The organism is Actinomyces sp. zg296, from assembly GCF_009829695.1.
Classification (GTDB): domain Bacteria; phylum Actinomycetota; class Actinomycetes; order Actinomycetales; family Actinomycetaceae; genus Actinomyces; species Actinomyces marmotae.
Genome location: NZ_VWPG01000013.1, coordinates 1 through 47935, shown reverse-complemented (window position 1 = coordinate 47935; position 47935 = coordinate 1). Strand labels below are relative to the sequence as shown.

Sequence of the window (47935 nt, the reverse complement as noted above, 5' to 3'; positions counted from 1 at the left end):
CACGGCGTCGGCGGCGCATCCGGCCAGCGCGGGAACGGCGGCGGCCAGCAGCCGGGTCGCGCCCGCAGTGGCCAGGGCGGGCGCGACGGCGCTCGCCGCGGCGGCGTCGCCGAGCACGAGGGCGATCGCCTGGGGGCTCAGCGACCGGGCCGCGGCAAGCAACTCCAGGGCGGCGCCGGTGGGGTGACCGGCGTCATCGAGGTCGGCCAGGACGAGGATGGGGGCGTCAAGCGTGTGGGACATGCGGGATCTCCTTGGGTCTTATGGGCGGCGGGCGCGCATTAGACGTCTTACGGGCGGGCTCCGGATGAGCCTCAGACGAGTTTCAGACGAGCCTTAGACGAGCTTGGTCTCGACGAGCCACGCGGCGAGTTCCCGCCCGGCGTCCCCGGCGTCGGTGCGGATGATGCCGGCCTCGCGGGCGGGCCTCGCCTGGGCGGCCACCACGCTCACGGCGGGATCGCCCGGGGCCTCCAGCCCGAGGTCGTCCAACGAGAGCACGTCGAGGGGCTTCTTCTTCGCCGCGCGCATGGCGGCGAAGTTCGGGTAGCGGGGCTCGTTGGCCTGGTCGGTCACAGAGACGAGGGCGGGCAGCGGCGCGCGCAGGGTCTCGCGCAGCGTGCCGGTGGTCCGCTGGATCGTCACGGCCCCGTCGGCGACCCCCAGTTCGGTGGCCAGGGTGAGCGCGGGCACGCCCACGGCCGCGGCGAGCGCCCCGGGGAGCATGGAGGTCATGCCGTCCAGGGAGGCCATGCCGGTGACGATGAGGTCGACGCCGCCGATGCGCTCGATGGCGGCGGCGAGCACTCGCGCGGTGGTGACGACGTCGGCCCCGGCGAGCCCGTCGTCGGCGACGATGAGGCCGGAGTCCGCCCCCATCTGGAGGGCGCGGCGCACGCCGTCCTCAGAGTCCTCCGGGCCCATGGTCAGGGCGATCACCTCCCCCCCGGCATCCTCGGCGAGGCTGACGGCCGCCTCGACGGCGTTCTCATCGAGCTCATTGAGAACATCCTCGTCGCCGCGCAGGAGGCGACCCTCCTCGAAGCGGCGCTCGGACTGCACGTCAGGAACGTGCTTGATGCAGACGACGATTTTCATGCGTCCAAGGTTGCCATAAAGCGGGGTGTGACCGCTCACTCAGTTCGGTGATCCTGCTTGCAGCCCTCGGCTCGCGCCCCGCGTTTGGCCAGGGTTGGCGCGCGAGCGACAATGAAACCCGTGTCCGATCCCGCCCTGTTCTCCCCTGCGCCGCTGGCACCAGCGCGCGCGCTTGAGCGCGCCCGCCTGGGGGCCACCCCCCAGGGTGATGGGACGGACTTCGTGGTCGTGGCCCCTCGCGCCACGGCGGTGGACCTGTGCCTCGTCGAGGTCGACGACGCCGGGACCCCCATTGCCGAGCGCCGCATCGGCATGTATGGCCCGCAGCAGGGCGCGTGGGACGCGCATGTGCCCGGCGTCGGCGTCGGGCAGCGCTACGGCTACCGGGTCCACGGATGCTGGAACCCCTCCGAGGCGCTCCTCCACAATCCGCGCAAGATGCTCCTGGACCCCTACGCGCGCCTGACCAGCGGCACCACGAAGTTGTCCCCGGAGATCTACGCCCACGCGGTGGAGGAAGACCTCTCCCCCGCGCTCATCCCCTTCGCCCCCTCGGAGTTGGACTCGCTGGGGAGCACGGCGCTGGGCGTGGTCACGGGCGGGCCCCGCTTCCCCCTGGTCCCCGGCCCGCGCGTGCCCGCCGAGCGCACGGTCATCTACGAGACCCATGTCAAGGGCATGACATTGAGGATGCCCGGCGTCCCCGAGCCCCTGCGCGGCACCTACGCCGGACTCGCCCACCCCGCCACCATCGAGTACCTGCGCGCCCTCGGGGTGACGACGATCGAGCTCCTGCCGATCCACGCGGCCTTCTCCGAGCCGTTCCTCCAGCAGCGGGGCCGGCGCAACTACTGGGGCTACTCGACCCTCTCCTTCTTCGCCCCCGAGCCGTCCTACGCGACGGCCGCCGCCCAGGCCGCCGGCCCCGAGGCGGTCCTCGATGAGCTGCGCGGCATGGTCTCGATCCTCCATGAGGCGGGCCTCGAAGTCATCATGGACGTGGTCTACAACCACACCTGCGAGGGCGGCATGGATGGGCCGTCCCTGTCCTTGCGGGGCCTGGACAACCTGGAGTACTACCTGCATGCCCCGCAACGGCCCGCCGTCTACGGGGATGTCACCGGCACGGGCAACAGCATCGACTTCCGCTCGCCCCGGGCGGTCCAACTGGTGCTGGACTCGCTGCGCTACTGGGCGACCGACGTCGGCATCGACGGCTTCCGCTTCGACCTCGCGGTGACCCTGGGCCGCCACGGCGCCGAGTTCACCCCCCGCCACCCGCTCCTGGCGGCGATGGGCAGCGATCCCGTCCTCAAGCGCGTCAAGCTCATCTCCGAGCCCTGGGACGTGGGACCCGGCGGCTGGCGCACCGGCGAGTTCCCCGAGCCCTTCAAGGACTGGAACGACCGCTACCGCGGCGCGGTGCGCTCCTTCTGGCTGGCCGATGCCTCGGAGCTGTCCAAGGGGCGCCCCGGCTCGGGCCTGAGCGACCTGGCCACCCGCCTGTCCGGCTCGGCGGACCTGTTCGGCCACGGGGAGTACCCGGGTGGACGGGGCCCGCTGGCGAGCGTGAACTTCATCACCGCTCACGACGGCTTCACGCTCAGGGACCTGACCTGCTTCGACCACAAGCAGAACCTCGCCAACGGCGAGGACAACCGCGACGGGACGGATGACAACCGCTCCTGGAACCATGGCTGGGAGGGCCCCGTGGCCGAGGGCATGGACGGGGGGCCGATCGAGGTCCTGCGCCGCCGCTCAGCGCGTAATCTGCTGGGCACGCTGCTCATCAGCGCGGGAACCCCGATGCTCCTGGGCGGGGACGAGATGGGCCGCACCCAGGGGGGCAACAACAACTCCTACTGCCAGGACTCCGAGATCTCCTGGTACGACTGGGACCTGGAGATCTGGCAGCGCGACCTCATCTCCATCACGCGCTTCCTCATCCGCCTGCGCGAGGAGCACCCGGTGCTGCGCCCGGACCGCTTCGCCGTGGGAGCCCCGGCCCTCATCGACGGCGAGCCGGACACGATCCCGGACCTGTCCTGGTTCAGGGCCGACGGCGAGCGCATGGACCACTGCGACTGGCACGACGCCGGCTGCCGGACGGTGCAGATGCTCCGCTCGGGCGCCCCCTGGGGCGACGACGACCTCCTCGTCGTCATCAACGGCACCCTGGCCGAGCAGGAGGTCGTCCTGCCGGGGGCCCACGGCCGCGACTGGCACCTCGTGTGGGACTCCACATGGGCGGTGCCCCGCCCGCACACCTCCGCGTTCGCGCTGGCCCGCCGCATCAGGCGCGCCTCGGGGCCTGCGCCGGTCTCGATCATCGGCTCCGCTCAAGGGCCCATCTGCCGCCAGGACCGCCCCGGGGACACCACCACGATGGAGGTACTCTCCATGCGCATCTACCTCTCCGGCGAGGCTCTCGCCCGGGAGCCGGAGCGCTTCGCCCACGCGGACGACGACGATGCGAGGCCGGCGGGCTAGGGCCTCCCGCGAGCCCCTCGCCGTCGGCGTCGTGGCTCCCCCCCCCCCGCGCCTGGCAGAGCGCGCGCCCTACGACTAAAGTCGCGTGTTATCTGTCTGTAATTTAGACGCGCGGCCGCCGCACGGCTCGTCACGCGAAACGACTCGCAAGGAGCCCCTCCAGCATGCCCGAGGTCACAGGCGCCACCCATGAGGTCGGTGTTGACCAGATCTTCTTCTCCACCACTGACGCGCGCGGGGTGATCCGCCACTCCAACAACGTGTTCGTCGAGATGTCCCGCTACAGCCGCCAGCAGCTCTCCGGCGCGCCGCACAACATCATCCGCCACCCGGAGATGCCCGGCGGCGCCTTCAAGGCCATGTGGGACACCCTGCAGGCGGGCAGCCCCTTCGCCGCCTACGTGCGCAACCTCGCCGCCGACGGCTCGGAGTACACGGTGTTCGCCACCGTCACGCCCCTGTCCGACGGCGGCTACCTGTCCGTGCGCACCCGCCCCATGCGCGACGACCTGTTCGAGACCGCCCGCGCGATCTACCGCGACGCCCGCGCCGTGGAGGACGCCGCCATCGAGGCGGGGGACAACCGGCGCGAGGCGTCGGTCAAGGGACTGGGCCGCATTGCCGAGCTACTCACGGCCGCCGGGCTGTCCTCCTACGAGGACTTCCAGAACGCCGCCCTACCGGCCGAGGTCGCCCGCAGGGAGGAGATGTCCGAGGGCATCCCGCGGCGCCCGGGCGCCACCGGCGACCTGGCCGAGATGCTCTCCTCCGTGAGCGCCATCACCGATGGACTGGACTCCTGGATGGCGGGCCAGGGCGAACTGGCAGAGCTGTCGGCCTCGCTCAAGGCCACCGGGGCCTCTCTGACCCAGACCCTCGCCGATCCCCGCCTGACCGCCGCCACCATCGCCACGCTCGATCGCGGCGACACCCGCGTCAAGCCCCTGGCAGACATGCTCGACCTGTGGACGCAGATGCAGGGCATCGTCTCGCCCCTGGTCAACCGCCTCGTCAAGACCCTCGCCCAACTGGACCTCAACGGCGCCCGCACCCGCTTCCGGATCGCCCTGGCGCGCCTGCACGCCACGATCACCGCCCTGTTCACCGTTGAACTCATCGACGGCGTCGGGGAGACGCAGCACTCAGCCGAGTCCATCCCCGACCTCATCGAGAGCCTGACGGCCGGACTGGAGGAGATGGAGCGGGCCGCCCAGGCGCACCGCGCGCTCAGCGCCCAGGCCGTGGCCACGATCGGGGAGGCCAGCCGCATGATGCTCATTCCCAATCAGCTGCTCATGCTGTGGACGGGGTCACTCGCGGCGAAGGACCCCCATCTGCCCGCCACCGCCGCGGGGCTCTCAGCCGCGGCCTCCGGGGTCGTCGAGACCGTGCGGGGGCGCCTGGCCGAGCTCGACGCCCTCGCGGCGAGCTGCCAGCGCCTCGACATCGCCGCCGGGGCCTCGGACCTGCGCGGCCACCTGGCCGCCCTCACCCGGGCCGCCGCCTCAGCCGCCCCGTCGTCGCCCTCGCGGCGCCCGGTCCCCTGAGCGCGGGCGGGCCCCGCGGGCAGGGGCGCGGTGCCCTGCGACGCCCCTCGCCTAGGATTAGCGCCATGACGCCCTCCACCGCATCTGACACCTCCTCGGCCGCCCAGGCCCCCTCCGCCGCCGAGGAGGCCCTGGCCAGCGCCGTCGACGACGCCTCGCTCGCCCGCTCCATCGCGCGCAGCCGCGAGATCGAAGCGGACATGCCCCTGAACCCCGGCCGCTACCGGATGCTCACCGGCGTGCGCCCCACCGGCAACATGCACCTGGGCCACTACTTCGGGACGATGCGGAGCTGGGCGCCGATCCAGGACATGGGCATCGACACCTGGATCCTCGTGGCCGACTACCAGGTGATCACCGACCGCGACGGCGTCGGCCCGATCCGCGAGCGCGTCCTGTCACTGACGGCGGACGCGCTGAGCGTGGGGGTGGACCCGGAGCGCTCGACGATCTTCGCCCACTCGGCGGTGCCCGCCGCCAACCAGCTCATGCTTCCCTTCCTGTCCCTGGTCACCGAGTCCGAGCTGCACCGCAACCCCACGGTCAAGGCCGAGCTGGAGGCCACCGCCGGACGCGCCATGAGTGGCCTGCTGCTGACCTACCCGGTGCACCAGGCGGCGGACATCCTGTTCTGCCAGGCGAATCTCGTGCCCGTGGGCAAGGATCAGTTGCCCCACCTGGAGCAGGCCCGCCTCATCGCCCAGCGCTTCGACAAGCGCTACGGCCGGGCGGAGAAGTCCCGCCCGGTGTTCCGCCGTCCCGAGGCGCTGCTCGGCGAGGCCCCGCTGCTGCTGGGGCTGGACGGGGAGAAGATGAGCAAGTCGCGGGGCAACACGATCGAGTTGCGCATGAGCGCCGATGAGACCGCCAAGGCCCTGAAGAAGGCCAAGACGGACTCCGACCGCGTCATCACCTATGACCCCGCGGGCCGCCCGGAGGTGTCCAACCTGCTCATGCTCGCCTCCCTGTGCGGGGCGGGCTCCCCGGAGGGGATCGCCGAGAGCATCGGTGACGGCGGCGCGGGCGCCCTCAAGAGGCTCACCACCGAGGCGGTCAACGAGTACTTCGCGCCGATCCGCGCGCGCCGCGCGGAGTTGGCCGCCAACGAGGACCACCTCCTGGCGGTCCTGGCCTCGGGAAACGCGCGGGCCAACGAGGTCGCGGACGAGACCCTGCGGGCGGTTCGCGCCGCCATGCGCATGGATTACTGAGGCGGCCCGGGAGGCCCGGGCCCCGCCTGACCGTGACTGCCCGGGGCGCGCCCGGAGCCCCTCCGTTCGGGGTGCCGGATGTACGCCGGGCCCGTAGTCTTGTCCTGTGATCCGACACACCACCGCTCCGCGTCCTGCCCGCCCCCTCGTCGGCCGGATCCCGGTCACTGAGGTCTTCCCCGTGGTCGAGGATGGCCACTGGCCCGCCAAGGCGGTGCCCGGTGAGGTCATCCCCATCCGCGCGACCGTCTTCCGCGAGGGGCATGACCGCTTCGCGGCGACCGCCGTGCTCATCCGCCCGGACGGCACCGATGGGCCCAGCGCCCGGATGCGGCTCATCGCCCCCGGCCTGGACCGCTACGAGGCGCGCCTGGCGCCCGACGCTCCGGGCGACTGGTCCTTCCGCGTCGAGGGATGGTCGGACCCCTACGCCACCTGGGCCCATGACGCCGGGATCAAGGTGCCCGCTGGTGTTGACGTCGAGCTCATGCTTGAGGAGGGCGCGCGTCTCATGGAGCGCGCCCAGGCCGTGCCCGGCCGGGGCCGGGCCGATGCCGCCGTGCTGGGAGCCGCCGCGGCCCTCCTGCGCGACGCCTCCCGCTCGGCCGTCGAGCGCCTGGGGGCGGGACTGGCCGACGCCGTCGTCGCCGTCCTCGACCGCCTCCCGCTGCGGGACCTCGTCTCCCCCTCACGCGCCTACCCCCTGCAGGTGGACCGCCCCCGCGCCCTGGCCGGCTCCTGGTACGAGATCTTCCCCCGGTCGCTGGGCGCCTACTGCGACGAGCGCGGCAACTGGCACTCCGGCACGCTGCGCACCGCCACCGAGAGCCTGGACCGCATCGCGGCCATGGGCTTCGACGTCCTCTACCTCACCCCCATCTCCCCGATCGGCGTCACCAACCGCAAGGGCCGCAACAACACCCTCAACGCGCGGCCGGGCGACCCGGGCTCGCCCTACGGCATCGGCTCGGCCGAGGGCGGCCACGAAGCCATCCACCCGGACCTGGGCACCTTCGAGGACTTCGACGCCCTCGTGGCCCGCTCCCGCGAGCTCGGCATGGAGGTGGCCCTGGACCTGGCGCTCCAGTGCTCCCCGGACCACCCGTGGGTGGCCGAGCACCCCGAGTGGTTCACGGTCCTGGCCGACGGCTCCATCGCCTACGCGGAGAACCCGCCCAAGAAGTACCAGGACATCTACCCCCTCAACTTCGACAACGACCCCGAGGGCATCTACGACGCCATCAAGGGCGTCGTCGACACCTGGATCGCCCACGGCGTGACGATCTTCCGCGTGGACAACCCCCACACCAAGCCCCTGAACTTCTGGCAGCGCCTCATCAGCGAGGTTCGCGAGGCCCACCCCGAGGTCCTCTTCCTCGCCGAGGCCTTCACCCGCCCGGCGATGATGCGCACCCTGGGCAAGATCGGCTTCCACCAGTCCTACACGTACTTCGCGTGGCGCAACACCCGCGAGGAGCTGACCGACTACCTCGTGGAGCTCTCCCAGGAGACCGCGCACGTGCTGCGCCCGGCCTTCTGGCCCACGACGCACGACATCCTCACCCCGTTCATGACCCACGGGGGCGTGCCCGCCTTCAAGCTGCGCGCCGTGCTCGCCGCCACCCTGTCCCCCACCTGGGGAATCTACTCCGGTTACGAGCTGGCCGAATCCATTCCGCGCCCCGGCTACGAGGAGCAGATCGACAACGAGAAGTACGAGTACAAGCCGCGCGACTTCGCCGCCGCCCGCGGCAACGGCATCGAGGACCTCCTCACCCGGCTCAACGCGATCCGCGCCTCCCACCCGGCGCTCGGCCAACTGCGGGACATCTGGTTCCATGACACCGGCAACGACCAGATCATCGCCTACTCCAAGCGGGTGCGCGCCGCCGAGGTCCCGGAGGGGACCACCAGCGCCCCTGGTGAGGACGACGTCGTCCTCACCGTGGTCAACCTCGACCCGCGCAACGCGCAGGTCGGCCGGTTGAGCCTCAACCTGGCCCAGCTGGGGCTGCCCGAGGACGCCGACGGCTCGCGCCCGTGCCTGGCGGTCACCGATGAGCTCACCGGGCAGGACTACGAGTGGTCCGGCTCAAACTACATCCGCCTCGACCCACACTCGGGCCAGGTCGCGCACGTCATGCGGGTGCGCGCCCTGTGAGCGCTGCCAGTCCCCCGCCCGCCGGGTCACCGCCCATCGGCCCGCCGCCCGCCGGCGCGGGAGCGCGCCCCCTGACGCTCATGGATCCCCCGGTGGGCACCGGCCCCGCCTCCATGACGGTGCCCGTGGCCGCCCCTGGGACCGCGCCGATGACGGTGGTCCCGCCCGTCCCGGGCGTGCCGGTGCTGCCCGAGCAGCCGCGCCCCGGCCTGGACGCCGACCCCGACTGGTTCCGCACCGCGGTGTTCTACGAGGCGCTCCTGCGTTCCTTCGCGGACTCCGACGGCGACGGCGTCGGGGACATCCCCGGCCTCATCACCCGCCTGGACTACCTGGCCTGGCTGGGCGTGGACTGCATCTGGATCCCGCCCTTCTACCCCTCCCCCATGCGCGACGGCGGCTACGACATCTCCGACTACACCGCCATCGACCCGCGCTACGGCACCATGGAGGACTTCCGCGAGCTCGTCCACCAGGCGCACCAGCGCGGCATGAGGATCGTCATCGACATGGTCCTCAACCACACCTCGGACGCCCACCCCTGGTTCCAGGCCTCCCGGTCCGACCCCGAGGGCCCCTACGGGGACTTCTACGTGTGGCGCGACGACGACTCCGGCTACCCGGGCACGCGCATCATCTTCGTGGACACCGAGGAGTCGAACTGGGCCTACGACGTCGAGCGCGGCCAGTTCTACTGGCACCGCTTCTTCTCCCACCAGCCCGACCTCAACTACGACAACCCCGCCGTGGTGGAGGCCGTGCACGACGTCGTGCGCTTCTGGGCCCGCACCGGGGTGGACGGGTTCCGCCTCGACGCGATCCCCTACCTGGCGGAGGCCGAGGGCACCAACTGCGAGAACCTCCCCGCCACCCACTCGATCATCGCGGGCATCCGGGCGATGCTCGACCGCGAGTTCCCCGGGACCATCACCATCGCCGAGGCCAACCAGTGGCCCCACGAGGTCGTGGAGTACTTCGGCACCGCCGAGACCCCCGAGTGCACCATGTGTTTCCACTTCCCGGTGATGCCGCGTATCTACTACGCCCTGCGCGCGGGCTCGGCCGAGGCGATCCGCTGGGTGCTCGAGCGCACCCCCGACATCCCCGCCCACGGCCAGTGGGGCACCTTCCTGCGCAACCACGACGAGCTCACCCTCGAGATGGTCACCGAGGAGGAGCGCGCCCACATGTACGCCTGGTACGCGCCCGAGGAGCGGATGCGCGCCAACATCGGTATCCGGCGCCGCCTGGCCCCCCTCCTGGACGCCTCCCGAGCGGAGACCGAGCTCGCCCTGGCCCTCCTGCTGAGCCTGCCGGGCAGCCCCTGCCTCTACTACGGCGATGAGATCGGCATGGGGGAGAACATCTGGCTGGAGGACCGCGACGCCGTGCGCACCCCCATGCAGTGGGACGACTCCCCCAACATGGGCTTCTCCACGGTGGTGGACCCCGGCGCCCTGACCCTCCCGCTGATCCAGACACCCGGCTACGCGCACCTGACCGTGGCCACGGAGATGGGCCGGCCCGACTCCCTGCTCCACTTCACCCGGCGCATCCTGCGCCTGCGCCGCGCCCACCCGGTTCTGGGCCGGGGCGGTTTCGCCCTGCGCGAGGCCTCCGACCCCGCGATCCTGGTCCACACGCGCAGCGAGGGCGGCGCGCCGGGCGATGAGGGCGGCGCCACCCTCATCTGCGTGGCCAACCTGGCCGCCACCCCGCGGGCGGTCAGCATCAGCGTCCCCGAGCTCGCCGGCAGGGCCACCCGGGACGTCTTCGGGGGGAGGCCCTTCCCGTCCGTCGGGGCGGACGGCTCCCTGCGCCTGACCCTCGGCGGCCTGGGCTACTACTGGCTCGAGGTTCTGCCCCGCCAGGACGGGGGCCACGAGGGCAGCGGGGATCAAGACGATGGTGAAGGCGCCGGCCCGCGGCCGGGGCACGACGACGAGGCAGGAGAGCCGCGATGAGCAACGCCACCCCCACCCAGTGGCCCACGGATGAGGAACTCCTGGAAGCCCTGCTGCCCTGGATGCTGGCGCGCCGCTGGTTCCCCCTCAAGGGCGACGCCGCCCCGTCGGCGCTGCGGCTGGCCCACCGCGTCGATCTGGCGCCCGGCGCGCGCGACCTCATCGTCGCCGCCCCGCGAGGCGATTCCATGGGCCGGACCCCCGAGGCACTCATCCACGTGCCGCTCGTCCTGGGGGCGCCCGAGGACCTGGCGCGCTACGCCGTCGACGGCGGCGCCCCCGGGTCCGAGGGACTGCTCATGACCGACTCCCAGGGCCGCGAGCTCGCGCTCATCGACGGCGCCCACCACCCCGCCTTCTGGCGGGCCTGGGCCGAGGCCGCCGCGGCGGCGGGGACCGTGCTCGGCGCCGAGGGCGCCGCCGCGATCGCCCAGCGCGCCGAGCGGCTGCGCGTGACCACCGGTGAGCAGTCGAACACGAGCGTCATCATGCCCGCTCCCCGCGCCCCCGAGCAGGCCACGGGCCCGGAGGACGCCGCCACCGGCGACCTCATCGTCAAGCTCTTCCGCGTGCTCGCCCCGGGGCGCAACCCGGACGTGGAGGTCCCCGTGGCCCTCGCGCGCGACGGCTGGGACCGCGTGCGCATGCCCGTGGCCTGGTCCGTCGTCGCGGCTCCCGGGCCCGACCCGGCGGACGCCCCCTCGATGGACACGGCGGTGGCCTGCGCCTTCATCCCCAGGGCTGACGACGGCTTCGAGTTGTTCTGCTCCTTGGCCGCCGACGGCGGCTCCGGGCCCGCCCGCGAGCGCGCCCTGGCCCTGGCGGCGGACCTGGGGGCCACCACCGCGCAGATGCACGCTCATCTGCGCTCCTCATTGGGCGAGGCGGCCCCGCAGTCGCCGGAGGCGCTGGCCCGCGCCCTGCGTGAGCGGGCCGACTGGGCCATGCGCGAGGTCCCGGCCCTGGCCGAGGAGGTCCCCGGCCTGGGCGCCGCGATCGACGCCCTCCTGGCCGAGTTGGCCCTCCTGCCCGCCCTCGAGCCCGCCTGCCGGGTGCACGGCGACTACCACCTCGGCCAGGCGCTCCATGAGATCGGCGGCGCCGAGCGCTGGTACGTCCTGGACTTCGAGGGCGAGCCGCTGCGCCCCCTGGCCGAGCGCACCCGCCCCGATCAGCCCGCGCGGGATGTGGCCGGCATGCTGCGCTCCTTCGACTACGCCTGGGCGGTCGGCGGGGCGGGCGGCAGTACCAGCGCCGACTGGCTCCCCGCGGTCCGCGGCGCCTTCCTGAACGGCTACCGCGCTGAGAGCGCCCGGGCCACCGGGACCGCCGGGGGCGCTCCCGCGGACGGGACCGGGGAGCAGAGCCCCTCGCGGCGCCAGTCCGTCCTCCTGGCCGCCCTCGAACTCGACAAGGCCCTGTACGAGGCCGTGTACGAGGCGCGCAACCGCCCGGACTGGCTGGCGATCCCGCTACGGGGCCTGGCCGGCATCGTCGCTGCTCGCAGCACTGATGAAAGCGCCTCCCACGGCCAGGCGGGAGCCTGATCGCGACCCTTTCCTCTCTCCCCCCTCCCTCGTCCGATGCGACCGGAGACCTCAATCCCTCGCATCAGCTCACCCAGCCATGGAAGAATCACGATCATGACCGACGCCACACCCACCGGGTCCCCCTCGCAGTCCCCCGCCCCCAATACCGAGACAGGCTCCCCCTCCCCTGTCGAGGTCGAGCCCTGGATCCTCGCGGATGTCGCCTACGCGCGCTACCACAACCCGCATGAGGTCCTCGGGGCCCACGTCGGCGCCAACGGCGTGACCGTGCGCACCGTGCGCCACCTCGCCGACTCCGTCTCGGTGATCACCCCCGAGGGCGAGTTCCCCGCCGCGCACGAGCAGGACGGCGTCTGGGTCGCCGTCCTGCCCGGGGAGTCAGTGCCGGACTACCGCATCGACGTCACCTACGGCGAGGAGACCACCCGGGTCGACGACCCCTACCGCTTCATGCCCACCCTGGGTGAGATGGACACCTACCTCATCTCCGAGGGCCGCCACGAGGAGTTGTGGGAGGTGCTCGGCGCCCACCTCAAGCACTATGAGGGCCCCATGGGCGGCGTCGACGGCACGGCCTTCGCCGTGTGGGCCCCCAACGCGCGGGCCGTGCGCGTCGTCGGTGACTTCAACTACTGGGATGGCACCGCCTCGGCCATGCGCTCGCTCGGCTCGTCAGGCGTGTGGGAGTTGTTCATCCCCGGCGTCGGCGTGGGGGCCCGCTACAAGTTCGAGATCTGCTTCGCCGACGGCTCCTGGCACCAGAAGGCGGACCCGATGGCCCGCGCCACCGAGGTCCCCCCGGCCACCGCCTCCGTGGTCACCACCGCCGTCCACGAGTGGGGGGACCAGGAGTGGATGGAGCGCCGCAGCGCCACCGACCCGCACTCGGGCCCCATGAGCATCTACGAGGTCCACATCGGCTCATGGCGCCAGGGCCTGGGCTACCGGGGCCTAGCCGACCAGCTCGTCCCCTACGTCAAGGAGGCGGGCTTCACCCACGTCGAGCTCATGCCGGTGGCCGAGCACCCCTTCGGCGGCTCATGGGGCTACCAGGTCTCCGGCTACTACGCCCCCACCGCGCGCTTCGGCACGCCGGACGACTTCAAGTACCTCATCGACGCCCTCCACCAGGCCGGCATCGGCGTCATCCTCGACTGGGTCCCGGCCCACTTCCCCAAGGATGAGTGGGCCCTGGCCCGCTTCGACGGAACCCCCCTGTACGAGGACCCCGACCCCCGCCGCGGCGAGCACCCGGACTGGGGCACCTACGTGTTCAACTTCGGGCGCAACGAGGTCCGCAACTTCCTCGTGGCCAACGCCCTGTACTGGCTCGGCGAGTTCCACGTGGACGGCCTGCGCGTGGACGCCGTCGCCTCCATGCTCTACCTGGACTACTCGCGCCAGGACGGCCAGTGGGCCCCCAACCAGTTCGGCGGGAGGGAGAACCTGGAGGCCATCAGCTTCCTCCAGGAGGCCACCGCCACCGCCTACCGTAAGAACCCCGGCATCATCATGGCCGCCGAGGAGTCGACCGCCTGGCCGGGGGTCACCGCCCCCACGAACTACGGCGGCCTCGGCTTCGGGCTCAAGTGGAACATGGGATGGATGAACGACACCCTGCGCTACCTGCAGGAGTTGCCGATCAACCGCCGCTACCACCACGGCGAGCTGACCTTCTCCCTCGTCTACGCCTTCTCCGAGCAGTTCATCCTGCCGCTGAGCCATGACGAGGTCGTCCACGGCAAGGGCTCGCTGCTGTCGCGCATGCCCGGCGACGCCTGGCAGGAACTCGCGGGACTGCGCGCCCTGTACGCCTACCAGTGGTCGCACCCCGGCAAGCAGCTGCTGTTCATGGGCCAGGAGATCGGTCAGGGCGCCGAGTGGAACGCGGATAACTCCCTGGACTGGTGGCTCCTGGACGACCCGGGTCACGCCGGCCTGCTGCGCCTGGTGACCGACCTCAACCACTTCTACACCTCCTCCCCGGCCATGTGGGCCGATGACTTCTCCCACCGCGGCTTCGAGTGGATCGAGGCCGGCGACGGCGACCACAACGTCATCTCCTACCTGCGCAAAGGCACCGGCCCCGACGGCTCCAGCGACCTGGTGGTCTGCATCGTCAACTTCGCCGGCGCCCCGCACGAGGGGTACCGGGTCGGCCTGCCCTTCGCCGGCGGCTGGGATGAGATCATCAACACCGATTCGGAGATCTACGGCGGCTCCGGGGTGGGCAACCTCGGCCATGTCGAGGCCGAGGAACTCCCGTGGAACGGCCGCCCGGCCTCCGTCCGCCTGCGGATCCCCCCGATGGGGGCCGTCTTCCTGCGCCCGACCCGCGACTAAGAGGGCCATGCCCGGGGTCATCGTCAAAGACCCCGGGGATCATGCGCCGCCGCACCAGGGGCGGGCCCGCGCGGGCCCGCCCCTGGCTTGGCATGGCCGCGGTGATCAGACCGGCCGACCGGCCCCCCGCTGGCTCTACCACCTGGCATGGGGAGCGGCTGCGTGTACGATCTGAGCGAGTTCTGCAAGTTGCTTGCAGCCATCCGAACCCATGTCCGACAAGGGAAGAACTATGACGAAGAACCTGATGGCGACGGTTCCCTCTCAAATCCGCGCCGTCTCCGGTCGCCCCGCCGACGCCTCCACGCCGATGGAGGTCTGGCAGGGTCTGTCCTCCGCCGTCGTCGACGCCATCGCGGACGACTGGTACGCCACCACCCGCGCCTACCAGGCGGGCCGGATGGAGCACTACTTCTCCGCCGAGTTCCTCATGGGGCGGGCGCTGCTCAACAACCTGACCAACCTCGGGCTGGTCGAGGAGGCCCGCGAGGCGATCGGCGCCTTCGGCCAGAACCTGTCCGAGATCCTTGAGCAGGAGCCCGACGCCGCGCTGGGCAACGGGGGCCTGGGCCGCCTGGCCGCCTGCTTCCTCGACTCCTGCGCCACCCTCGACCTGCCCGTGACCGGCTACGGCATCCTCTACCGCTACGGCCTGTTCAAGCAGCTCTTCTCCGACGGCTTCCAGACCGAGCACCCCGACCCGTGGATGGAGGAGGGCTACCCCTTCGTCATCCGCCGCGAGGAGTGCGCCCGCATCGTGCGCTACAACGACCTCACCGTGCGCGCCGTGCCCTACGACATGCCGATCACCGGCTACGGCACGAGGAACGTGGGCACCCTGCGCCTGTGGAGAGCCGAGGCGATCGAGGAGTTCGACTACGAGGCCTTCAACTCCCAGCGCTTCACCGACGCGATCGTCGAGCGCGAGCGCACCGCGGACATCTCCCGCGTCCTCTACCCCAACGACACCACCTACGAGGGCAAGGTGCTGCGGGTGCGCCAGCAGTACTTCTTCTGCTCGGCCTCCCTGCAGGAGATCGTCGACAACTACATCGCCCACCACGGCGCGGACCTGTCCGGCTTCGCCGAGTTCAACTCCATCCAGCTCAACGACACCCACCCGGTGCTCGCCATCCCCGAACTCATGCGCATCCTGCTCGACGAGCACCACCTGGGCTGGGAGCAGGCCTGGGAGGTCGTGTCCAGGACCTTCGCCTACACCAACCACACGGTGCTCGCCGAGGCCCTGGAGACCTGGGAGATCTCCATCTTCGACAAGCTCTTCCCGCGCATCATGGAGATCGTGCGCGAGATCGACCGCCGTTTCCGTGACGACCTAGCCGCCCGCGGCATCGACCAGGCGACCATCGACTACATCGCGCCGATCTCCGGCGGCCGCGTCCACATGGCCTGGATCGCCTGCTACGCCTCCTACTCCATCAACGGCGTCGCCGCCCTGCACACCGAGATCCTCAAGCGCGACACCCTCAAGGAGTGGCACGCGATCTGGCCCGAGCGCTTCAACAACAAGACCAACGGCGTCACCCCGCGCCGCTGGCTGCGCCAGTGCAATCCGCGCCTGTCCGCCCTCCTGGACGAGGTCACCGGCTCGGACGCCTGGGTCCGTGACCTGTCCGCCCTGCAGGGCTTCGACGGCGCCGCCACCGATGCCGTCCTGGACCGCCTGGCCGAGGTCAAGCGCGCCAACAAGGCCGACTTCGCCGACTGGATCAAGGCGCGCGAGGGCATCGAGATCGACCCCGACGCGATCTTCGACGTCCAGATCAAGCGCCTGCACGAGTACAAGCGCCAGCTGCTCAACGCCTTCTACATCCTCGACCTGTACTTCCGGATGAAGGACGACCCCACGCTCGTGGTCCCGCCGCGCGTCTTCATCTTCGGCGCGAAGGCCGCCCCCGGCTACATCCGCGCCAAGGGCATCATCAAGCTCATCAACACCATCGGCGAGCTGATCAACAACGACCCGGTGATCTCCAAGACCCTCAAGGTCGTGTTCGTCCACAACTACAACGTCTCCCCCGCCGAGCACATCATCCCGGCGGCCGACGTCTCCGAGCAGATCTCGATGGCCGGCAAGGAGGCCTCGGGCACGTCCAACATGAAGTTCATGATGAACGGCGCCCTCACCCTGGGCACGCTCGACGGCGCGAACGTGGAGATCCTTGAGGCCGTCGGCCCCGAGAACGCCTACATCTTCGGCGCCACCGAGGACGAGTTGCCCGCACTGCGCGAGAGCTACGACCCGGCCTGGCACTACGAGAACGTCCCGGGCCTCAAGCGGGTCCTCGACGCCCTCATCGACGGCACCCTGGATGACAACGGCTCCGGCTGGTTCGCGGACCTGCGCCGCTCGATCTTCGAGGCCACTTATGAGCCCGCCGACGTCTACTACGTCCTGGGCGACTTCGCGGCCTACCGCGAGGCCAAGGACCGCATGGCCGCCGACTACGCCGACCAGCGCGCCTGGCAGCGCCGGGCCTGGATCAACATCACCCGCTCGGGCCGCTTCTCCTCAGACCGCACCATCAGCGATTACGCGAAGGTCTGGGGAATCAGCCCCACGCCCATCGCCTGAGGCCGGCAGTAGGAGGCCCGCCGCCCCTCGGGGCGGCGGGCCTCCCGCTGCGCGCGGGCGGGCAGCCGGGTCCGCGTCAATACAGGCGGGTCCGCGTCAGTACAGGATCGTGGCGAGGCGGCGGCGCGCGGCCTGGACCTCGGGGGCGCTGGCGCCGATGATCTCGAAGAGTTCCAGAAGGCGCAGGCGAGCGGTCTCGCGCTCATCACCGCCGTGACGGGCGACGGCGTCGAGCGCCCGGGCGAGGCAGCCCTCGACATCCCCCGCGGCGAGAGCCGCGTCCGCCCCCGCCAGAGCGGCGTCGAGGTCCTCCGGGGCGGCGTCGGCGGCAGCGAGCAGCGCCGCGGGGTCCTGGCCGTCCATGCGGGCGAGCATCCGCACCTGGGCGCGGGCGGTCTTGAGGCCGGCGTCCGCAGGGCTGTTGGCGATGGCGTGGTCGTAGACGGCCTCGGCGCCGGCCCAGTCCCCCTTCTCGATGGCCTCACGGGCGGCGCGCTCGACCTCAGTCTCCGCGGGCTCCTCGGGATCGTCCGCAGCGGGGGCGCCCGGCGCGAGGCGGCCCGTCACGCCGTTGGCGGCGGCGACCTGGAGGAGCTGGTCGAGCAGGGCGCGGGCCTGCTCCTCGCCGACCGCGCCCTGGGCCAGGGGCACGGGCTGACCGGCGAGGAGGGCAACGCAGGTGGGGACCGCCTGCACCCCGAGGGCTTGGGCGACCTCCGGGGAGGCGTCGACGTCGAGGCGGGCGAGCTCGAAGCGGCCCGCGTACTCCTCGGCCAGGCGCCCCAGCATCGCCACGGCCTGGGTAGCGGCCTCGCTGCGAGGACTGTGGCAGATGATGACGACGGGGACCCGCGAGGAGATCTCCGCGATATCGCGCAGGGCCTGGGCGTCGATGTCAACGATCAGGGGGGCGGGGATGCCCCCGGCCTGACCGGCCGGCGGGGCCTGCGTCGCCGCGGGGGCTCCCGGCGCGGGGCTCGCGGTGGGGCGCGGGGCGAGGGAGGACAGATCAACGGCGCCGAACATGCTCATGGGCGGCCTTCCTGGATCGGGCCCGCTGCTCGCGGGCGGGTACCGGTCAATGGGCGCGCCCGGGGCGGCGCCATGCGCGCGCCCCGGGCACCGGGATGGGGATCAGGCGGGAGACTTCGAGTCGTCCCTGGTCACGGAGGCGAGGACCACGGATCCGCCCAGCGCGGCGGGGGCCTCCGAGCTCCCCTCGGCGGGGATCGAGAAGGCGATCATCGCGTCGTAGGAGGCGGTGACGGTGCCGCGGACCGCGTCATCGCCTCCCAGCATCTTGCCGAGCGTCGGCCCGGCCTGGAAGCCGGCGTCCTTGACGGTGCGCTTGAACTCCGTGGTGTAGCCGAGGGTGGTCATGACGATCGCCCCGCCGTCGGCGGTCCGCAGGCCACGGAAGCCATCGGTGCCCGCCGTCGCCGTGACCGTGACCGTGCCCGCGGCGGAGACCTGGTCGTTGATGGACCGGTCCGTGGCGACCTGTGAGCGAATGCGGTCCTGGTCATTGGCGAACGTGGTCGCGTTGTCGCCCGAGGGGTTGTTGAGGGCGTCGACGTAGGCGGCCAAGACTTCAGCGGGGGTGGAGACCAGCCCGGTGGAGTCCGCGGTGATGGCCTGGGTCCCGGCCGCGGCGGTCGGGGTCCCGGGCACGCGCGCACCGGGGAAGAGCTGGCCCCAGGCCCACAGCCCGAAGTTGTCCCTGGCGTCTTCCTGCGACAGCACCATGATCCAGGGCGCCTTGGCCGCCTCGGGCTGCTGGGACACCACGACGGCGGCGCGCGGGAAGCCCTCGGCCAGGCTGGCGGCGCCCGCCGCGGAGTCGAGGACGATCTGGCTGATCCGCGTGTCGTCCCCCAGGGCCGAGGCCACGGCGTACTGCTCGGCGCGGCCACGGGCGGCGGGCCCCACCAGGTAGCCGTTGAGGGAGTCGGCGGTGCGGGCGGTATCCGCCTGGGCCAGGCCCGTCTTGATCCGCTCCAGGATGGAGGTCAGGCGCTCGGAGTCGAGCGCCGAATAGGCCCCGGGCGTGCCCGTGGCAGCCACGGGCGTGGTGGTGATCTCCTGCCCGCAGGCGGCCAGCGTCGCGGCGACGGCCGAGGCGGTCATGCCCCCGAGGAAGAAACGGCGCGTGGTCATCAGATGGTCTCCTTGTCATCCCGGGCGCCACCGGCGCCCTGGCCGTCCGCGCTCCTGCCCAGCCCGAGCTCGCCCAGGTCCTCCGTGGAGGGGCCCGATGAGCCGGCCCTGTGCGCGGGCAGATCGACGGGCGGGGACGCGGGCGGCGCCGCCGAGGCGCTCGAGCCCCGCGGGTCATCCACCTGGAAGTAGGGAGCAGAACCCGGGATCATCGAGGGCGCCGGGCGCAGCGCCTGGGCGCCATCGCCCCCGAGGATGGCGGTGCCGAAGTAATCCACGGGCTCGGCGGGGCCGAGCGGCGGCAGGGATGCCGTCGCGCTCTCCCAGGGGCGCTCATGCGCTGTCATCCCACCGCCCTGGTCCGGGCGCGGGCCACCCCAGCCCGCCTCATCGGGGGCGCCCAGGGCGCCCGCGGCGCCGCCGCTGGGGGGCGTCGTGGCGGGCGCGCCGGAGTGGGGATCGTTGGAGGTCGCGCTGATGCTCGGAGCCGCGCTCGCCGCCCCGGCGCCCTGGGCGGTGAGGGCCTCGGGGGACGAGGGGATCGAGGGGACCTCGACGCCACCGACGTAGGCGCGGCCGGTGCGCGGGTCCACCCACTCCTCGCCCTGCCGCTCGGCGCGCTCCTTGTCCCGCTTCTCCCGGCGGGTCAACGGGCGGTCCGGGTCCTCGACGCTGGGCACCGCCGCGGTCGGCACGCCATCGGCGGCGTCGAGGCGGGCCTGCCGCTCAGCCGCGCGGTTGCGGCGCTCAGCCTCCACCCGGCGGTTCTGGAAGTCGAGGAGCAGGCCGAACACCCCGACGAGGATGAGTAGGCCGCCCAGGATCAAGCTGGGCATGAACCACCACGTGGACACCGTCCGCTCCCACGACAGAGACACCGACGGCGCGGGGCCCGAGCCGTCCGTGGCGATGAGCGCGACCATGTCCGAAGAGCTGACGTTGACGACGGCCGACGCCGAGCCCGTGCCCTTGGCCTTGTCGCTCCACAGGTCAGAGGAGGTGGGGTCGGCGTTGGAGGGCGTCGCCTCCGAGCAGGCTCCCGAGGAGTCGCAGGCCTCCGTCACGGGAGAGGCCTGGAGGGTCTTCTCGTCGGCCAGGCCGGTCACCGACAGGTACGGGTCCCGCGCGAGCCAGGCCTTGACGTCCGCCTCGTGGCCGACGGCGATGACGACTGGCGAGGAGCCATCGGCGGCGGTGGCCTTGATCGTCACCGATGAGTCGATCAGGTTGAGGACGCCTGGGGCGGTGACGGCGTAGTTCTGCTCGGGCGACGTGGGAAGGGTGGCTTCGATGGTCGAGCTGGGACGCCACACTGTGGCGAAGCAGACGGCCAGAGCGATGACGATCAGGCCAGCAGCGGCGACGATCGCGCTCAAGAGTCGTCGATTCACGACGCTGAACTCCTCGGACTCGGCGTTTGGTCCCCCGCGTCCCGGGCGTGACGCTGGGCGGAACGGGGCATTGATGCCCAGAATCCCATGCCGACGCACCGGATTCCCACCATCCTGGGGAACATCACACAACCCGGCGCCCTGGGCGGACGTGTTCTGAAAACCCTGGGAGTGACCTGGGAGCCATCGCAGAGTAATCTGGAAACCCCAAGGGATTCCGAGGTCGCGGCCGAGCCGTCCAGAGTCCTACCCTTGTCCCTGAGCCGGGGCGCCGCCCCACATTATAAGAAATGGAGACACAGTGTCCGACGAGACCTATGAGTTCGCCGTGACGATGCGCGGCTACGACCGCGCGCAGGTCGAGCAGCGCATCGAGTCCCTGGTGCGGCAGCTGGCTGACGCGCGCCGCGAGGTCGCCAATCTCGATCAGCGAGCGATGACGCTCAGCGGCGAGCTGGCCGACGCGCGCCGTCGTCTGCGCGAGGCCGACAAGCCGACCTATGCCGGTCTCGGATCGCGCATCGAGCAGCTGCTGCGCAGCGCCGAGGAGCAGTCCGCCACCGTGATGTCCAAGGCCAATGCCGAGGCCGAGGCCCTGCTCTCCCGCACCCGCACCAATGCCAAGCGCCTCCAGGAGCGCAGCTCCTCCGAGGCCGCCACTCTCGTGGCGGACGCCCGCCGCGAGGCCGGCGAGCTCACCAGCCGTTCCCAGGCGGAGGCGGCGACGACGCTCGCCAACGCCCAGGCCCGCGCCGACGAGATGGTGGCCGCGGCCGAGCGCACCGCCGCCAAGGCGACCACGGACGCACAGACCGCCGCCACCGAGGCCCGCAGTTCGGCCGAGCGCGAGGCCTCCCTCGTCATCGCCCAGGCCAACAAGCAGGCCACGGAGACCACCGTCGCCGCCGATCAGCAGGCCGCCGCGACCCGTGACGAGGCGGAGGCCGCCGCCGAGCAGTTGCGCCGGACCTCCACGGAGGAGTCCGAGGCGCTGCTGACCTCCTCGCGCGAGGAGGCGCGTCTGGCCGTGGAGAAGGCCCGCACGGAGGCGGAGTCCCTCGTTCGCAACGCCAAGGCCGAGGCGGAGTCCCTCGTTCGCAACGCCAAGGCGGAGGCGGAGGCGGCCCGCTCCGAGGTGGCCGAGCTCCGTCAGCAGGCCGCCCTGGAGATCGCCAGCCAGCACGAGGCCGCCGCGACCGAGGACTCCAAGGCCCATCAGGAGACCCAGGAGTCGATCCGCCAGATGGTCGAGGAGGCCCAGGCCCAGACCGCCCAGGCGGAGGCGAGCCTCCAGGAGGCCCTCGATCGCGCGGAGAAGGTGCGCGCCCGCACCGACGCCGAGGCCCGCACCCGCTACGAGGAGGCCACGAACAAGGCTGACGAGATCGTGCGCGAGGCGCGCGAGCAGGCTGAGCAGCTCCTGGAGGACACCCGCGCCGACGCTGACGCCCAGACCTCGGCGGTGCGCCGCCAGATCGATGAGCTCGAGCGCCAGCGCGACTCGATCGCCGCCTACCTGGAGGACATGCGCGGAATCCTCGGTGACTCCGCGCTCGTCCACGCGCCCGCCCCGGTGGTCGGCGGCGCCGCCCGGTCGGCGCAGTCCCCCCAGGACGCCGCGAGCGAGGAGGCCGAGCCCGGGGCCGGGAAGGCCGCCAAGCAGTCCTCCCAGGAGGGCGCCAACAAGCCCTCGGCGAAGCAGGGGGCGAAGAAGAAGCCCTGATCCGCCTCGTGGCGCCCGCTGCGCGCGGGCACCACGAACGTCGCCGCGACACCAACGCGCATCACGCCGTGGGGCTCCTGAGCCGTCAGGAGCCCCACGCGCGCGTCAGGAGGTCGAGCGCTTTCTCACGGCTCACCCCGAGGTCGCGCAGCGCGTGGGCGCAGCGCAGGGCCTCGCGCTCGGCGGCGGTCCCGGAGGGGTCGATGACGAAGGTGCCCTGCCGGCCCCTGCCCTCGATGACCCCCTCCAGCTCCAGCTCGCGGTAGGCCTTGGCCACGGTGTTGACGGCGACGTCGATCTCGGCGGCCAGGGCCCGCGTCGTTGGGAGCCTGGTTCCGGCGGGGAGGCGGCCCAAGGCGATGTCGCGGCGCACGGCATCGCAGATCTGCTCGAAGACCGGGGACGGGGATCCCGAGTTGAGGCGGATGCGCAGTCGGGCTGGTTCGGACATGCTTCCAGTCTGCGCCATCCGGCACTCCCCGGTGGCCTCATTGACGACTCGCTTTAGGCTTGGGTCATGCCCGGCGTCCAGCCCTCCCCCGACCACGGCCTCCCGGCCCCGGAGCGCCCGGATCCCCCAGCGGCCGCGCCAGGGGATCCCGAGGAGGCGGACTGGGCCGCCCGGCGCCGTGAGGCCGCTGCCCAGAGGGCCCGGATGCTCCGGGCTTCCCGATCGGCCGAGACCGCCCGGGCGGAGCGGATCGTGCGAGCCTTCCTCAGCGCCGCCTCCGCGGAGGGCCTGGAGCCGGTGGCGCTGAGGGCCAAGGGCTATGGCGGCGGCAGCGCGCGCACTCCGCTGAGGGGCTGGTACTTGCGCGCCGATAGGACTGTGGCGATCGACGTCGAGGGGCGCTTCTACATCCTCACCCGCCAACTAGGGCTGAGGGACAGGCTGCTCGGCGTTTGCCCGAGCCCGGATCCGGTTCCCCTGACGATCGGGGAGGGCGGGCGCGACGGCGATGTCGTGCCGCTGCGCTTCGCCCTGGACCGGCTCCTGCCCGGCTGGGAGGGGCGCTCAGGCACTCCCCTCGTCTGAGTCGGGCCCGCGCGCCCGGGATCAGGGGCGCTGCGCGGCGCGGGCCCGCGGCTACCAGAGGCGGCGCTCCCAGCAGGAGGCGTGCCAGTGCCGGCGCTCCTCCAGCCCGCGGTCCGCCCCGAAGAGGGACTCATTGGACCAGGCCACCACATGCGGGGTGCCCGGAACGATGCGCCGATGGCAACCCGGACAGGTGTAGTCCTTGGCGCCGCCGCGCACATGCCGGACGGTGAACTCCGCTCCCCCCGGTCCGGTCTGGCTGCGCGGCACGGAGGCCAGGCGCCCCAAGTTGAGGGGGATGTGCCCGGCCCTGTAGGGCCGCTTGGAGCTGCGGCGTGCCATGCCGCTGATTCCAGCACAGCGACGCGCCGCGCTCCAAGGCGGCGGGGAGGCCACGCCCCGGGTCAGGGGGCCGACGACGACGCGACCGGCCCCCTCGCCGGTCGGGGACGGGACGAGGGGGCCGGTCGAGGCGTCGTCAGGGTCTGGACGACGGGTTCCTCAGATGAGGTTCATCGAGGCGACGGACTCCTTCTCGGAGATGAGCTCGGCGGCGGAGGCGTCGATCCTGGCGCGCGAGAACTCGTCGATCTCGAGGCCCTGAACGATCTTCCACTCGCCGTTCTCCACGGTGCAGGGGAAGGAGGAGATGATGCCCTCGGGCACGCCGTAGGAGCCATCGGACATGATCGAGGAGGAGGTCCAGGAGTAGCCCTTGACGCCCAGGCACCAGTCGCGGACGTGGTCGACCGCCGCCGAGGCCGCCGAGGCGGCCGAGGAGGCGCCGCGCGCATCGATGATGGCGGCACCGCGCTTGGCGACGGTGGGGATGAAGTCCTCCTCCACCCAGGCGCGGTCTGCGAGCAGGTCCGTGATGGGCTGGCCCTTGACGGTGGCCTGCGTGAGGTCGGGGTACTGGGTGGTGGAGTGGTTGCCCCAGACGGTGACCTTGTCGATGTCGGTGACGTGGCAGCCGGCCTTCATGGCGAGCTGGGCCAGGGCGCGGTTGTGGTCCAGGCGGGTCATCGCGGTGAAGCGGGAGGCCGGGACGTCCGGGGCGTGGGAGGCGGCGATGAGGGCGTTGGTGTTGGCCGGGTTGCCCACGACGAGGACCTTGATGTCGTCCGCGGCGCCGGCGTTGATGGCCTCGCCCTGGGGGCCGAAGATGCCGCCGTTGGCGGACAGCAGGTCGGCGCGCTCCATTCCGGCCTTGCGGGGCATGGAGCCGACGAGGAAGGCGATGTTGGCGCCCTCGAAGGCGGCCTTGGCGTCGTCGAAGATGTCGATGGAGCCCAGCGTCGGGAAGGCGGAGTCGAAGAGCTCCATGGCGGTGCCCTCGGCGGCCTTGATGGCCGGGGGGATCTCGAGCAGGCGCAGGTTGACCCGCTGGTCCGGGCCGAGGAGGGCGCCGGAGGCGATGCGGAAGAGAAGGGCGTAGCCGATGTTGCCGGCGGCGCCGGTGATCGTGATGTTCACGGGGGCGTTGGCCATGGTGTCTCCTTTGATCGGGGCGGTGCTGTCACGGCGCTGGACTGGGCTGTCGCAGTGCGATCACCGTGCTGTTGCGGAGTGCCGGCCGCGATAGGCCGACCATATGGGAGAAGCCTACGAGCCCGGGCCCCCGCGATGACGGGACGATGGGGCTGCAATTTTAGCACTCACCCTATGACCCGCAGCACAATAGGCCGCATGTCCGCCCCCACCGCGCTCCCGTCCCGCACCCGCCCCTCCCCCTCACGACCCCCGCTGGCGACGCCGTCGTCCAGGCGGGCGAATCTGATCTCCTTCAGCCTGACCGTCCTGGCCTCCCTGGCGCAGGGTTGGTCGCTCATCTCGGCCGGGCGGGCGCTCGGCGCGCTCATCGAGGGCGGTGCCCCGGGCGAGCACCTGGCCTGGGCGCTGGCCGCCGGCGCGGTCTCGGCGCTGGCGGCGGCGGGGGCGCGGGCGGTGTCCCTGGGCAGCGCGGCCCGAGAGGAGGCGGCGCTGCGCCGCAGGGTGCTCTCCCACCTCATGCGGCTCGGCCCGGCCCGCGCGGCCCAGCAGCGCACCGGATCGACCGTGTCGGTGCTGGCCGACGGCGCCGAGCGCGTGGCGCTGTACCGGCAGACCTTCCTCGCCCCGACGATCGCCGCGGGGCTCGCCCCGGCCCTCGTACTCGCCGAGCTGGGCATCGCGGTGGACCCGGTCCCCTCCGCGGTGCTGGCCCTCGCCGTCGTCGGCGTGCCCGCGCTCATCATCGGCTTCCACAAGACGCTGAGGTCGTCATCCTCGGGATCGCGCAGGAGCCGGGCGCGCCTGAGCGCGGAGTACCTCGACGCCATCCAGGGCCTGACCACCCTTACGCTGGCCCGTGCGGCGCGGCGCACGCACGAGCGGCTGCGCGAAGCCGGGGAGGGCAACCGGCGCGCGGTCATGCGCCTGCTGGCCGGCAACCAGCTCGTCATCCTGGTCACCGACTCCCTCTTCTCCCTCTTCCTCATCTCGGTGGCCGCGGTCAGCGCCGTGGCGCGGCTGAGCTCGGGGGCCATCGGCGTCGGCGATGCGCTGGCGATCGTGCTGACCTCCTTCGTCCTGCTCGAGCCACTGGACCACGTGGGGGCGTTCTTCTACGTCGGCATGGGAGGCCTGGCCAACCAGCGGGTCATCCGCCGCATCCTGTCCTCCTCGGGCCCGGGCGGCGCGGCGGCGCGGGGGCCGTCGAAGGCGGCGGGGGCTCCTGAGCCGGCGGGGCCGCCAGGACCATCCGAGGCCCCGGGGGAGGTGGGGCCCTCCAGGGCGATCCGCCTGCGAGGGGCGAGCGCCACCTGGGGGCGCGCCGAGGTGCTCCACGGCATTGACCTCGAGGTGGAGCCCGGCGAGCACGTGGCGGTCGTCGGCCCCTCCGGATCGGGTAAGTCCACGCTCATGGCCCTGCTCAAGGGCGATCTCCTCCCCTCAGCCGGCGCCGTGGAGGTCAACGGCGAGGCGCTGGCGCCGGGGTCGGGCGCCACCGAGCAGGAACGGGTCCGCGCCGCGAGCGCCCTGGTGGCGCAGTCCACCTGGCTCTTCTCCGGCACCATCGCCTCCAACCTCCGGCTCGCGGCGCCCTTGGCCAGCGACGATGAGCTGTGGGAGGCGCTGGCCACGGCCAATCTCGCCCAGGAGGTGCGGGCGATGCCCCAGGGCCTCCAGACCCTCGTGGGTGAGCGGGGCCTGGGCCTGTCCGGGGGCCAGGCCCAGCGCGTCTCCCTGGCGCGGGCGGTGCTCGCCGACCGGCCCGTCCTGCTCCTGGACGAGCCGACCAGCCAGGTGGACCTGGCCGGGGAGGCCGCGATCATCGAGGCGATCGAGCGGGTCTCCGCCGGGCGCGCCGTCATGACGGTCTCGCACCGCGCCGGCGCGCTGACCGGGGCTGATCGCGTCATCACCGTCGAGGGCGGGCACCTCATCGCCACCGAGCCCGGCGCGCGCCCGGACAACGGGGCGGCCACCGAGCCCGGGCACGGGGCGGGAAGGGGCCGGCGATGAGCACCAGCGCAAGACGCGAGCGAGGCGGCCCCGGGGCGCAGGACGCCCGGATGGCGCGGACCCGCCCGGGTGGGGCCAACGAGTCGGCATTCGCCCCGTCCTCCCCACTCCCCCCGCCGAGCCGCCGCGCGCTCATCGGCTGGCTCCTGGGCGTGACGCGGCCGGTCCTAGCGCCCCTGGTGGGCTCGACGCTGTGCCGCATCGCCGACCTCCTCCTGGGCTGCGCCATCATGGCAATCGGGGCGGTCGCCGTCGTCCGCGCGGGCGCGCAGGCCGCCTCCGGGGCGCACATCGGCATCCCCTGGGACCTGGCCGGGCAGCTCGCGCTTGCCTCCCTGCTCAAGGCGGCGCTGCGCTACGGCGAGCAGTTCCTCGGGCACTTCGTGGCCTTCAAAGCCCTGGAGCTGCTGCGCGGGGAGATCTTCGCCGCGCTCATCCCCCGCGCCCCGAGGGTCATGCTGGAGGCGCGCTCAGGGGACCTGCTGGCGCGCGCCACAAAGGACGTCGACCGGATCGAGGTGTTCTTCGCCCACACCTTCGCCCCCGCCGTCAGCGCCGTCGTCGTGCCCCTGAGCGTGGTGGGCATCGTCGGGGCGACGACATCCTGGCCCGTGGCCCTGACCGCCCTGGCCTTCCTCGCCGCGGCGATCGGGGTCGTGCCGGCGCTCGGGTGGCGGGCGTCGCTGGCCTCCTCGCGTCGGGCAGTGGTGGAGCGGGCCGGGCTGACTCAGCACGTCACGGACTCCATTCAGGGAATGGCCGAGGTGGTGGGCTACGGGCGCGCGGAGGAGCGTCTCGAGGAGATGGGCGCGATCGACCGCGCCATTCAGGCCGCCGGAGCCCCGGCGCGGCGCTGGACGGCACTGCGTCGGGGCGGCGCCCAGCTGCTCGCGCTCGCGGGCCCCGCCGCGATGATCCTCGTGGGCGCCGACGGCGTGCGCGCGGGGGCCTTCTCCGCGGCCGCCCTGGCGGGCGGGGTGGCGGCGGTGGTGCGCCTGGCCGAGACGGCGCGGGGCGTGGAGGAGCTCGCCGCCGCGCTCAACGCCTCCTTCGCCGCGGCCGAGAGGGTGTGGGCCACCGCCCACTCCCCCATCGAGGTCGTGGACGGGCAGGGGGAGCTGGCCAGGGCGGGCTCCCATGAGCTCGTGTGGGAGGGCGTCTCCTACGCCTACCCGGGCTCACCGAGGCTCGCGCTCGATGACGTGTCCGTGCGCGCGGCGGCGGGCCGGTGGACCTGCCTCGTGGGGGTCTCCGGCTCGGGCAAGACCACCATGGGCCATCTGGCGCTGCGCTTCGACGACCCCGCGGCGGGCCGGATCCTCCTGGACGGCGTCGACATCCGGGGACTGAGGGGGGACTGCCTGCGTCGCGAGGTGGCCCTGGTCAGCCAGAGCGCGCACCTCTTTCGGGCCAGCGTCCTGGACAACCTGCGGCTGGCCGCGCCGGGCGCGAGCGAGGAGGAGGCGCGGCGGGCCTGCCAGGACGCCGGGATCCATGACGACATCGAGGCCCTGGAGTCTGGTTACGGCACGATGATCGGCGAGCGCGGGGCCTCGCTGTCCGGCGGGCAGCGCCAGCGGCTAGCGCTGGCGCGGGCGCTGCTGGCCCGCCCCGGGGTCATCGTCCTGGACGAGTTCACCTCGCACCTGGACCCGGCGCTCGACGCCCGGGTGCGCTCCCGCGTGCGCGAACGCCTGGCCGGCACGACAGTCGTGGAGATCACGCACCGCCTGCAGTGGGTGGGCGGGGCGGACCACGTGGCCGTCCTCGATGGGGGCCGCGTCGTCGAGCAGGGCACCCCCGCCGCGCTCATGTCAGCGGGCGGGGCGCTGGCCAGGCTGGTGGCCCGGGAGGGGTGAGAGAGGGCCGCGGCCCCGGCTCGGCCTCAATCGCCGGGATAGCCCGCCGCGGCCCTGGAGGCGGCCAGGTCCTCGGGGCTGACCACGCCCTCGACGCTCACGCTGTCGAGGTAGGCCATGCCGTCGAAGGCGAGCTCTCGGGCGTTCTCCGGGTCCCCCTCGCGGCCGAGGCGGCCGTCGGCGAAGCGGTCGATGGCGATGGCGATGGCGGCATCACCGGTGACGTTGGTGGCGGTGCCGAAGGAGTCCATGGCGATGTAGGTGGCGAACATGAGCCCGACCTGGGCGTCGTTGAAGCCCAGCATGGAGGCGATGAGGCCTGAGGCCGCCGCGATCGCGCCGCCGGGGACGCCGGGGGCCGCGACCATAGTGATACCGAGCATGAAGATGAAGCCGATCCACTGGGCGGTGCTGATCGTCAGGCCCTGGGTGAAGGCGATGGCGAAGGCGAAGGCGAAGATCTTCGACGTCGAGCCGGCCAGGTGGATCGTGGCGCACAGGGGGATGACGAAGGAGGCGACGGCGTCGGACACGCCCAGCTTCTTGGTCTGGCGCAGCGTGACCGGGATGGTCGCCGCGGAGGACGAGGTGCCCAGGGCCGTCATGTAGGCCGGCAGCAGCGTGAGGATGGCCTTGAGCGGGTTCTTGCGGCCGATGGCCCCGGCGGCGGTGTACTGGCACGCCAGGATGACGACCTCGAGGACGAGCACGACGACGACCACGCGCACGAGGGTCTTCATGACGGCCCAGGCCTCGCCCGTGTAGGCGAAGTTGAGGAAGATGCCGAAGATGTGCAGCGGCAGGAGGGGGATGATGATCGCCTCGATGAGGCGGGTGATGATGGCGCGGAAATCGATGAATCCCTTGCGCAGCACGCCGCGGGGCACGAGCGAGAGGCCGATGCCCATAACGAAGCTGAGGATGAGGGCGGTCAGGACCTCCAGCGGCGGGGCGATCTGAAGGGTGAAGAAGCTCTCCAGGGCGCTCCCGGGCTCGGAGACGTTGCCGAGCGTCACGCCGGACAGGAGCGTGGGGAACAGGGCCGCGCAGGTCGCGTAGGTGACGAAGCCCGCGAAGAGGGTGGAGGCGTACGCGACGGTGGTGGTAACGCCCAGCCACTTGCCGGCCCCGTGCCCGAGGTCGGCGATGGCGGGGGTGACCAGGCCGATGATGATCAGCGGGATCGCGAATTGCAGGAACTGGCTGAAGATCGCCGAGAAGGTGGCAAAGACGCGGCCCAGGGGCGCCGGGATGATGGGGTCGCCGCCCACGCGGATGGAGCCGAGGATGACGGCCAGGAGGATCGCGACAATCACCCACAGGAGAATGCCGCCCCTCATGCGGCGCTTACGCGCGGCGGGCTGTGCGTTGGACATGTTGGGGCCTTCCAGATACCAAGGGGATCGCCGCGTGAGCGCGTGATGACTGTGACAGCGGGGCAGGATCTCACACTCACCGCCGCGCGGGCGGGGGCGTCTGCCATCCGGGATGGCGCGAGGCCCCGGTGCCGCCCGCCGGGCGCCGGGGCTCAGCCGAAGATGCGCGGGAGGTCCGCGTAGGGGGCGAGCACGAGGAGCGCCAGGGCGAGCAGCGCGCCGAAGACGACGTCGAAGAGCCGTGAGCGCGCGGAGATCCAGGTGCCCTGGGGGCGCTGGAAGCGCATGACGACGAGGGTGAGGAGCAGGGCCACCAGCGCGATGACGCCGAGCCGCTGGCGGCCCAGCAGGCTGATGACGGGAACGACGGCGAGGCTCACCGCCACGGCGACGACGCCGGCGGTCCGGTAGGTCTGATGGGCGCGGCTGCGCGGCGGGGCCACGCCCCGCCGGGGGCGCTCATCCGCGGGTCCCGCGGAGGGCCCACCCGTGGTGCTGGCGCTGGCCGCGCTGTCCCCCTCCTGGCTCACGCGCCCACCCTATCGCCCCGCCCCCAGCCCGGCCGCGCCGGGCCGGGAGCGGCGGGGCGGGAGCGGCGGGCCGGGCGCGGCTGGCCGGGAGCGGCGGCCTCAGTGGAAGAAGTGGCGCTGCCCGGTGAGGTACATGGTCACGCCCGCGGCCTTGGCGGCGGCGATGACCTCCTCGTCGCGGATGGAGCCGCCGGGCTGGACGACCGCGCGCACACCGGCGTCGATGAGGACCCGCAGGCCATCGGCGAAGGGGAAGAAGGCGTCGGAGGCGGCCACAGCCCCCCGGGCCCGCTCGGGGGCGGGACCGGTGAGGATCCGGCCGGCGTCGCCCCCGCCGACGGCCCCGGTCTCACCGGACGCGGAGGCGGGCGCCGCGGCGTCGCCGGTGGAGCGGGCGCCGAGCGTGTTGGCGCGCTCGACGGCCAGGCGGCAGGAGTCGACGCGGTTGACCTGGCCCATGCCCACGCCCACGGTGGCCCCGCCGGAGGCCAGCAGGATGGCGTTGGACTTGACCGAGCGGATGGCCCGCCAGGCGAAGCGGAGGTCGGCTAGGGTGGCCTCATCGGCGGGATGGCCGGCGGCGAGGGTCCAGGCGGCGGGGTCATCGTCACCGGCCTGATAGGCGTCGCGCTCCTGGATGACGGCGCCTCCGGAGATCTGCTTGATCTCCCATCCCTCGCGCTCGGGCGGCTCGACGGCGAGAACGCGCAGGTTCTTCTTGGCCCTGAGGATCTCCAGGGCCTCGTCCTCGAAGGCGGGAGCGGCCACGACCTCGGTGAAGATCGGCTTGATCTGATGCGCCATGGCGGCGGTGACGGTGGCGTTGGTGGCGATGACGCCGCCGAAGGCGGACACGGGGTCGCAGGCATGGGCGAGGCGGTGGGCCTGCGCGACATCACCACTGGGGCTGATGGCCACGCCGCAGGGGTTGGCGTGCTTGATGATAGCCACGCAGACCTCGCCGTCGTGGTCGTAGGCGGCGCGCAAGGCGGCGTCGGTGTCCGTGTAGTTGTTGTAGCTCATGGCCCTGCCGGACAACTGCCGGGCGTTGGCCACTCCCCCGCGCGCCCCTGGGGCGGTGTAGACGGCGGCGCCCTGGTGGGGGTTCTCGCCGTAGCGCAGGGCGGCGAGGCGCTCGTAGGCGGCGCCGGCGTAGGCGGGGGGCGCGACCGGGCCCTCGGCATCGGCCGCGGTGCCGGCTCCCGCGCCGTCGGCCTCGGTCTGCTGCGCGAACCAGGTGGCGACGGCGGCGTCGTAGGCGGCGGTGTGGGCGTAGGCGGCCGCGGCGAGGCGGCGGCGCTGGGCGAGGGAGAACCCGCCGTCGGCGATGGCCTGGACGGCCTCGGCGTACTGGTCGGGGGAAGTCAGGATGGCGACGCCGGGGTGGTTCTTGGCGGCGGCGCGGACCATGGAGGGGCCGCCGATGTCGATCTGCTCGACGCAGGCGTCGAAGGGCGCGCCGGAGGCGACGGTGGCGGCGAAGGGGTAGAGGTTGACGACGACGAGGTCGAGGGGGGACACGCCCAGGGAGTCGAGTTGGGCGAGGTGGTCGGGCTTGCGGCGGTCGGCGAGGATGCCGGCGTGGACGGCGGGGTGGAGGGTCTTGACGCGGCCCTCGAGGCACTCGGGGAAGCCGGTGACCCGCTCGACGCCGGTGACCGCGATGCCCGCGGCGGCGATGGTGGCGGCCGTGGAGCCGGTGGAGACGATCTCGACGCCGGCGGCGGCCAGGGCGGTGGCGAACTCGACGAGGCCGGTCTTGTCGTAGACGGAGACGAGCGCGCGGCGCACGGGGACGACGTCGGGATTGACCAGTCCCTCGGTGGGGACGTGGGCGGTGGGCACGCTGGTCGGGGCTGAGGGGGCCGGTGAGGCGGTCACGAGGGGCTCCTGTGGTTCCGGGTTTCGGCGGGACGCCCAGGCGGGCGACGTCCCCTCCACATGGGGCGGCGGCCGCTCCCCGGTGGTGCCCCACCCTCGCCAGTCGCGACCGGTCCCAGGCTAGCGCGCTCCCGCCCCGCCCCGCCACATCACGCCGAGACCGGTCGAAAATAAGAGCGAGACCGGTCGAAAATAGGAGCGAGACCGGTCGAAAATAGGAGCGAGACCGGTTCCCGGCGCCCCGCCGACCGGTCTCGATCCTGATATCAACCGGTCTCGATCCTGATATCGACCGGTCTCGGGAAAGGGCGCGGGGCGCGGATCAGTCCTCGGCCTGCTCCTGCTGCTTGCGCCAGCGGATGCCGGCGTCGATGAAGCCGTCGATGTCGCCGTCGAAGACGGAGTCGGGGTTGCCGACCTCGTGGTTGGTGCGCAGGTCCTTGACCATCTGGTACGGGTTGAGGACATAGGAGCGCATCTGGTCTCCCCAGGAGGCCTTGATGTCCCCGGCGAGCTCCTTCTTCTTGGCGTCCTCCTCCTGCTGCTTGAGCAGCAGCAGGCGCGACTGGAGCACGCGCATGGCGGCCGCGCGGTTCTGGATCTGCGACTTCTCGTCCTGCATGGACACCACCAGGCCAGTGGGCAGGTGCGTGATGCGCACGGCAGAGTCGGTGGTGTTGACGCTCTGGCCGCCGGGCCCCGAGGAGCGGAAGACGTCGATGCGGATGTCCGTCTCGGGGATGTCGATGTGGTCGGTGGACTCGATGAGCGGGATGACCTCGACGGCGGCGAAGGAGGTCTGGCGGCGCCCCTGGTTGTCGAAGGGGCTGATGCGCACGAGGCGGTGCGTGCCGCCCTCCACGGACAGGGTGCCGTAGGCGTAGGGGGCGTGGACCTCGAAGGTCACGGACTTCAGCCCGGCCTCCTCGGCGTAGGAGGTGTTGAGGACCTTGACGGCGTAGTCGTGGCGCTCGGCCCAGCGCGTGTACATGCGCAGGAGCATCTCGGCGAAGTCGGCGGCGTCGACTCCCCCGGCGCCCGAGCGGATGGTGACGACGGCGTCGCGCTGGTCGTACTCGCCGCTCAGCAGGGTGCGGATCTCCAGGTCGGCCAGGTCCTTGGAGACGGCGGCGAGGTCAGACTCGGCCTCGGCGAGGATCTCCGCGGCGTCGTCGCCCTCCTCCTCCCCGGCGAGTTCGACCATCGCCTCGAGATCGTCGATGCGCTCGCCGAGCTCCTCGACGCGCTTGAGATCCGCCTGGGCGTGGGACAGGGCGGAGGTGACCACCTGGGCGGCGTCCGGGTCGTCCCAGAGGTCCGGGGCGGCAGCGGACTCGCTCAACTCGACGATGCGGGCGCGCAGGGCGTCAGGGTCGGTCACCGCGGCGATGGAGGCGTAGGTGTGTCGGAGTCGTTCGATCTGCATGGGGAAGTCAGTGGCCACCCGGCAAGAGTAGTCGATCCGCCAGACCCTCCCCTCCTCACCCCATGACGGCGCCCAGGGGGATCGTCTGCTCCAGCAGCGCTGACAGGACCGCGCGCACCGCCGGCCCGGGCTCGGTGCGCGTGGCGCGATGGCGCACGACGAGCTGGCGCGCGCCCAGGCCGGGCAGGCGGGTGATGCGCACGTCGTCGGGGATGTCGTTGCTGCGCACCGCGAGTTCGGGGAGGAGCGCGTAGCCCAATCCCGCATGGGCCATGGCGAGCACGACGTCGTAGTCGTTGCCCACGTGCCGGGTGTTCAGGGCGACTCCGAGCTGCCCAGACAGGCGGGTCAGCGCGAAGGCCCCGGCGGTGGAGGGGTCGAGGGCGATCCAGGTGGCGCCGGCCAGGTCCGCCAGCGACGTCGGCACGGCGCAGCCCGGGGGGACGACGACGAGCCAGGACTCGTCGAGGATCGGCACATCGCCGAGGCCGCGGGGGGCGGGGGGCAGGGCGCGGGCGTCGCGCTCCAGGAGAAGGAGGTCGAGCTCGCCGCGGCGCAGGCGGGACAGGCCCGCGCGCTCCTCGACCTCCTCGATGATGATGTCGAGCCCGGGGCGGTTGGCCTCCAGGTCGGCGATGAGCGGGAGGAGGATGGCGCGCACGGCGGTGGCGAAGGAGCCGACGCGAACCGTCCCGGTGGGGCTGGCGCCGTCGAGCGCGGCGAGCTTGCGCTGGGCCTCGATGAGCTCGCCCTCGATGCGCTCGGCGCTCTCGGCCAGGACCCGACCGGCCTCCGTGAGGACCGCGCCAGTCGGGGCGCGGTCCACGAGACGGGCGCCGCTTTCCTTCTCCAGGAGCCGGACGTGCTGGGACACCGCGGAGGGGCTCATGTGTAACGAATCCGCTGCTGCGACCACCCCTCCGGCGCGCTGGACGGCGAGGAGGACGGACATCCGACGAGACGACAGGTTCATGAAGTAAAACTACATCCCCCATGCAGATACCTGCGATTGATCTTCATCGTCGGGGAGTCCATGATCTTCCTCCGTGACCCACATCGTTCCCTACCTCCTCTCCCTGGCCGGCTGGCTCGGCGCCGCCGAACTCCTCTGGGCCTACGTCCTCATCTCCTCCGGCAGGCTGGCCGGTGATTCCCTCAAGTACCAGGCCCTCAACATCTCGGGCTCGATCATGCTCATGGCCAACTGCGCCTCCTCCGGCGCCTGGCCGAGCGTCATCGCGAACCTCTTCTACCTCGTGGTCGGCATCAACGTGCTCCTGACCGTCAAGCGCGCCTACATCGCCGGGCTCGTGCGCCGCGAGGCGGCCGCCGTCTCCGCCCGCTGGCAGCGCCCGGGGCAGACCAGGATGACCGGCGCCGCCACTGACCCCGCCGCGCGAGCCCTTCCGGCCCCCACGGCCGAGATGGCGGCGATGCCCGCCGGTCAGACGGCCTCGTCGGCGCCTGCCGCCGCGCTCCTGAGCACCGCCGCCTGACCGAGCCGCCCATCGACTGGCGCGCTCCGCACCGAGCGGTGCCGTGCGCGCCGAGCGGTGCCGTGCGCACCGAGCGGTGCGAGTTGCCCGCACCAGTCGGCGCAAACCGCACCAGTGGGCGCGAACCGCACCGATGAGCGCAGACGGCACCGGTGGGCGCGCGTCGCGCGGATCCCCGCCCACCTCAGGGCGCCGTCGTCGTCCGAGCTGACCCAGTGGCGCTGATGTCGAAGCCCTCGAAGGGCAGCACCCCCCAAGGCAGGAAGGGCGGACGCGAGTGTCCGCTGAGGGTGACGACGGCGACCCTGCCATCCTCGACGTGGGCGTCTCTCACGCTCACATCGCTCAGGCCCCCGGCGCTCGCCACTCCCACCTCCGCCTGGGAGACGAGGTCGTCGACGGCGGCGCTCCGCACGGAGGCGTCGTCCATGGCCACGGGCGCGACGCCAGGGCCACCCGTGTAATAGCCGTCGGGCGCGATCCTGCCCGCCCCCGCCACCGCGGCGGAGTCCGCCATGGCGGTCAGGCGCTTGACGTCCAAGTAGACGGAGGTCACCGACGCGATGCCGAGGGTCAGGGTGAGCACGACGGCGATCATGCCGATCCCGAGCAGCATGGCCTGCCCGTCCTCGGCCGCGCGGCGACGAAGCAGCACCCTGAGGCGCCGTCGCCAGGGGGCGGGCGCCGAGAGCGCGGGTGGGCCCGTGGTGGCGCGGGCATCATCGCGCCTCATCGATCACCCTCTGGGCCCGGGATGCCATTGTCGATGGTGCTCACGGGGCGCACGGCGGAGATCGTGACGAGATCGTCACCGATCCCGGTCATGGACACGAGCGGCAGGCCGACTCCCACCTCCACGCGCACGGCCCTGGGCCGGGCGCACGCGGAGTCCTCGCAGTCGAGGACGAGCGCGGTGGCGGGGTCGTCATCGATCCCTTGATCGGCCAAGGCGAGACCGACGGCGGCACGGGCCCGGGCCGGACCCAGGCCATCAGCGCCACCCGCGCTGTACTCCATGGCGCGGGCGGCGGAGTCGGCGGCGCTGGCCACGGCGAGCGAAGCCGCCTGAGCCTGGGCGAGGGCGATGATGAGGTAGAGGACCGGCAAGACGATGGCCACGCTCCATCCGATGAACTCGACCGTCGCGCTGCCCCGTTCGCCCTCCGCTCCCCCGCCCGGCGCGGGGAGCCACCGGGTCCTCATCAGCCGTCTCATGGCGTCGCGCCAGCTCGGGCGAGGGCCGATTCATCGAGGGCGTGACCGCTCACACGCAGGCTCCCGCCGGGGCCCAGCAGCCCGAGGACGGGCATGGGCGCGCTCACCTCGACCTCCACCACGGGCAGACCATCGCGAACCGCGCGGCGGACCCGCACATCCGTGACGTAGTCGTCGGCGAGGGCGGCGCCGGTCAGGGCGCGGACGCGCGCGGCGGCCTCCTCCTCGGTGCCTCCCGCCAGCGCGGCGCGCCTGGCGCCCTCGCCCGCGGCATCGATGAGGACGTTGCGCGCGTAGAGCCCCAGCGCGAGCTGGAGGAGGGCGACGGCCACCGCGATGACGAGGGAGCCGACCATGACGAACTCGGCGATCGCCGAGCCCTCCTCACCACTCCCCCGCCCCGGGCCGCGGCGGGATCGGGGCGGGCGCGGGGCGTCGGGCCGACGCGGGCCCAGGCGCTCAGATCGCACCGGTCACCTTGTTCATCGCGGAGGTGAAGATGTTGACGAGCGCGGGACCGGCCACGGTCCATAGGGCGACGACGAGCCCGGCGGTCATGAGCGTGACCAGGACCCATCCGGGGACGTCGCCGCGCTCGGGCGCGAGCGCGCGGCAGGCTCGGACGGCGAGCGCCCTGGCGCGCCGGGGGCAGTCGAGCGCGGCGGCGCCAAGTGAGCCGCTCAATCTGACGGCGCCGCGCCGAGAGCTGCGGGAGGGGGTGCTCATGGTGGTTCCTTCCTTGAGTGGGGGGATCGGGCCGCGGCTCCGGGAGGTCAGATGCCCAGGCGCAGGACGACGATCCCGGGATAGAGGGCGAACAGGACGGTGATGGGCAGGACGAGGAAGACGACGGGCACCATCTGGGCGATCTCGCGCTTGCCGCCCTCCTCGATGAGGGCGCGCCGGGCGGCCTCGCGGGAGTCGGCGGCTTGGGAGCGCAGGACCTCGGCCAGGGGCGTCCCGCGCTCCATCGCCACGGTGATGGCCTCGCAGAGGCGGGACAGGGCCGGGCAGCCGCACCGCGCCTCCAGGTCCTCAAGGGCGGTGGCCAGGACGGTGCCCGAGCGGATGTCGGCCAGGGTCATGGCGAGCTCGTCGACGAGGTCGCCGCGCCCCCGGCGGGCGACCCGCTCGATGGCGTCCACCGGCCCTTGACCGGCCCCGACGGCGAGCGCGAGGAGCTCGACGACGTCGGGCAGCTGCGCCTCGATCCTCGCGGTGCGCCGCTTCACGGAGCGCGAGAGCCACCAGTCGCGGGCCGCCGCCCCGGCGATCGCCGCGATGAGGGCGCCGATCAGCACGGCGGGGACGCTGATGGGCCGCACGAACGAGGAGATGAGCCCCAGCCCGAGGGCGGCGGACAGGCCCGCGCCCGCCCAGACGAGTTGCTGGACCCTCAACTCGTCGTAAGTGAGGTGGGAGCCGGATCGAGCCAGGCGCTGTCGGACTGAGTCGGCGGACGAGCCCATGGATTCCAGGAGCCCGCCCAGGCCGGCGACGGCGGCGAGCAGCAGCCCGGGAACGGTCTTCCCGCTGGGGCCCGGGGCGCGCAGGAGCGCGGATCCGCGGGGCCGCTCCCGGACGTAGGGCTCAAGGCGCGCGACGAGGCCGGGGCGCCGCCGCGACAGGGCCTGGAGGACCAGGAGGATGCCCAGCGAGGCGAGCAGGCCGATCAGGCCCCCGAGAACGAGATGGTCGCTCATCGCAGCACCCGCTCCTCCTCGGGCAGGCGCCCGATCCTCAGCATGAGGCGGTAGGCGAGCGCGCTAGCCATCGCCCCGATGAGCAGGACGAGGGCGCCGCCGCTCGTGGCGTAGGCGGCCGCGGCCTGGGGGCGCGTGGACAGCAGGGCTAGGACGAGCCAGGGGGCGGCCACGGCCACCCGCGCGCCGTTGACGGTCCAGGATTGACGGGCCTCGAGCTCGCCGCGGGTGCGCATGTCCTCGCGCAGCATCCGGGCCAGGGACCGCATGAGGTCGGCGAGTTCGGCGCCGCCGACCTCGTGGGCGAGGTGGAGCGCCTCGACAATCCTGTCCGCGACGGGGTCGGCGAAGCGGGCCCTCAGGCGGGCCAGGGACTCATCGAACCGCGCTGTGGCCGCATAGTCGACGGCGAAGGCGGAGAACTCGGCGCGCATCGCCTCCGGGCCCCGCTCGGCGAGGCTGGCCAGCGCCTCGGGCAGGCTCATCCCGGCCCGGATCCCGGAGATGAGCGTGTCGACCGCCTCGGGCCAGATCTCGCGCAGGCGCGTGCGCCGGGCGCGCGCCCGCGAGGAGATGAGGAGGAAGGGCAGGAGGGAGGCGATGGCGCCGAAGGCGGCCGCGATGGTCCATGCCCCGGTGGCGCCAAGGAATCCGAGCGCGACGACGGCGCCAGCCCCGAGGCTCCCGATCACGAAGGCGGCGGGGCTCGTGCGCCCGGCGCCGGCCTGGATGAGGAGGTCCCCCAGGCGCCGGGACCGCTCGGATCTCCACCGCGGGGGCTCGCTCGTGCAGGCCTGCCAGATGAGGACGAGGCCCAGACCCGCCAGGAGCCCTGCGATCGCGCCCATCACTGGCCCTCCCGTCCGGCGGGGGCCAAGTGGGCCGCGACGGCGGCGGGGACTCGGGCGGAGCGCCGCGAAGTGGGCGGCGCGGCGTCGGGGAGGAACGGCGCCTGGCCGACGGCCAGGAGGGAGGAGAGGTCGTGCCCGGCGCGCTCGTAGCGCTCCCGGCCCGGCGGCAGGCCGGTGCCGCGGACGAGGTGGTCGGCCCGGTCGCGGTGGAAGAGGTCGGCCAACTCGATGACGCCGTTCTCGACCCGGCCGGTGACGGCGCGGATCTCTCGCACGGTGCGGCGGCCGGCGGCGTCGATCCCGAGGTGGACGACGAGGTCGATCGCGCTGGCGACCGTGGGCACGACGAAGGCGGCGGAGACGTTCTCCCCGGCGAGCAGCGGCAGGGTGCAGATCTTGACGACGGCCTCCCTGGCCGAGTTGGCGTGGAGGGTGGACATGGCCGGCAGGCCGGAGTTCATCGCGATGAGCAGATCGAGGGCCTCGGCCTCCCGGACCTCGCCGATGAGGAGGCGGTCGGGTCGCATGCGCAGCGCCTCCTTGACCAGGCGCCGCAGGGTGATTTCACCGGCGCCCTCGAGGTTGGCTGGGCGGGTCTGCATGGCCACGCAGTCGCGGTTGCGCAGGGAGAGCTCGAAGACCTCCTCGCAGGTGATGATGCGTTGGCCGGCGGGGATGGCCCCGGCCAGGGCGCGGACCATGGTGGTCTTGCCGGCCTGGGTGGCCCCCGAGACGAGGATGTTGAGGCCCGCCTGCACGGAGGCGTCGAGGAAGGCGGCGGCCCTGGCCGGCAGGGAGCCGAGGCGGACGAGGTCGGCCAGGCGGCTGGCGCGGGCCATGTGCTTGCGGATGTTGACCGCCCAGTGGGCGCCGGTGATGGGCGGGATGACCACGTGGAGGCGCTCGCCGCCGGGTAACTGGGCATCGACGAAGGGACTGGCCATGTCGAGGCGGCGCCCGGAGACGCGCAGCATGCGCTCGACGAGGACGCGCAGGTCGCCGTCGGCCAGGAGGGTGGTGGTCAGCTCGGGGCGGCCCGAGCGGGCCACGAAGACGCGGTCCGCGCCGTTGACCCAGATCTCCTCGACCTCGTCGTCGTCGAGGTAGCGCTGGAGGGGGCCCATGCCGGCCAGGGCGTCGATGATGCCCGCGGTGGCCGCCTCGGGATCGAGCAGGGGCGGGACGAGTCCAGCGTCGGCACGGGCGAGGTAATCGGCGGAGGCCTCCTTGACGAGGGCGACCAGGGATCCGGGCTCGGAGAGGGGGTCGATGCCGCGACGGCGCACGAGTTCGCGGACCTCTGAGTGCAGCAGCGTCGCGGCGTCCATGGGGTTCCTCGGTGGTCGAGCAGGAGGCGGGAGCGTCTGGCTCGGGGGACCAGTCGAGGTCAGGGGCCGGCACTGGGGCCGGATAGCAGCTCCGATCTGGGACGATCGGACGAGAGCTGAGACTAAGCGAGGATCCGCGCCTCGCGCTACCCCCATCGGCGAACCTGTGGATAACCGCCTGGATGACGGGGATGGCGCTTGTAGGAGCGCCACTGACCGCCCACCCGCACCGCTCACCAGGCGAGCAGGGCAGGCGCGGCGGCTGCGCGAGACGCCGAGCCTCGCCTACGGTTGGGTCATGACGCCCACGGACCCCGCCCTGGACCCGGCCATGGAGACGAGCGCTGAGAGCGACGCTGAGATCAGCGCTGAGACAGGCGCGGGGGCTTCCCCCGGCGCGCCGTCGGGCTCAAGCGGCGGCGGGCCCGAGCACGAGGGGCTGCCCGAGGGCGAGCAGGCCGCAGACGGGGCGCTCCCCTCCCCCGCGCGCGACGAGGCCCCTGACAGCGCGGGCGCGCCAGAGGGGACGCCGGTCGAGCGCCGCTCGGCGCTGGCCCTCGCCGCCATGGCGTCGATCGCGGTGCGGGGCCTGGACCCGGCCCGCCTGGCGCTGCCCCAGTTGGACTCCGCGCATCTGAGGGTGGTCGGCGTCATCGACACCCGAGGGCGCCACTGGGAGGTCCACGAGGCCCTCGATGACATCACCGGCGCGGAACTGGTGGCCGAGGCGGAGGTGCTGCGGCGCATCGGCAGGATCGTGGACGGCGGGCGCCTGTCCTTCGACGTGCCTCGGCCGGCCGGCTTCCTCAGGCGCGACGGCGCCTGCGTCCAGGTCCGCTCCCACACGGCGGGCCGGCCGATCAATCTGATGTCCCTGCGCCCGGGGCCGGGGCTGTCGGCGGGGCTCGGCAAGGCGCTGGGCGAGCTGCACGAGCTGCCCACCACCGTCATCTCGGAGGCGGGCATGCCGGTACGCGACGCCGATGAGGTGCGGGACTCGTGGCTAGCGCTGCTCGATGAGGCCGCGGGCACGGGCAAGGCGCCGTCCTCGGTGCTCTCGCGCTGGGAGCGGGCTCTGGAGGACGCGGCGCTGTGGCGCTTCCGGCCGGTGGTGGTCCATGGGGACATGGCCGCGGAGAACGTCCTGACCGCCGGGGGCTCCGTGGTGGCGATGAGCGGCTTCGGCCAGGCGCATGTGGGCGACCCGGCGGAGGACCTGGCGTGGATCTACTCCTCGGCGCCCCTGGACTGCCTGGACTCGATCGAGTCGGCCTACGACCTGGCGCGCTCGGAGGGGGTGGACTGTCACCTGCGCGACCGCGCGGAACTGGTGAGCGAGATGAGCCTGGCGCGCTGGCTGTTGCATGGCGTCCACTCCGGAGACGAGTCGGTCACTCGGGACGCGGTGGCGATGCTGGAGGATCTGGCCGAGCAGGTGGGCGACGATCCGATCGTCGCCCACCACGAGCCGCGCCTGGCCCCGGTGCCAACGGATTCGGCGGTTCGGGCCGCCGATGAGATGGAGGCGGTGACCTCGGAGGTCCCCGCGCCCCTGCGGGCCGTGCCCAGTCCCGGGGAGTAGGGGCGAGGCGGCGGGTCTTTAAGGACCGCGCGCTGGTCATGGCCCGGCGCCCGGGTCCTCCACAGTGGCCGGGGGGTGGGGGTCCCCCGGGGCGGCCGCGCCGGGGGCGAGGAGGCTCCCGACGGCGTCCAGTGGCAGCAGATCCGCCGGCGTAAGTTCGTCGACCTCGCCCACGTCCACATAGGCGTAGGCGGCGCGCACCCGTTCCGCCGGCGTCCCCTGACTGGCGGCCCAGGCGTGGACGTAGACGCTCAACTGGTCCACGGGGACGCGGCGGCGCCCCGTCTTCCAGTCGACGATCAGCCACGAGCCGTCCGGGGCGGCGAAGACGGCGTCGATCCGGCATCGCAGCGTCGTGCCGCCCACCGTGAGCTCCCGCTCCACCTCGGTGGCGCGCAGGGCATGGCCCTTGAGGAGGGGCAGGGACTCGGCGGTGGCGAGCCAGCGCTCGACGCGCTTCCGATCGGCCGGGGGAAGGGCGTCAGGGACGCCCGCGTCGGTGAGCGGAATGAGGGCCGCGCGACCCGCGAGGCGCTGGGCGATGGCGTCGTGGAAGACGGTGCCGAGCCGCCCGGCGGTCCGCGGCTCGGGCGGCAGGGGGCGGCGCAGGTCGAGGGAGAAGGCAGCGGGATCGGCGCGCAGGCGGTCCAGGCTCGTGGCCGCCAGATGGGAGGGCATGCGCACCCCGGGGAGCGCGCGCTCGGTCCGACGTCGCTCGGCCAGCAGTAATTCGGCCTCGGCCTCCCATCGGGCCACGAGTGGGTCCGTGGGCGCCGCAGGATCTTCTCCGGCCCGCGGCGCGGACGCGCGCCGGGCGGCGTCGACGGCTCGGGCGGCCGCGATCCTCTCCGCGCGGGGGCCTCCGGGCCCGGCGGGGCGCTCCACCGGCCACCAGGCTGAGGCGGTGGCGTCGTGGAGGGGGTTGGAGGCCTCGTCGTCGATCTCGGTGAGGCCTGCGCCCCAGGGGGTGGCGGGCGAGGCCCCGCCGCCGCCGCGCAGGACCTCGTCGAGGAAGCGGGACATGCGCCGCGGGGTCTTGCCCGTCTTGACGAAGTGCGATCCGGTCAGGAGGAGGTCGTGGCGGGCGCGGGTCACGGCCACGTAGGCCAGGCGCCTCTCCTCCGCGATGACGTGGCGGCCCAGGGCCAGCGCGTACTGCTCCCACATGCCCTTGACGTCGTCCTTGTCCACGTGCGGGGGTTCCAGGGATCCCAGCTCGAAGGGCGGTAGGTCGCCGGCGTCGGCGCGCAGGGGGTGGGGGAACTCCTCCGTGCTGGAGGTCCAGGAGCCCGTCTTGATGGCGCCGTCCTCCTCGGCCTTGCCCCGGTAGGAAGGGAAGGCGGTCTCGGTCATTCCGATGACGGCGACGGCGTCCCATTCCAGGCCCTTGGCGGCGTGCGTGGTGAGGAGCTGGACGGCGCCGGGCTCGGGGTCGGGCTCGGGGGCGTCGAGCCCGTTCTCCTCGGACTGGGCGATCTGGAGCCAGTTGAGGAACCCGGCCAGGGTCGGGGCCTCGGTGTCCGCGGCGTACTGCTCGGCCACGGCCCTGAAGGCGTCGACGGCGCGCCGACCGGCCCGCTTAGGCCCCATGGCGGCGATCTCAATATCGAGGTCGAGGGCCCGCTCGGCGATGTCGATGATGTCCGGCAGTGGTAGGGCGAGGGCGGCGCGGACCCGTCGCAGGGCGAGGGCCAGGCGCAGGGCGAGGGCGCGCCCGGCCTCGGACAGGCCCTCGATGGGACCGTCGCCGCCCGATTCCTCGGCGCGTCGGGCGATGGTCTCCAGGGCCTCGGTGAGCAGCGGCGCCTCGGGGGCCTCCTCCTGGCCGTCGGCCGGGGGCTCGGGCGCGGCGCTCCCGGCCTGGCGCCGCGCGGACCGCTGCGGGCCGCGGGTGTGGCGGCGCGCCAGGTCGTGGAGGGCGCGCAGGTCGGCGGCGCCGATGTCCCCGGCGCTCAGCAGGCGCATGAGGCGGTCCCCCCGCTCGGGGTCTGCGGCCGCGGTGATGAGGGCGCGCAGGTCGGCGACCTCGGGGACGCTGAGCATCCCGCCGATGCCGACGACCTCGTGGGGGATGCCGCGCGCCTGGAGCGCGTCGGCGATGGGGATGAGCTGGGAGCGCGTGCGGGACAGGACGGCGAGCTCGGCGCGCGGCCCCCAGCGCCGCGCCATGAACTCGGCCACCTCCTCGGCCTCGGCGAGGGGATCGGGCAGGAAGGCGACGTGGACGGCGCCGTCGGCCAGGCCCGCGGCCGCGGGGCGGGGGACGAGGCGCGCGACGGGGATGCGCGCCACGTCGGCGTCCCCCGGCTGGGGGCTGTGGTCGCGCAGGGGGGCGGAGATGATGTTGGCGGCATCGAGGATGCGCCGGTCATTGCGCCAGGCGGTGGACAGGGGCAGCACGGGCGTGGCGAGCGCGGGGTCCGCCCCCTGGGCCAGGGCCTCGGTGCCCGCGGGGTTGAAGCGGGCGTGGAAGGAGTCGAGGGCCCCGGCGCTGGCGCCGCGCCATCCGTAGATCGCCTGGTTGGGGTCTCCGACGGCGGTGACGCCTCCCCCGGCGAAGAGGCGGGAGAGCAGGAGGGCCTGGGCCACCGAGGTGTCCTGGAACTCGTCGAGCAGGACGGCGGGGTACTGCTCGCCGAGCGCGCGGGCGGCGCCGGGGACCTCCGCGGCGATCCGGCACGCCAGGGCGATCTGATCCCCGAAGTCGACGAGCCCGTGGCGGCGCTTGTGCTCGCGGTACTCAGCGGCGAGTTCGAGGAGGGCGCGCTGGATGGTCATGGTCTGACCCCTGGGCTTGAAGATGGTGGCCAGGCCTCTGACCCCGGCGAGTCCCTCGAAGAGGTGCTGGAGGTCATCCAGGCCCTCGGCGGCCTCCTCGACGCTGAGCAGGTTCTCCGACAGGGCGCCGTCGAGGCGCAGGACGGCGCGCACGGTGGTGCGCGTGGGTTCGAGAGGCAGGTGCGTGACGCGCGAGGCCAGCATGTCGTCGACGATCTGCCAGGCGCGCGCCGCGGTGATGAGCGTGGCGTCGGGATCGACGCCGATGCCCAGGCCGTGGTCGTGCACGAGCGCGGCGGCGAAGGAGTTGTAGGTGGAGATCGTCGGCTCACCGAGCTCGGCGCCGCCGTCGGCCCGGCCCGCTCCCGGCAGGAGCCCCGCCTCAGCGAGCTGGCCGAGGCGAGTGGACACGCGCGAGGCGAGCTCGGCGGTGGCCTTGCGGGTGAAAGTGAGCCCCAGGACCTGGTCGGGCCGAACGGCGCCGTTGGCCACGAGGTGGACGACGCGCTGACTCATGGTGGCAGTCTTCCCGCTGCCCGCGCCGGCGACGACGAGCAGCGGGGTCAGCGGGTGGGAGATGACCTGGGCCTGCTCGTCCGTGGGCGGGGGCAGGCCGAGCTCCTTGGCCAGCTCCCGGGGGCTGAGGCCCGGCTTGGCGTCGGGCTGGTTGGTTCGGCCAGTGGCCCGGGGATCGCTCATGGGAGCGTCCTCCTCCCCTCGTCGACGGCGGGGCAGGCGTCCTTGACGGCGCAGAACTCACAGTGGCCGCCCGTGGTGGCGCGCAGGCGCGGTCCCCTGGCGGCCAGGGCGGCGCGGGCGACGAGGGTAGCGGCCCAGTCCTCGCCGGTCTCGGGGTCGGGGATGGGGGCGAGGGCGGCGGTGTCCGGGGCGAGGCGCACGCCGCCGTCCTTCTTGCGCGGCTGAGCGCCCAGGAGGACGAGCGCCCCGCCGTCAACCCGGTAACCCAGGGACTCCAGGGCCAGGCGGTAGGCGGTCAGCTGCGGGTGGCGGGAGGCATCCCCCTCGCCGGCGCTCTTGCCGGTCTTGAGGTCGATGAGGCGCAGACGCTGGCCCGTGCCACCGGGCAGTGGGGCGCCCGGCTGCCCGGCCGCGGGAGGGATCTGCCCCTCGATGGCCTCAAGGCGATCGATGCGGCCACGCAGCCGCACCTCGATCGTGGCCCCGGCGGTGCCGCCCGACGGCGGGGCACCGCCATCGCCCCGCCCCTGCCCGGCGTCCGCGCCGGGAGGCAGCGGCAGGACGAGGGTGGCGTCAATGGAGCGCTCGACCTCAACCTGACCGGGCACGGCGGTGAGGCGCGCGTCGAGGCGGCGGATCATCTCGCGGGCGCGCTCGGCCTCGAGGGAGCCGATCCAGGTAGGCGGGAGGCCGAGCTCGGGCAGGCGCTCCTCGAAGACCTCCATGAGGGCCGTCCCGCGCAGGCCCTCGCGCTGCGCCCGCTCGGCGATGGAGTGGATGAGGGTTCCGAGCGCCTGGGCGCCCGTGGGCGCGCCGCCAGCGCCGTTGCGCTGGAGGAACCAGCGCAGCGCGCAGGTGGTGAGGCCCTCGACGTCGGAGGGGCTCACGCGCACCGGCTGTCCGCCCGCCACGAGGGGCTCGGTGGAGGTGGGCTCGGACAGCCCGCCCCAGGTGGCCGGATCGGCGCCGGCCACGCCTGCCCCGGCCAGGCGCGCGAGCAGGGCGGCGGCGCTGGCTCCCCGCTGGCGCTCCAGCGCCGTGGCCCGGGGCGATTGGGCGGCCAGGAGGGCGTGGCGGAGCTCGCCGACGAGGCCGCGCAGAGTGAGATCACCGGTGTCCGGCGCGATGAGCGTATCGCCACCGGCATCGGTCAGGGGGCGGCCGGCGGCGGTGGCGACCTCGATGAGGAAGGAGGAGGGCGAGTCGTCAGCGTCCTGGACGGCGGTGGCGATGAGGCGGCGGGTGGCGCGGGTGAGGGAGGCCAGGAGCATGCGGCGCTCGTCGGCGCGCACCTGGGCGCGGGCGGCGGTGACGTCGAGAGCGCCGGTGGGGGCGCCGTCGGTGCCGACGGGCAGGCGGCCGGTGACGGCGTCCACGAGGAGGCCCGAGCGGGTGATGGAGTCGCGCAGGCGCAGATCGGGCCAGGAATCGCGGCCCAGCCCCATGACGGCGACGACGGCCCACTCGCGACCGGCGGCCGCGGCGGGGGTGAGGACGGAGACGCCCTCGGGACGAACCCCGGCGGGGGCCACGGAGTCCGAGGGGAGGACCTCAGCGGCCAGCTCGGTGAGGAAGACGGCGGCATGGGCGCCGGGGTGCCGCTCGGCCCAGACCTCGGCCCGCTTGAACAGCGCGGTGACCACGTCGAGGTCGCGCTCGGCGGCGCGGGCGAGCGGCGCCCCGTCATCGCCCGCCAGCGCGAGGCCGCGCCAGCGCTCGGCGCAGCCGGAGGCGCTCCAGGCCGCCCAGAGCAGCGCCTCGGCGTCGACGCGCTCATCATCCGGCGGCGCCTCCGCGCTCTCCGGCCCCTCATCCCGCCGCGGTCCCTGGAGCCCTACGACGCCGCGCAGGGCCTCGATGATCCGGGCGGCCCGGGCCAGGCGCGCGGCCTGCTCGGCCAGGGGCTCCTCGGTGAGAGCCGCGGCGATATCCTCCCCGGCGCCGGCGGAGGCCAGGGCGGCGAGCAGGTGCTCGTCCGGGACCGTCTGGGCGGGGCGGTCCTCACGCAGACGGCGGCGCAGACGCCGCAGGTCCAGGAGGCTGAGGCCCACGAGCGGGCTGGTGAGCAGGTCGATCGCGGCGGCGCGCTCCGGCGGCTCGCCCACTGCCCCAAGACGACCGTCGAGCGCGGCGCGGGACACCCGCAGGAGGGCGGCCGCGGCGGGCTCGGCGCGCAGCAGGACGGCGGGAGCGGAGGCCGCCAGGGGCACGCCGCGCCGCCCGAGTTCGCGGGCGACCGCCTGGGCCCGCCCGGCCGAGCGCACGATGACGGCCATCTCCCGCCAGGGCGTGGCGTGGTGGATGTGCTCGGCGCGAAGGACGCGCGCCACATGGGCGGCCTCCTGCGCGGCGGAGGAGGCGACGATCGGCTCGATCCCCGAGGGGGCGCCGGCGCCCCCCGGCCCGGCCAGCGGTGCCCCGCCCGGCACCGGCCCGG

Annotated in this window: 35 protein-coding genes, 1 pseudogene and 1 riboswitch; of the genes and pseudogenes, 14 read left to right on the top strand and 22 right to left on the bottom strand. The window is 73.1% G+C overall.

Going from position 1 to position 47935, the window contains the following annotated elements:
- Both GVV76_RS09525 and GVV76_RS09520 read right to left on the bottom strand, forming a co-directional pair.
- Positions 1 to 243 (bottom strand): annotated as a pseudogene (locus GVV76_RS09525) (electron transfer flavoprotein subunit alpha/FixB family protein); the annotation flags it as partial.
- A 93-nt stretch (positions 244 to 336) separates the two neighbouring features.
- The gene (locus GVV76_RS09520; RefSeq protein WP_159524223.1) at positions 337 to 1098 is read right to left on the bottom strand and encodes an electron transfer flavoprotein subunit beta/FixA family protein; all 762 of its coding nucleotides are present in this window, start codon (positions 1096 to 1098) and stop codon (positions 337 to 339) included.
- Between the two features lie 111 nt (positions 1099 to 1209).
- On the opposite strand from GVV76_RS09520, the gene glgX reads away from it, so the two are divergent.
- The 8 genes from glgX (at position 1210) to GVV76_RS09480 (ending at position 16960) form a co-directional block, all read left to right on the top strand.
- Positions 1210 to 3588 (top strand): glycogen debranching protein GlgX, encoded by a 2379-nt coding sequence (gene glgX / locus GVV76_RS09515; RefSeq protein WP_159626645.1) that lies wholly within the window; start codon positions 1210 to 1212, stop codon positions 3586 to 3588.
- A gap of 164 nt (positions 3589 to 3752) precedes the next feature.
- Positions 3753 to 5135, top strand: coding sequence for a PAS domain-containing protein (locus tag GVV76_RS09510; RefSeq protein ID WP_159524225.1), 1383 nt, complete (start codon positions 3753 to 3755; stop codon positions 5133 to 5135).
- Positions 5136 to 5200: 65 nt separating this feature from the next.
- On the top strand, positions 5201 to 6346 hold the full coding sequence (gene trpS / locus GVV76_RS09505; protein ID WP_159626644.1) for a tryptophan--tRNA ligase: 1146 nt from the start codon (positions 5201 to 5203) through the stop codon (positions 6344 to 6346).
- Between the two features lie 106 nt (positions 6347 to 6452).
- Positions 6453 to 8507 carry an alpha-1,4-glucan--maltose-1-phosphate maltosyltransferase gene (locus tag GVV76_RS09500; RefSeq protein WP_159626643.1) on the top strand — a complete coding sequence of 685 codons (2055 nt, stop codon included), beginning with the start codon at positions 6453 to 6455 and terminating at the stop codon, positions 8505 to 8507.
- Positions 8508 to 8656: 149 nt separating this feature from the next.
- Positions 8657 to 10471 (top strand): maltose alpha-D-glucosyltransferase, encoded by a 1815-nt coding sequence (treS, locus tag GVV76_RS09495; RefSeq protein ID WP_442858372.1) that lies wholly within the window; start codon positions 8657 to 8659, stop codon positions 10469 to 10471.
- Entirely contained in the window at positions 10468 to 12018 is a 1551-nt protein-coding gene (locus GVV76_RS09490) for a phosphotransferase (protein ID WP_159626642.1), read from the top strand. The genes treS and GVV76_RS09490 overlap by 4 nt, the downstream gene beginning before the upstream one ends.
- Before the next feature lie 96 nt (positions 12019 to 12114).
- Positions 12115 to 14364: a 1,4-alpha-glucan branching protein GlgB gene (gene glgB / locus GVV76_RS09485; protein ID WP_235905498.1), complete on the top strand. Its 2250-nt coding sequence runs from the start codon at positions 12115 to 12117 to the stop codon at positions 14362 to 14364.
- A gap of 232 nt (positions 14365 to 14596) precedes the next feature.
- A complete protein-coding gene (locus GVV76_RS09480) occupies positions 14597 to 16960 on the top strand; it encodes a glycogen/starch/alpha-glucan phosphorylase (protein ID WP_159524229.1) in 2364 nt (787 codons plus the stop codon).
- Between the two features lie 96 nt (positions 16961 to 17056).
- On the opposite strand, the gene GVV76_RS09475 is transcribed toward GVV76_RS09480, so the two are convergent.
- The 3 genes from GVV76_RS09475 to GVV76_RS09465 all read right to left on the bottom strand — a co-directional run bounded on the left by GVV76_RS09475 (position 17057) and on the right by GVV76_RS09465 (position 20508).
- Positions 17057 to 17992 carry a tetratricopeptide repeat protein gene (locus GVV76_RS09475; protein WP_201292231.1) on the bottom strand — a complete coding sequence of 312 codons (936 nt, stop codon included), beginning with the start codon at positions 17990 to 17992 and terminating at the stop codon, positions 17057 to 17059.
- Between the two features lie 102 nt (positions 17993 to 18094).
- Complete coding sequence (locus tag GVV76_RS09470) at positions 18095 to 19117, bottom strand: hypothetical protein (protein ID WP_159626640.1); 1023 nt, start codon at positions 19115 to 19117, stop codon at positions 18095 to 18097.
- The gene (locus GVV76_RS09465; RefSeq protein WP_159626638.1) at positions 19117 to 20508 is read right to left on the bottom strand and encodes a hypothetical protein; all 1392 of its coding nucleotides are present in this window, start codon (positions 20506 to 20508) and stop codon (positions 19117 to 19119) included. Before GVV76_RS09465 ends, GVV76_RS09470 begins: the two co-directional genes overlap by 1 nt.
- Positions 20509 to 20809: 301 nt before the next feature.
- Between GVV76_RS09465 and GVV76_RS09460 the strand changes: the two genes are divergently transcribed.
- Positions 20810 to 22231 carry a hypothetical protein gene (locus tag GVV76_RS09460; RefSeq protein WP_159626636.1) on the top strand — a complete coding sequence of 474 codons (1422 nt, stop codon included), beginning with the start codon at positions 20810 to 20812 and terminating at the stop codon, positions 22229 to 22231.
- A gap of 85 nt (positions 22232 to 22316) precedes the next feature.
- Here GVV76_RS09460 and GVV76_RS09455 read toward each other — a convergent pair whose 3' ends face one another.
- Positions 22317 to 22682, bottom strand: a complete 366-nt coding sequence (locus GVV76_RS09455) for a GntR family transcriptional regulator (protein ID WP_159524233.1) — start codon at positions 22680 to 22682, stop codon at positions 22317 to 22319.
- Between the two features lie 66 nt (positions 22683 to 22748).
- Between GVV76_RS09455 and GVV76_RS09450 the strand changes: the two genes are divergently transcribed.
- Positions 22749 to 23267: a hypothetical protein gene (locus tag GVV76_RS09450; protein ID WP_159626634.1), complete on the top strand. Its 519-nt coding sequence runs from the start codon at positions 22749 to 22751 to the stop codon at positions 23265 to 23267.
- A 51-nt stretch (positions 23268 to 23318) separates the two neighbouring features.
- Here GVV76_RS09450 and GVV76_RS09445 read toward each other — a convergent pair whose 3' ends face one another.
- A complete protein-coding gene (locus GVV76_RS09445; protein ID WP_159626632.1) occupies positions 23319 to 23609 on the bottom strand; it encodes a hypothetical protein in 291 nt (96 codons plus the stop codon).
- 159 nt (positions 23610 to 23768) lie between these two features.
- Entirely contained in the window at positions 23769 to 24758 is a 990-nt protein-coding gene (locus GVV76_RS09440) for a malate dehydrogenase (protein ID WP_159524235.1), read from the bottom strand.
- A gap of 198 nt (positions 24759 to 24956) precedes the next feature.
- Between GVV76_RS09440 and GVV76_RS09435 the strand changes: the two genes are divergently transcribed.
- Both GVV76_RS09435 and GVV76_RS09430 read left to right on the top strand, forming a co-directional pair.
- Positions 24957 to 26774 carry an ABC transporter ATP-binding protein/permease gene (locus GVV76_RS09435; RefSeq protein WP_159626630.1) on the top strand — a complete coding sequence of 606 codons (1818 nt, stop codon included), beginning with the start codon at positions 24957 to 24959 and terminating at the stop codon, positions 26772 to 26774.
- Positions 26771 to 28633 carry an amino acid ABC transporter ATP-binding/permease protein gene (locus GVV76_RS09430; protein ID WP_236263372.1) on the top strand — a complete coding sequence of 621 codons (1863 nt, stop codon included), beginning with the start codon at positions 26771 to 26773 and terminating at the stop codon, positions 28631 to 28633. The genes GVV76_RS09435 and GVV76_RS09430 overlap by 4 nt, the downstream gene beginning before the upstream one ends.
- A gap of 26 nt (positions 28634 to 28659) precedes the next feature.
- Here the strand turns inward: GVV76_RS09430 and GVV76_RS09425 are convergent, their stop codons facing one another.
- From GVV76_RS09425 to GVV76_RS09405, 5 genes are all read right to left on the bottom strand, one after another.
- Positions 28660 to 30009 carry a dicarboxylate/amino acid:cation symporter gene (locus tag GVV76_RS09425; protein WP_159626628.1) on the bottom strand — a complete coding sequence of 450 codons (1350 nt, stop codon included), beginning with the start codon at positions 30007 to 30009 and terminating at the stop codon, positions 28660 to 28662.
- Positions 30010 to 30161: 152 nt separating this feature from the next.
- Complete coding sequence (locus GVV76_RS09420; RefSeq protein WP_235905512.1) at positions 30162 to 30539, bottom strand: DUF3017 domain-containing protein; 378 nt, start codon at positions 30537 to 30539, stop codon at positions 30162 to 30164.
- A 99-nt stretch (positions 30540 to 30638) separates the two neighbouring features.
- Positions 30639 to 32420 carry a bifunctional phosphoribosylaminoimidazolecarboxamide formyltransferase/IMP cyclohydrolase gene (gene purH, locus GVV76_RS09415; RefSeq protein ID WP_159626626.1) on the bottom strand — a complete coding sequence of 594 codons (1782 nt, stop codon included), beginning with the start codon at positions 32418 to 32420 and terminating at the stop codon, positions 30639 to 30641.
- A 27-nt stretch (positions 32421 to 32447) separates the two neighbouring features.
- Positions 32448 to 32537, bottom strand: a riboswitch (ZMP/ZTP riboswitch).
- A gap of 205 nt (positions 32538 to 32742) precedes the next feature.
- Entirely contained in the window at positions 32743 to 33864 is a 1122-nt protein-coding gene (prfB, locus tag GVV76_RS09410; protein ID WP_159524239.1) for a peptide chain release factor 2, read from the bottom strand.
- A 37-nt stretch (positions 33865 to 33901) separates the two neighbouring features.
- A complete protein-coding gene (locus tag GVV76_RS09405) occupies positions 33902 to 34819 on the bottom strand; it encodes a LysR family transcriptional regulator (RefSeq protein WP_159524240.1) in 918 nt (305 codons plus the stop codon).
- A gap of 73 nt (positions 34820 to 34892) precedes the next feature.
- Between GVV76_RS09405 and GVV76_RS10715 the strand changes: the two genes are divergently transcribed.
- Positions 34893 to 35342, top strand: coding sequence for a CBU_0592 family membrane protein (locus GVV76_RS10715; protein ID WP_236266103.1), 450 nt, complete (start codon positions 34893 to 34895; stop codon positions 35340 to 35342).
- 184 nt (positions 35343 to 35526) lie between these two features.
- Here GVV76_RS10715 and GVV76_RS09395 read toward each other — a convergent pair whose 3' ends face one another.
- From GVV76_RS09395 to GVV76_RS09365, 7 genes are read right to left on the bottom strand one after another with little or no spacing between them, the layout of a single operon-like run.
- Positions 35527 to 36075 (bottom strand): pilus assembly protein TadG-related protein, encoded by a 549-nt coding sequence (locus tag GVV76_RS09395; protein WP_159626625.1) that lies wholly within the window; start codon positions 36073 to 36075, stop codon positions 35527 to 35529.
- A complete protein-coding gene (locus GVV76_RS09390; RefSeq protein ID WP_235925282.1) occupies positions 36072 to 36545 on the bottom strand; it encodes a peptidase T4 in 474 nt (157 codons plus the stop codon). The genes GVV76_RS09395 and GVV76_RS09390 overlap by 4 nt, the downstream gene beginning before the upstream one ends.
- Before the next feature lie 8 nt (positions 36546 to 36553).
- Positions 36554 to 37027 carry a TadE/TadG family type IV pilus assembly protein gene (locus GVV76_RS09385; protein WP_236263371.1) on the bottom strand — a complete coding sequence of 158 codons (474 nt, stop codon included), beginning with the start codon at positions 37025 to 37027 and terminating at the stop codon, positions 36554 to 36556.
- On the bottom strand, positions 37017 to 37283 hold the full coding sequence (locus tag GVV76_RS09380; RefSeq protein WP_159626623.1) for a hypothetical protein: 267 nt from the start codon (positions 37281 to 37283) through the stop codon (positions 37017 to 37019). Before GVV76_RS09380 ends, GVV76_RS09385 begins: the two co-directional genes overlap by 11 nt.
- A gap of 47 nt (positions 37284 to 37330) precedes the next feature.
- A complete protein-coding gene (locus GVV76_RS09375) occupies positions 37331 to 38260 on the bottom strand; it encodes a type II secretion system F family protein (RefSeq protein WP_159524243.1) in 930 nt (309 codons plus the stop codon).
- Positions 38257 to 39108 carry a type II secretion system F family protein gene (locus GVV76_RS09370; protein WP_159626620.1) on the bottom strand — a complete coding sequence of 284 codons (852 nt, stop codon included), beginning with the start codon at positions 39106 to 39108 and terminating at the stop codon, positions 38257 to 38259. Before GVV76_RS09370 ends, GVV76_RS09375 begins: the two co-directional genes overlap by 4 nt.
- Entirely contained in the window at positions 39108 to 40439 is a 1332-nt protein-coding gene (locus GVV76_RS09365; protein WP_159626618.1) for a CpaF family protein, read from the bottom strand. The genes GVV76_RS09370 and GVV76_RS09365 overlap by 1 nt, the downstream gene beginning before the upstream one ends.
- A 298-nt stretch (positions 40440 to 40737) precedes the next feature.
- Here GVV76_RS09365 and GVV76_RS09360 point away from each other — a divergent pair, with 298 nt between their 5' ends.
- On the top strand, positions 40738 to 42021 hold the full coding sequence (locus tag GVV76_RS09360; RefSeq protein ID WP_159626616.1) for a phosphotransferase: 1284 nt from the start codon (positions 40738 to 40740) through the stop codon (positions 42019 to 42021).
- Positions 42022 to 42057: 36 nt separating this feature from the next.
- Here GVV76_RS09360 and GVV76_RS09355 read toward each other — a convergent pair whose 3' ends face one another.
- On the bottom strand, positions 42058 to 45498 hold the full coding sequence (locus GVV76_RS09355; RefSeq protein ID WP_159626614.1) for an ATP-dependent DNA helicase: 3441 nt from the start codon (positions 45496 to 45498) through the stop codon (positions 42058 to 42060).
- Positions 45495 to 47935 (bottom strand): PD-(D/E)XK nuclease family protein (locus tag GVV76_RS09350; protein ID WP_159626612.1); only part of this gene is annotated, 2441 nt, incomplete at its 5' end. The genes GVV76_RS09350 and GVV76_RS09355, both read right to left, overlap by 4 nt.

Excerpts from the sequence above, each read along its gene's own strand:
- GVV76_RS09520 (WP_159524223.1), bottom strand. The coding sequence starts at position 1,098 with ATGAAAATCGTCGTCTGCATCAAGCACGTTCCTGACGTGCAGTCCGAG.
- glgX (WP_159626645.1), top strand. The coding sequence starts at position 1,210 with ATGAAACCCGTGTCCGATCCCGCCCTGTTCTCCCCTGCGCCGCTGGCA.
- GVV76_RS09510 (WP_159524225.1), top strand. The coding sequence starts at position 3,753 with ATGCCCGAGGTCACAGGCGCCACCCATGAGGTCGGTGTTGACCAGATC.
- trpS (WP_159626644.1), top strand. The coding sequence starts at position 5,201 with ATGACGCCCTCCACCGCATCTGACACCTCCTCGGCCGCCCAGGCCCCC.
- treS (WP_442858372.1), top strand. The coding sequence starts at position 8,657 with ATGACGGTGGTCCCGCCCGTCCCGGGCGTGCCGGTGCTGCCCGAGCAG.
- GVV76_RS09490 (WP_159626642.1), top strand. The coding sequence starts at position 10,468 with ATGAGCAACGCCACCCCCACCCAGTGGCCCACGGATGAGGAACTCCTG.
- glgB (WP_235905498.1), top strand. The coding sequence starts at position 12,115 with ATGACCGACGCCACACCCACCGGGTCCCCCTCGCAGTCCCCCGCCCCC.
- GVV76_RS09480 (WP_159524229.1), top strand. The coding sequence starts at position 14,597 with ATGACGAAGAACCTGATGGCGACGGTTCCCTCTCAAATCCGCGCCGTC.
- GVV76_RS09475 (WP_201292231.1), bottom strand. The coding sequence starts at position 17,992 with ATGAGCATGTTCGGCGCCGTTGATCTGTCCTCCCTCGCCCCGCGCCCC.
- GVV76_RS09470 (WP_159626640.1), bottom strand. The coding sequence starts at position 19,117 with ATGACCACGCGCCGTTTCTTCCTCGGGGGCATGACCGCCTCGGCCGTC.
- GVV76_RS09455 (WP_159524233.1), bottom strand. The coding sequence starts at position 22,682 with ATGTCCGAACCAGCCCGACTGCGCATCCGCCTCAACTCGGGATCCCCG.
- GVV76_RS09450 (WP_159626634.1), top strand. The coding sequence starts at position 22,749 with ATGCCCGGCGTCCAGCCCTCCCCCGACCACGGCCTCCCGGCCCCGGAG.
- GVV76_RS09445 (WP_159626632.1), bottom strand. The coding sequence starts at position 23,609 with ATGGCACGCCGCAGCTCCAAGCGGCCCTACAGGGCCGGGCACATCCCC.
- GVV76_RS09440 (WP_159524235.1), bottom strand. The coding sequence starts at position 24,758 with ATGGCCAACGCCCCCGTGAACATCACGATCACCGGCGCCGCCGGCAAC.
- GVV76_RS09435 (WP_159626630.1), top strand. The coding sequence starts at position 24,957 with ATGTCCGCCCCCACCGCGCTCCCGTCCCGCACCCGCCCCTCCCCCTCA.
- GVV76_RS09430 (WP_236263372.1), top strand. The coding sequence starts at position 26,771 with ATGAGCACCAGCGCAAGACGCGAGCGAGGCGGCCCCGGGGCGCAGGAC.
- GVV76_RS09425 (WP_159626628.1), bottom strand. The coding sequence starts at position 30,009 with ATGTCCAACGCACAGCCCGCCGCGCGTAAGCGCCGCATGAGGGGCGGC.
- GVV76_RS09405 (WP_159524240.1), bottom strand. The coding sequence starts at position 34,819 with ATGAACCTGTCGTCTCGTCGGATGTCCGTCCTCCTCGCCGTCCAGCGC.
- GVV76_RS09395 (WP_159626625.1), bottom strand. The coding sequence starts at position 36,075 with ATGAGGCGCGATGATGCCCGCGCCACCACGGGCCCACCCGCGCTCTCG.
- GVV76_RS09390 (WP_235925282.1), bottom strand. The coding sequence starts at position 36,545 with ATGAGGACCCGGTGGCTCCCCGCGCCGGGCGGGGGAGCGGAGGGCGAA.
- GVV76_RS09380 (WP_159626623.1), bottom strand. The coding sequence starts at position 37,283 with ATGAGCACCCCCTCCCGCAGCTCTCGGCGCGGCGCCGTCAGATTGAGC.
- GVV76_RS09375 (WP_159524243.1), bottom strand. The coding sequence starts at position 38,260 with ATGAGCGACCATCTCGTTCTCGGGGGCCTGATCGGCCTGCTCGCCTCG.
- GVV76_RS09370 (WP_159626620.1), bottom strand. The coding sequence starts at position 39,108 with ATGGGCGCGATCGCAGGGCTCCTGGCGGGTCTGGGCCTCGTCCTCATC.
- GVV76_RS09365 (WP_159626618.1), bottom strand. The coding sequence starts at position 40,439 with ATGGACGCCGCGACGCTGCTGCACTCAGAGGTCCGCGAACTCGTGCGC.
- GVV76_RS09360 (WP_159626616.1), top strand. The coding sequence starts at position 40,738 with ATGACGCCCACGGACCCCGCCCTGGACCCGGCCATGGAGACGAGCGCT.
- GVV76_RS09355 (WP_159626614.1), bottom strand. The coding sequence starts at position 45,498 with ATGAGCGATCCCCGGGCCACTGGCCGAACCAACCAGCCCGACGCCAAG.